Genomic DNA, 57,671 nt, shown 5'->3' with positions numbered 1-57,671 from the left:
CTACAGAGGGCGGAGCTTTTAGAAGAAGCAGAGTAGTATTTAAGCCAAGAGATGACGGCAATAAATATAGAAGCCCTTTTTTACCAGAAGCTTTGCAGCCTAATGTTGGTACAGGTGTAAGAGTATTCAGCATAGAGAAAGATATGGAAACTGCAACAAGATTTGTTTATGACCCTTCACACCCTGATGCTATAAAATATGGTGAGAAGGCTGGATATGTAGAGATGCCAAATGTTAATCCTGTTACAGAGATGGTTGATATGATGGAAGCTTCTAGGGCTTATGAGGCTAACTCTACTATGATTCAATCGGCTAAAACTATGTTTGGAAGTGCTTTGAATATTATTAGATATTAATTATATATAAGGATATTTTTATGGATATTAATAGCGTAATGAGTGCTTATTCTAAAACAGGAAATGTTGGCGATAATTATGGATTTGTATTAAAAACTACAGACCCTCGTCATTATGGACCAGCTCAAATGTTGAGAAGAAGTTCTAACAATGATTTGATAAGTAATTTCGGTACTATGCTTAGCGATGCAATAGAATCTGTTAATCAAAAGCAAGTTGATAAAGATAATATTATAGTTCAGGCTGGAATTAGACCTGATCAGGTTGATGTTTCTGATGTAATGAACGCTATTGCTGAGGCTGAATTATCACTCAGTTTCACTAAAGCTGTAGTTGATAGAGCTGTAAGAGCTTATCAGGAAGTAACTTCATATAGATAATAAATAATTTTTTTAATTAAACAAATAATGGAAAAAAAGTTCTCCTTCAAAAAAGAGTTATTAAGGGCAAGCGTTTATGGTTTAATCGCCATAGCGTTTGCCAACTTAATATTCTTATCTATTTATAACAATAATAAAATATATATCACTATAACTTTAATAGTATTAGAAATAATAACAATAATTTTTGCTTATTTATATATATCAAACATTAACAAAAGATATTTAAACTTTATTAGATATAATTCAATTTTGGAACATAACATAAAAACAAATGTTACAAAAGAGCATATCATAGAAAGACTTAAATATTTTGGATATAGTATGTATTCTATAAACTCTTCTAGGGTTTTTATTAATATAGATGTTGTAAAAAATAAAAAATCTATAACTATACATGCTTACTATTTTTTGCTTTTGGATATAGATAAAGATACAGAGGCAGTGCTTACAACTGTAAAAAATGAATTAAATGAAATATTAGATTTATATATAGATGATAATCAAAAGTTATTTAAAACAGAAAATGAGAAACAAAAAATATTAAAAGCAAAGCTCTATAATCATGCGGTATTTATTTTCTTTGGTGATAATGTTTCTGATAGAATAATTAATATATCAAAAGAAGGATACACTAAAGAAAAACTTCTTAACTCTAATGCACAAATATTTTCAATTTCTTATATACCCTCAGAAAATAAATTGTATTATGCAGAAAAAGTAGAAGATGTTATAACAATTCAAAAATTCCCAAAACAAGATTTTGTTTATATAATAAAAGATATATTTTCTTTATAATTTGGATAATATAATGAACAAAAACAAAAAACAAAAAGAAAGTTAAACAAAAAAATAAAAAAACATATTATTATATAGGCACTATAATTTTAATAGCAGTGTTATTTTATTTACTATTTATGTTTTATAATTTAAAAAATTCTTCTTTTGATATAAACAAAAAAGACAATGAAGGGCTTACAGTTTTGATGCATGCTTTATCTGATAATAATTTAAATAAAAACGAAATAAAAAAACTAATATTAGATAACAGAAAAAAAATTGATTATACATTAAAAGACAGTAACGGAAGAAACATTTTGATGTATGCTGTGTTTTATGGGGACAGTGATATTATAAAAGACATTGCAAAACAAATTGATAATATTAATGAAAAAGATAATGATGGAAGAACAGCTTTGCATTTAGCAGCACAATATGGAAAATATGAAGCCGTTGCAACGCTTGTAGAATTAGGAGCAGACATTAACATTAAAGACAATCTTTCATTAAAACCAATAGACATAGCAGAGTTTGAAGGTTTTGAAGATATATATAATTATTTACAAAGCAAATCAAATTAATCTTATTTTTTATTATTCTTAATTATTGAAAATTAAATATATAATTATTTTATAAAAACTTATATAATTAATAATCTATCATAAAAAATTATTTCTTAAGGCTTAAGTTATGGAAATTAGGGTATTAAAATATTTTTTAACAACTATAAGAGAGGGAAACATTACTAAAGCGGCAAAATATCTTAATCTCACTCAGCCTAATTTATCCAGACAGATAAACATGCTTGAAAGAGATATTGGTCATAAACTTTTTGAAAGAAAGCATAACAATATTATTCTCACACCTGAGGGCATTTTACTAAAAAAGAGAGCAGAAGAAATAATAAACATGGTAGATAAAACCAGAGCAGAGTTTAATTTTACTGATAAGGTGATAGCGGGGGATATATTTATTGGTGCTGGTGAGACTTGGGCTATGAGTTTAGTTGCATCAGTGATGAAAGATGTGCAAAGTGATTATTCGCATATAAGATATAATATTTACAGCGGTAATTTTCAAGACATTACAGAAAAGCTTGATAAGGGGTTACTTGATTTTGGATTATTAATTGACCCTGCTGATTTATCTAAATATGATTATTTAAAAATTCCTCTAAAAGATACTTGGGGATTAGCTATGAGAAAAGATTCTCCTTTATCAAATAAAAAGAATATAACAAAAAGAGATTTATTGAATATTCCTTTGATAATTTCAAGGCAAGTAATAGAAACAGAAATAGAGGATAATGATTTTTCAAGGTGGTTTTCTGATACTTTTGATAATCTTAATATAACGGCAACTTATAACCTAATTTATAATGCTTTGATTATGGTTAGTGAAGGTATGGGTTATGCTTTATGTTTGGACAAGTTAATAGACAATATGTATCATCAAAATATATGTTTTATACCTTTAAAACCAAAATTAGAATCTGGTATTAATATTGTATGGAAGAAGAATCAGGAGTTTTCAAGGGCATCAAAAATATTTTTGGATAGACTTACAAATAAATTTAAAATTTAATCTATAATGCACGGTAGAAAAAATTATAAAATATAAGTCAATTTCTATTTTTTATATAGTTATAAAATTAAAACTGTTAAAACGTGCGGTGTACAATACAGCAAATTTAAAAAACGCTTGGGTGGGTGCTAACAAATTCTAATTAAACAAAAAATATAAAAAAATTTCTAATATAAAATTAAATTATAAAATCTAGAGGGTGGGGAGAGAAAATAAAATTTTAAAATTTATTTACGCTTGCCCGCCCTTTATGCTTTATTGTTTAAATAGTTATTTTTTATTTTTATTTATCTAAGAGTTTAAACTGAAAATATAACGCCCGCCCAAGTTTTATTTAAACTCAAAATTCACTACACCGTGCGGTGAGAAAAATTATAAAAATATAATTCTAATTTATAGCGAAAAATTTTTAGTTTGTTAAAATTTATGTTTTTTATTTTTAATATTTGCAGGGCTTTGCCCCGCACCCCACTTCTTTTGTTGCCACAAAGAAGCAAAAAGGCTAATTTTAGTTTAGTTTTAATAATTTATCTTTATATAAAATAAATACTGAAAATATAGAACTTGTCAAGGCATTATTTTAATTTATGATTAACATACCGCACGGTGAGTAAAATTATAAGAAATAGATTAATTAATAATTATAATTTTTATTATAAATAAGTGTTTGTTTACCGTGCGTTATTTGATTATAATTACAAATAAAAAATCCAAGTATTATAAAATAACACTTGGATTAAAGAGAAAATTAGTTATAAAGGTCTATTAATTATTTTAGATTTTCAGTAAAGAATTGTGATAATTTTTCAAAAGGAATTTTCTCCATATTATCATATAAATCAACATGGTCAGCATCTTCTACTATTACTAATTCTTTTGGCTCTAATGCTTCTTTATAAACATCTTCAGAATAGTATCTTGAATGTGCTTTGTCACCCGCTACCAAAAGTATAGGAGTAGGAGAAACATCTTTAATATTAGCCATTAAAGGGAAATTCCAAAATGATATAGGCATTGTAGCAGTCCAAGAAGTAACAAAGTTTATAGCACGAGGGTGATAAGCTCTTTTAGCATAATAGTTGTAAAATGCAGCAAATACTGGGTCAGCATTTTCTGGAAGCTCTTCAGGCACAACCATAGCAGAAGCTTGTATATTATTATTAGCATCAAAAGTAGGTTCATGATTTCCTAAAGCATAAGTTTTGCTTTCTGCATCTTTCCAACGCTGTTCGCTTAAATATTCTCTTATTATTCTTCTTTGTTCAGGTGTATAATAGTCTTGATGTCCTTTACTCATATCTCTTGACATATCATACATTGAAAGAGTTGCAACAGCTTTTATTCTAGTGTCAGTTCCAGCAGCAGTTATGGCCATTCCAGAAAGTCCGCAAATACCTATTACACCAATGCGGTTTCTATCTACATAATCAAGTAAACCCAAATAATCTATAGCAGCACTATAATCTTCTGTAAATATATCAGGGGAAGAAGTGTTTCTTACATCGCCTCCGCTTTCACCTGTAAAAGATGGGTCAAATGCTAAAGCAACAAAACCATAAGTAGCCATTTCTTGAGCATATAATCCTGAAGCTTGTTCTTTAACTGCTCCAAATGGTCCAGATACAACTATTGCAGGATTTTTTTGATTAGTATAATTTTCTGGTAAATATAAATCTCCTGCTATTTCTATACCATAACGATTTTTAAATTTTACTTTTTTCATTTCTATGTTTGTGTAAATTTTAAATACTCTTGTATCCATTTCATCTCCTCCTTTAGATTGATTATTTTGGTTATTTTGTGATTGATTACAAGATATTAAAAAAGCTAGTATCAAAGTTACTGATAATATTATTTTTTTCATTTAACACTCCTTATTTTTTTATTTAAATCTTTATTATAAATTTCTTATAATTTTAGCAGGCACTCCTCCAACTATCACATTAGAAGGCACATCTTTATTAACCAAAGCACCAGCAGCTATTATTGAGTTGTCTCCTATAGTTACTCCACCAAGTATATTCACTCCAGACCCTATCCAAACATTATTTCCTATCACTACTTTTGACGGATATGTTGTGCTTCTATGCTCTAAATCAAAACCATGATTTAAAGTTGATATAGTAACATTCATTCCAAGAAATACATTGTCTCCTATAGTTATTCCTCCTCTGTCTTGAAATGAGCAGCCGCAATTAAAAAATACATTCTTTCCAATTTTAATGTTTCTTCCAAAGTCGCTGTAAAATGGCGGGAAGCATGTAAAAACTTTCATCTATATTTTCACCTGTTAGCTTTTCAAATAATTTTCTTACTTCTTCTGGAGTGTGATAACTATTATTAATTTCCATACATGTTTTTATTGCATTTTGTGCACATTCATGCAAAAATGGTGATAGCTCTTTATCAATGCTCGATACAGGATTTCCTTCTTTGCAGTATTTTATAAACTCTTCGATATTCATGTGTTTATTCCTTATTTTGATATTTATATTAATTGATTTTATTTTATAAAGAAAATGTATTATATCAAATATTTATGAGTTATATCTTTTTATGCCTAAAAGGTATAGTAGTTATATTAAACTTTGATATTCATTTTATTAAATGAATTTGCTTTTTTATCTCTTTTGTATAATACTTATTATATAGCGTTTATTATATTTAAATGTTGAATGTAATAAATTATCTTAAAAATAAGGATTTGCGATGATAGAAAATTTTATACCTAATAAAAAAGTATTCGTATTTGATACAAATGTTATACTGCATGATTTTAAGTCAATATTTTCTTTTGAAGAAACTAATATTGTTATACCTATTACAGTTTTGGAAGAGGTTGATAAGTTCAAAAAAGGAAGCGATACAATTAATTTTAATGCGAGAGAGTTTATAAGAGAGCTTGATGCTATAGTTGAAAAAAATGAAAAAACTGAAGGGGTAAAAGATATATTCAAAAAAGGTGCTTTGCTTGATAATAAAAGTAAGGTATTTGTTGATGTTAATAACGAAGAGAAAGAAGATTTTAAAAAGATATTTGCAGGAAACATACCTGACCATAAAATACTATCTTGTGCATACAATTTGAAATCTGAAAATCATAGAGTAGTTCTCATTACAAAAGATATCAATATGAGAATGAAGGCAAGAAGTTTAGGTATAGATACTCAAGATTATAACACTGATAAAATTGATAAATTATCTTCATTGTTTACTGGTATAGAAAGTATCTCTGGTGACAATGCACGTGTTTATATAAAAGAGCTTAAAGATAATAAACAAATAGGCGTTAAAGAAGAGCATTCAATTTATCCTAACACATATTTTTGTTATAGAGTAAATGAAGAAGATGAAGCTGTGATAGGTAAATATAAAGATGATACTAATACAATAGTTTATGTTGATAGTGATATTAATGCTTATGGAATAAAGCCAAGAAATGAAGAGCAAGCTATGGCTTTAGATGTTTTACTTGATAATGATATACCTTTAGTTACAATAATGGGTAAAGCTGGTACTGGTAAAACACTTTTAGCTCTTGCTGCTGCTTTAGAAAAAAGAAGAGAGTACAGGCAAATACTTTTAGCCCGTCCAATAGTTGCACTTTCTAATAAAGATTTAGGTTTTTTACCTGGAGATGTTAACAGCAAATTAGACCCTTATATGCAGCCTTTATTTGATAACCTTTCAGTAATACAGCATATACATTCTGATGATAGTGATGAAAGCAAGAACATTAAAAAAATGCTTGAAAATGAAAAGATAGTAATTTCTCCTTTAGCATATATTAGAGGAAGAAGTTTAAATAGAATATATTTTATAGTAGATGAAGCACAAAACCTCACTCCTCATGAAATAAAAACTATTATTACAAGAGCAGGCGAAGGAACAAAAATAGTTTTCACAGGAGACATTCACCAGATAGATACTCCTTATTTGGACGAAAGAAACAATGGACTTACTTATTTGATAGACAGAACCAAAGGAGAAGTTTTAAGCGGAACTGTAACGCTTGAAAAAGGAGAGCGTTCAAAACTTGCCGAGCTTGCTGCGAACGTATTATAAAAATATTAAATAATAGCAAAGCATAAAGTGTACTGGTTAATATTATACTTTATGCTTTTTTATTTTAAAAAAATGTTTTTTAACAGTATTATAATTTTGTAAATAAATGTAGGAATGATATTAAAAAATTATAATATCATATTGTAATTAACTTTGTTAAATATAATTAAGGATTTTAGTTTATGTTTAAGAATATTGTAATATATCTTTTAATAATTCTTAGCTTTATAAGCTGTAGTGCGAATAATCCAAATAGTCCAAATGAAAAAAATAATAACAGCACTAATAAAACTGTTACTTTGAATGATGTAAAAACTACATTAAACTCGGTTGCAGATTTTACTGAACAAGGCTATACATTTGTATTTAAAGATGAGTTTAATGATTTATCAGCTAATAATACCGCTGTAAATATAAATGTTACAGGAACAGGTGTTCAGAATGTTTCAGATTTGATGTCATCAATTGTAATACATATTTCATCTATATTGATAGCTAAATATAGTTATATTAGTGTTAGTTATATAGAGCCTATTAACACTGAAACTTCTAATGAAAAACTTACAGAGTTAACATTTACTATAAAATCTAACGATGAGAGTAAAGTTATATTTTCAGAAGATTCTAAATTTATATCAAATGTAGGTATAACTCTTAAGTTTATATATGCTGCTCAATAATAAGTTATTTAGATTTCATAAATTAGCAGTTTTGCAACTTTGACGAAGTCCGCACAGCGACTGAAAGGAGTCCTTCAGGGCGACTGAAAGGAGTGCCTGTAGGTATGGGTACAAAGGTTGGAAAAATAACAATAAAAAAGTTAATTAATTTTTATAAATATTGTCTATCATATATTTTAATTTTGTTGCTTCTATTTGTCCTGGTGCCGATGCTCTTTTAGCGGAAGCAAATGTAATTACAGAGTAGAATAGTCTTGTTATAACTCCTTCTTCTCCCATTGATATTGTTATGATCGGTATATTGTTTATTTCATTATGAAGCTCTAATAATGTTAATACATCTTTTTGTTTTTTTGGAGTGTAGGCTACTTTTGCTATATCAGCTTTTAATTTTATCATTTTTTTTATTCTATGAATTATTTCAAGCTTATTTGGAGTTTTATTAAAGTCATGATTAGAAAGAATGGTTTTTATATTTTCTTTTTTTGATAGTTTTATTAATTCTTTTATATCATTTTCTTTTATAGTTAATAATTCTATATCTATAATTGAGAATAATTTTTTATCTATGATTGTTTTATAAATATTAATCATACTGTCATATGTATTAGATTTTATATTTAGATTTCCGCCTTCTTTAACACTTCTTAAAGTAAATATTATAGGTTTTGTTGTGCATTTTTTTATCTCTTTAGAAAGCTCTTCTATATTGTTGTCACTGTCTTCATAAAAGTCTGCACGCCATTCTATTAAATCTATTGGAAGTTTATCTATATCTTTTATATATTTTATAACATCCTTTTTATGTTTCTCTATAACAGGAATACATATTTTAGGAACACCATCACCAATATTAAGATTTTTTACTTTAATCATAATAACTCCGCTAATATTTTTTAATTAAATATTATATTTTTTATATAATCTACAGGCATCTTTTTAGAAGTCCACATCTCAAAAGCCAATGCCCCCTGATATAAAAGCATACCCATTCCATTAATTATTTTACAATTTTCTTTTTCTGCTATTTGCAGCAATTTTGTTTTTGCTGGGCTATATATACAATCGGCAACAATTAAATCATCTCTAAAAAATGTTTTATCTTCTATAATTGAAGCATCTTCTTTCATACCAACACTTGTAGCATTAATTAATAATTTACTTTTGTCTATTTGTTTTTTTAATTCTTTTTTATTATCCAAAGTATAAAGCTCTATTTTGCAATTAGTTTTATCTTGAATATTGTCTATTATCTTTTTTTGTTCAGTCCAATTATTATCTCTTTTAAAAACAGATATTTCTTTTACACCGTAAAGAGCAAACTCTGTAATTATAGAAATAGAAGCTCCTCCAATGCCAAGTATTGTAACATCGCTATTTTTTATATTAACATTTTCTTCTTCAAGCGATTTTATAAAACCTTTTCCATCTGTAGAATGACCTGTTAAAACTCCATTATCATTAACTATAGTGTTTACGCTTTGAGAGAGTCTTGCAGATTCTGAAATATTATCCAAATACTGTATAACTTCTTTTTTATTTGGCATAGATAAATTAACGCCTCTCATATTAAGAGTTTTTATAGAGGCTACAGCTTCTTTTAAATTATTTTTATCTACTTCAAAAGCTAAATATACATAATCTAATGATAGTTTTTCAAAAGATTTATTATGCATGATTGGGGATAAACTGTGTTTGCAAGGTGAAGCAAAAAGTGCTGTTAATGTTGTTTTTGCTGTTATATTCATTTTTTAATTATCCTGTATATTCTTCTATATATCTTTTCATCAGCAATTTTATTGTATCTTTATCGGCATCGAGTGAGGCTATATCGAATGCATCAATCATTATTTTACGCTCTTCTGGTGTTAAACATTGTACAGGGTCTTTAGCTATAAATAATTTTTTATACTGTGAAGGTATTAGAGTTTCATCGTCCATAAGAATCTCTTCGTATAATTTTTCACCTTCTCTTATACCTGTAAATATTATAGGAATATCTTTTTCTGTAAGACCATACATCTTAAGCATATTTTTTGCCAAATCTAATATTTTTACAGGCTTACCCATATCCAAAGTAAATATAACTCCATCATTAAGCGTACAAGCTTTTATTACTAGTCTTGCTGCTTCTCTTATTGACATAAAAAATCTAACCATTTCTGGGTGCGTAACTGTTAGAGGTTTTCCTTCTCTAATCTGCCTTTCAAATACTGGTATTACACTTCCGCTGCTTCCAAGAACATTACCAAACCTTGTTATCTTAAACTTAGTTATATTTTGTTCATGCGAGAGTGACATTATCATTCTTTCGCATATTCTTTTGCTTGCCCCCATAAGTGATGTTGGACGAACGGCTTTATCTGTTGATATAAATATAAAGTTTTTAATATTGTTTTTGATTGCTAATGTAGCTATATTTTCTGTTGCTAATATATTATTTTTTATTGCTTCTTCCGGATATTCTTCCATAAATGGCAGATGCTTATGTGCTGCTGCATGAAATATTATATCTGGATTTTCTTGTTTTAATATTTTATCTACTTTTACATAATCTCTAACATTAGATATAATATATTTAAACTTATGTTTGTTTTTTTCATTTTTTCTATCATTTAAAGACATTATAAGGCTATGTATTGCACCTTCAGAATTATCTAAAGCCATTACTTTTTTTACAGGAAGAGTTACTAACTGTCTTACAAGCTCGCTTCCTATAGAGCCCCCACCTCCTGTAACTAGTATTGTTTTATCTTTATAATAATCCGATATCTCTTTTTCATCAAAACCAATCTCTTCTCTTCCAAGTAAATCTGATGGTTCAATGTTTCTAATATCTTTAATAGAAGCATTTCCTTTTATTATCTCAAAAAAACAAGGGAGTATTTTATATTTTATGCCTGTAGGATATATTATATCTAGTATTTCAAGAAGTTCTTTTTGTTTAAGTGTAGGTATTGCTATAATAATTTCTTCTAGTTCTATATTGTCATTTTTATATTTGTTTATAATTTTTTCTATGTCTTTAACTTTGCCTTCAACTTTTATAGTATGATTATAAATATTAATTTCTTTTTTATTTTCATCATCATCTAAAAAGCATAGTATATTATATTCATTATTTTCGTCTGATGTCAATATTTCAGAAGCAAGAGTCTCTCCAGCATTGCCAGCTCCGATAATAACAATATTTTTTTTATCCATTAAGTATCCCAAAATTATTTTTTAATAATTAATTATAGTATATATTTGTTATTATACAAGTTATTTAATTTATTTACCGCACGGTGAAAGATTTTTAATAATATAATAAAAGTTGTATTTTAATTTCATTTATATTTATGTGTAAATTTAGCGTGCGTAGTGTTTATTCTGTTTTTAATTGTTTGTAAAATATATTAATTTAAACTGTACAAAAACTTGACAAATACCACTATAAAAATATAATGAGTGTATTATATTATAAGGACATAGAATGATAAAAAATATTATATCAGATATAGGAAACGTACTGTTTAAATTTGATGTAGTTGATTTTCTTTATAAACATACTAATAGAGTAGATGATGTAGATGAGTTTTTAGATAATACCATAAGAGATAAAAATTGGAGCTTAATGGATAAAGGAGATTTATCATTCAATAATGCCAAAGACTATTTTTTACATGCTTGTCCAAAATATAAATTTATATTAAAAGAAATATTTGATTCCAATTTATCTGCTGTATTATCTATACATCATAATATAGAATTATTGAAAGAGTATAAGTTAAAAGGATATAATATATATTATTTATCAAATATGCCGGTTGAAACTTTTAATACAATAAGAAAAAAAACTGATTTTTTTGATAAAACATGTTCTGGCGGTATAATTTCTGCTGATGTAAAAATTATTAAACCAACCAAGGCTATATATGAATTATTACTTAGAAAATACAAATTAAATGCAAAAGAATGTTTATTTATAGATGATAATTTTGATAATGTTGCAGCAGCTGAGCAAGTAGGAATAAAATCTATACATTTAAAAAATATAGATGATTTATCTTTGGAATTAAAAAATATAGAGTATTATGAAAATAATTAAAGAGCTTTTTTTCAAAATAAAAAATCGCTATGGCGGTTTATATTTATCAATAGTTTCTATATTTATATTGTTAGATTTAATTGCTTCTTTATATATAAGCAGTTTTGTATATGAGCCTAATACTAGCAATTTGCTGTATATGTTTTTTACACTATTTGTGCCTTCATCAAGCATTATAGTTGGTATAATAACAATTATTAAATTTGTATTAGAAGCTCTCAAAAAAAAAGAAGGCTCTCATCTCAAGCTTGCTATGGTATCAATCATGGCTTTTATGACTGTTATTACAAGTTTAGTTATTAGTAAGATGTCATATTATATTATAGAGTCTAATCTAAACCTATTTACAAATAAGAGTATTAATGATTCTCTTTCATATATAATAGAGGTTTCTAATGATGATATAATTAATAAACAAAATAGCATATTAAATAGTATATCAAATGTTTCTATGAATTATTTAAATAATATAGATTTGTCTGATACTGCCAAAATAAGTAATATAATATATAGAGATAATATTTTTACTAATATAATTTTTGTTTCTAATTCATATTACGGCTATAGTACTATTTTATTTAATTCTCAAAACTATGTTCCTCTTGATATTAATTATAGATTTTCTCTAGATAAAATTACATTTGCAAATAGTGAATACAATGGACTATTTTATATTAATGCTATAGTTCCTTTAAGAGATGTAAATCATTATGCTATTATTTTTGATAGTATGCCTAGCAATTATATTAATGTTAGAAACAATGCTTTAAATGCTTTTAGAATATACAACTCTATTAACATGTTTACCGGAGAGTTTTCTATAGTTTTAAAACTTTTGTATGTTTTTATATTGGGTATATCAACATTTATATCTATTATTTTTGGTATAATATTTTCTAGTTTTATAACAAGACCTATAAGTTTGCTTCTTAATGCTACAAACTCTATTATTAATTCAGATTTTAATATAGAGATGAAATTTTCTGGGGTTCATGACCTTAGAAACTTGATATATAGATTTAATGTTATGGCAAGGGCTTTGAAATATCATAGGGATAAAGAGAAAATAAGAGTGTCATTAGAGACTTGGAAGGAAGCTGCTATTAAGGTTGCACATGAAATAAAAAATCCGCTTATGCCTATTATGATGAATGCTGAGTTAATTGAAAAGAGATTAAAAAATAATATGTCTGATGATGATTTGGATAAAATAAGAAAGTATGTTAATACTATTATTAAAAATTCTAATAGCATTTTATCTCTGGTAAAATCATTTTCAGAGTTTTCTTTTAATATTAAACTCTCAGATGAAAAAGAATCTATTAACGATGTTCTTATTGAAGTTTTTGATTCTTTTAAAAATATGCAAAATGTTAAGTTTCAAACATCATTTTCTAAAATAGATTGTTTTATTAATATGGATAGAGATAAGCTTCTTATTGCTTTTAGAAATTTAATAAAAAATGCTATAGAGGCTATGGATAATAATAATAAAGAATCTTTAATATATTTATCTAGCTATCATGAAGTTTTAGATGGAGAAGAGTTTTTTACTGTCAGTGTTACAGATACTGGCAATGGTATAGAAAAAAAAGATTTGAGAAGAATATTTGAACCATATTTTACTTCCAAAGATAAAGGTACTGGTATAGGTCTTGCTATAGTAGAAAAAATTATTAGCGAACATAATGGCAGAATAGATGTTGATTCTATAATTGGAGAAGGTACTACATTTTTTATTAGATTTGAAGTGTAAAATTTTTATTTAACTAAATCTTGTATTATTTTATTAATATTAGAATTGTTATTAATGTATTTTATATTTAACTTCTTTGCTTCTTCTTTTAAGCTTTTATCTATATTTTCTGATATGAAGAATATTTTGAAATCCAATTCATTATTTACTTTTTTTAATTCAGTAATAAACTCTATAACATTAATCCATACTAAATTAGGATTAAATATTAAAGTATCTATATTATACTTATATATTTTACTCATAAGTTCATATAAATTTTCTGCAGTTAATACTTTTATAGAAGAACTTTCAAGTAAGGCTTTGGTTTTATTTAGGGTAATACCATCATCATCTACTAGTATAACAGTATTTTCTTTCATAAATAATCCGAGGAATTAGGAATTACATTTACCGAGAGAGGGAATCGAACCCTCACTGAGTTGCCCCAATCAGATTTTGAGTCTGACGTGTCTACCAATTTCACCATCTCGGCTTAAAAAACAGTTACATTATAGTATATAATTATATAAAAATCAAGTATATTTTTATGTTTGCTAATGTAGACTTATATATTAATGTGATAAATAACACAATATGTTGTTTATTATATATATTTAGGATTTAAAAAAATTCTACAATAAGTATTGATATTTATAAGAAAATTGTATATTATAATAAATTTTATATAAAAAAGATTAAAGGAGTCGATTATGAGTCATCAACACAGAGGGCAGTGGGGTACTCGTGCAGGATTTATATTAGCTGCTATAGGTTCTGCTGTTGGTTTGGGTAATATATGGCGTTTCCCATATATGGTAGCATCTAATGGCGGCGGAGCATTTATGATAGTATTCCTCATTGCTATGCTTACTGCTGGTATACCTATTATGATATTAGAGTTTTCTATTGGTCATAAAACACATAGGAGTGCACCTGGAGCTTTAAAATTCCTTAATACAAAATGGGAATGGTTAGGTTGGCTTCAAGTATTTACTTGTTTTGCTATAGTTATTTATTATTCTGTTATTATAGCTTGGTCATTATCTTATGGATTATTTTCACTTCAAGGATTAAAATGGGGAACTGATACTGCTGCTTTTTTCACTGGTGAATATTTAAAATTAGAAAGCGGTTTTTCTCTTGGAAGTTTTAATTTAAGTGTGGCTATTCCTTTAATTATTGTTTGGGTAATAATATTTGCTTCTGTTATAGGCGGGGTTAAAGATGGTATAGAAAAAGCTAATAAAATTTTTATGCCTTTGCTTGCTATACTTGTAGTAATTATACTTATTAGAGGTATTACTTTACCTGGTGCTTTAGCAGGACTTGATTATATGTTTAAGCCTGATTTTTCTAAATTGCTTAATCCTCAAGTATGGATTGCTGCTTATGGTCAAGTATTTTATAGTATGTCTGTTGCTTTTGGTATAATGATTACATATTCTAGTTATTTGCCTGATGATTCTGATATTGCTAATAACGCTTTTATGACTGGTTTTGCTGATACTAGCTTTAGTTTATTTGCTGGTTTAACTGTATTTAGCATAATGGGTTATATGGCTTATTCTCAAGGTAAAGAAGTTGCTGAGGTTGCTGGAAGCGGTGGTATAGGTTTGGCTTTCATGGTATTCCCTGAGGCTATTAATGCTTTACCTGGTTTAAATGGAATATTTGGTTTAGTATTCTTCTTAGTACTTTCTTTTGCAGGACTTACTTCTGCTATATCACTTGCTGAGGTTGTTATATCTTCTTTTATAGATAAGTTCCATTTCAACAGAAAAAAAGTTGCTGTTATAGTAATATTAATACAGGGCTTAATTTCTATGGTTTATGCTACAGGAAGCGGTTTGAACATACTTGATATAGTAGATGCTTTCCTTAATAATTATAACATAGTAGTAAGCGGTCTTATAGAGATAGTATTAGTTGCTTGGGTATACAAATTGGGCGATTTCAAAGAGCTTATTAATAAAGTAAGTGAGTTTAAAGTTGGATTATGGTGGGATTTCTGTTTGAAGTTTTTAACTCCAATATTCTTAGCTATAATGTTGGCTTTAAAACTTATAAACGATTTCCAAAAACCTTATGGAAACTATCCTCAAGCTGCTTTAATAATATTAGGTTGGTCTATGCCTATATTGGCTTTTATAGTTGGTATTATACTAGCCAAACTTAAAGACAGAACTTTAAATAGTTAATAGGAGGTATTGATATATGAGTCCAGATTCTGCAATATTTATGGCACTTAGCCTTATAGTAATATGGGGCGGGTTTATATTTTTTGTAAGCATAGGTGCTAGAAAGAAATAAAAAGAAATAATTAAAAATAATAGGGGGAGACAAAATCCCCCTTTTTTTGTTAACAAACATAAAAAATTATTATCTTAATGGGGCTTCAGATATACTCACTTTTATATCATCTAATTTATTCATTTCTGTATTTTTTGTATGAAGTACTTTTCTTATATATTCTGCAACTGCTTCATTGTTTTCTACTTTAGAGCCTATTATTATTTCTTTTATATAATTAGTCCTTTCATCAAAAAGTTTTATATAATCAATATAGAGTTTTTTCTTATCATTATCAATTAATATTTCATCAGATTTATAATCATTTGTTACAAGCATTCTAAGTTCCTGCTCTTCAAAGAATGCTTCATGTTTTATTATATATTTTATATTTTCAAACAAATAGCTGTATAGTTGATTTTTTATATTTTGATAATTTTTATCTACTTCCTTTTTTATCTCTTTTGTATAATAAAATATTTTTGCAAATGCATATTTAATCATATTTTCTTTTGTATCATCTTCTTTTAACTCTGCTTTATAATTAGGATTATTCAAATCATTTAAATCAATAATATTACTTGCATATTTGGACTTCTCTTTATTGTATATAAGCTGATTTTCTTTTTCATTATAATAAAGTACCCAATATAGATTTCTTTTATTTTCTTCTGATTTTTCTTCATTAATTTTTTCGTCTATTTCAATTTTATTATTTTCCATCTTAAATTTAAATTCATAAGAATAAGGGGAAGTATATAAATTATTAAAATATTTATTATCTAAAACTAAGCATATACCTGTAGCTTCTTTATTTTCTTTTTTACCATAAAGTCTAAACATTGTAAGAGAATCTTTATTTCTTGAATATGATGTTTGTAATGTTAAAGCTTTTTCATCATTTTCTATTTTTATATCTATATTATTTTTATTTAGAATTCTTTCTAAAATTTTCCCTTCTTTAGGGTCATTAGCAGTTGTTATATTATTTATTCTCATTTTTCCGCTTTCTTTTATATTGCCATTAATATTTAATAATAATGGTAAAATATCTAAAGAAGTATAATGAGATATTTCTATTTTATCATTTTCTTTTTCACTATCAAAAGTTAATATTTTAAGTAAAAAATATTCATATAGTAAAAGATATTTTATATTTTTTTTTAATTCATCATCAAAATTTTTTCTTTTATAAAAATGAAAAATTAAATTTGTTATTGGTTCATTTCTCCATAGCAAAATATTTTCAGTTTTGATTAATAGTTGAAATATTTTTTCTATATTAGAATATGTTTCTAATAAATTCAGAATATCACTGATAAAATTGTTTTCAAAATTTGTATTAATTTTTGCCACTATATTTAAATCATCAATTATTTCTATATATCTTTTTAATTTAGCTTTTGATAATATTTTTATATAATGAGCATCCATGTAATTATTATATATGTTAATAGCATTTTCAGCATCTTTTATAGCATCTTCATACATTCCTAATATATATTTTATTTGTGCTCTATATCTGTAACTGATGATACTATTTTTATCTATTTTTAAAGCGTAATCATAATCTTTTAAAGCTTGATCATAATTTTTTAAAAATAAATTTAATAACCCCCTATTAGTATAAGCAAAATAATAGTTTGGGTTTAATTTTATAGCTGTATTAAAATCACTATTAGAATCTTCGTATAATCCTAATTCTATTTTTGATAAAGCTCTAAAATTATAAGCTTCTGCATAATATGGATTTAATTTTATTGCTATATTAAAATCATTTATAGCATCCGTATGATCATGTAAATTTGATTTTATAACGCCTCTATCTAAAAATATTCTTGGGGCATTAATACCTAATTTTATAGCTGTATCAAAATCTTCTATTGCTCCTTTATAATCTATTAAAATTGATTTTATATAACCTCTTTGCCAATAAATTTTTGGGTCTTTATTGTTTAATTCTATAGCTATATTATAATCTTTTATAGCATCTTCATATAGACCTATTACGTTTTTTAATGATGCTCTTCCAACATATAATTCATAATTTTTATTGTCTTTTTCAATTGCTTCATTGGATAGTTTTATTGCTTCTTCAAATTTTTTTTCTACTATTAATTTTTGTATTTTTGATTTTAATTCTTCGGTCATAATACTATTAAAACTTCTTTGATATTTGGTTTAATTATTCCTAACTTATGTACTTGTTCATTACTATTTTTCGGCCGTAGTCTTCAAAGTGAAAACTGTCTGTGTAGAGTGATATTAAAAGTATGCCTCGTCCGTTTTTGCGGTATACGTCATCATTATTTATTTTTATAGCTTTGTAATTGAATCCGCTGCCCTCATCTTCTATGCTGATTTCAAGCATGTTTTGTTTTATATTAAATGATATATTTACATTTTTGCTATAATCATTATTGTTGCCGTGAACTATAGCATTAGTTAAAGCTTCTTCAAAGGCTATTTGCATGGCATCAGCGTCTTTTATATCATGTGAATGCAAATACTGAATAAAGATTTCAGATATATATGGTATTAATGTTTTATTACTTGGTATTTCCATCTTCAGCATATTATTGTATATAGTATTTTTTATACGATATAAATAAAGTATAGTTAAATAATATGCATTGTCAAGATTTTATATACAAATTATTAAATACTATAAAGGTTTTTTAATCCAAAGGCTGTTATATTGTCATTGCTGTTAATGGCTTTTAATTTGTTTATAGCCTCTTCTGTGGATAAACTCATTATATTGTAAACACCCTCTTCTAATGAGCTAAAATTAGATGCTATAGCCTCACACATAGAATTAGTAGCAATAAAATAGTTTTGACTTTTGTTTCTTCTAGAGCCTTCTATTGTAATGTAGTGTCCTCCGCCTGCACAAGCACAGTTTTCAAGTGCATATCCATTAACATGGTCTCTTGTTATTTGAGTAGCCTTATTTTTGTCTATGCAAAACACTTTAGCGTCCCCCGCATGAAACACAAATACACCAGCAAACTTATGATATAATACTCCCGCAATAGAAGCACCTGCCATAGATTTTTGAACATCATCAGCAGATTCTCTAGCAGCATTAACTTCTAATTTGATGAAGTTATGCATTATCCAGTTTATCACTTCTTGCTCTCCAACAAGTTCTACTAAATCCAAAAAGTTCTCATTAAAAACATCTATAGCAAGCTTTGAAGCAAAAGTATCTCCCAAACCATCAGCAACTAATGATATACAAGTGCCTTCCATAGAGTTTATAAAATGACTGTAATTGTTTTGTTCATTTATTATTAATGGTCTTCCAAGTATTGCTTCGCTGTTAAAAAGTATAGTATCAGTATTTGTTTTATTATTGTTAGATTTATTTGTAAAAGAGAAAATATCCATATTATTTCACATTCCTTAATTTTTATATTTTTTATATTTTACAGGCAAAAATATTTTTTTCAAGTTTATTAATATAATAGATTTAAAAGTTGTATTTTTTTAAAAAATCATTATTTTATAAATAGTTATTTTATATGAAAATTTGATTTTTTTAATATAGTATTAGTCTTGATTTTCAGAATATAATTTTATATAATATTATTATAGAAAAAATAAAATATATTAAGGAATGTTTTATGTCAAAAGGCTATTTAGCTTTAGTGCTTCATGCTCATCTCCCTTATGTCAGACACCCAGAGCATGAAAACTTTTTAGAGGAAGAATGGTTATACGAGGCTATTACAGAAACATATATACCTCTTCTTGACGCTTATGATAGAATGGTTAATGATGGAATAAATTTCAAAATCACTATGAGCGTAACGCCTCCTCTTATGAATATGCTTGCAAATGAGCTTCTTCAAAATAGATATGTTAATTATATAGAAAAATTGATAAAACTAGCAGAGATGGAAGTTGAAAGAACTTCATTAGACCCTAATTTTCATCATACTGCTGAGTTTTATAGAGATAAGTTTATAAAGATAAGAGATATATTTGTTTATAAGTATAATAAAAACTTGCTTAATGGTTTTAGGTATTTCTTGGAGAGAGGAAATTTAGAGATAATAACTTGCGGAGCTACGCATGGCTTTTTCCCATTTATGCAGGAATATCCTAAAGCAATAGAAGCACAGTTAAAAATGGCTGTAAAAACTCATGAGAAGCATTTAGGAAGAAAACCTACAGGCATATGGCTTGGAGAATGCGGATTTTTCCCAGGACTTGAAAAACATCTTGCAAACAACGGAATTAAATATTTCTTTGTTGATACACATGGTATAATGTATGCCGACAGAGTGCCAAAATATGGTGTTTATGCTCCTTTATATTGTTCTAGAGAGAGTAGAGTTGCTGCTTTCGGACGTGATATTGAGAGTTCTAGAAGCGTTTGGAGTGCTGAAGTTGGTTATCCAGGTGATCCAAGATATAGAGAGTTTTACAGAGACATTGGATATGATTTGCCTTTTGAATATATAAAAGAGTTTATACAAAGCAATGGTCTTAGAAAAAATACAGGCATAAAATATTATAGAATTACTGGTAAAGATTGTGCTAAAGAGCCTTATAATCCAGAATGGGCTATGGAGGCTGCAGGTGAGCATTCTGGTAATTTTATGTTTAACAGAGAAAAGCAAATAGAGTATTTAGCTTCAGTGATGGACGACAGACCTCCTATAGTAGTATCACCTTATGATGCTGAGTTATTCGGACACTGGTGGTATGAAGGACCTATGTTTATAGAGTTCTTAATGAGAAAGATTCATCATGACCAAAATACTATAGAGACAATCACACCAAAAGAATATTTAGAAAGACACCCAATAAATCAAATATCTATGCCTTCAATGTCTAGCTGGGGAGCTAATGGCTATGGTGAAGTTTGGCTTAACGGTACTAATGGCTGGATTTACAGACATTTACATAAAGCTGCAGAACGTATGATAGAGCTTGCTCATGATTATTATAATGAAACAGGTCTTTATGAGAGAGCATTGAATCAGGCTGCACGTGAATTGTTATTGGCACAAAGCAGTGACTGGGCTTTCATTATGCATACAGGCACTATGGTTGATTATGCTGTTAATACTACAAAATTATATATAAAGAGATTTACCGACCTCTATTACGCTATAAAAAACAGAGATTTAAATGAAGAGTGGCTCAGTAAATTAGAATGGCGTGATGATATATTCCCAGAGATGGATTTCAGAATATACAGTTAATAAAATTAGATATAGAAATAATGAAAGGGAGTGTTAATAAACATTCCCTTTTTTATTATATTAAATTATGCATTATATAAAAGTTAATAATAATATTGATAAATATTTCTAAGATATTAGTTATAATACTTGCATTTTCGCAAAGCGTGCCAGAATGGCGAAAACTTTTGACTAATCCTGCACAGCAACCAAATGGAGGACTTCAGTACGACTTAAGGAAGTCCTATGGTATTGGTATAAAATAATTTTATATCATTTGGATACGCTTGCGAATAGCTGCATTTTTATGATAAATTTGATAATTTAATTATACATTAAAAAGTACTCCCCAGCACGTTTAAGAAGTTATAATTAAAGCATAGCATTACCGTGCGGAAAGGTGGTACAGCTCGTACAAAATATAATTGTTTAGCTATAAAAATACAAAAATAAATTTGCATTTTTTTTTGTGTTATGCTATAATACTTAGCAACTAGCTCGGATGATGGAATTGGTAGACATAGCAGATTTAAAATCTGCTGGTCCTTGCGACCGTGCCGGTTCGATTCCGGCTCCGAGCAAAATACCAAATAACTCGAGAAACTCATTAATAATTTTTATGGTAAATAATCAAGATAAACTTTCTAAAAAAAATATTATTATACTAGTTATAGGTCTTATAATTTTTGCTTTCAGTTTCCTTCTAATAGCATTAGTAGGCAAAAATCCTGAAGGTATATTGGGTTTCCTTGCTCCTTTTACTATGCTAATAGGAATCATAACAATAGTAACAGGTTTTCTATACAAAGCTAATTCCTAAAAAAATCATATAGATTTATTATACATTCTAATATATAATAATTGAAATATTAAAAATGGAAGTGCTTAATGTTGTTTGTTAATCCGCAATTTTTATTATTATTATTGATTGTACCTATTATCACTTTTATATATATAAAAACTAGAAAAAATCATCTCTATTCTGTAAAGCACCCGCGTGTAAGTATGGCTCATACTTTAAAGTCAAAGTATTATGCTAAAGATATACCGTTTATACTTTTAATGCTAGGATTAACTTTTTCAATAATAGGCTTAGCTCGTCCTGCTACGGTAGACAGCAGTGCTAATATTAATGGAGAGGGTATATATATATCTATGGTGGTTGATATATCTCCTTCTATGATGGCCGAGGATATGCTTCCTACAAGGCTTGAGGCTTCAAAAAAGACTATGGCTGATTTTATAAAAAAAAGAAATTTCGATAAAATAAGTTTAGTTGCTTTTGCATTAAGGGCTTCTGTGCTTTCGCCTTCTACTTTTGATTATACTTCATTAGAAAAAGAAATCGGCAATATAAAAATTGATGAAGAGGGTTCTACTTCTATTGGTCTTGGCATTGCTACTGCGGTTGATATGCTTAGAAGTGTAAAAGATGATGCTGAAAAAGTGATAATACTTCTTACAGACGGAGAAAATAATTCTGGAGAGATAGACCCTAAACTTGCTTCAGAGATAGCTTCCAATTTTAATATTAAAATTTATACAATAGGTATTGGTGATGCTGCTGGAAGTCATGCTTGGGTAACATATACAGACCCTAATTATGGCAAAAGAAGAATTAGAGCAGATTTTACACTTAATGAAAAAGCATTAATTGAAATAGCAAGTATAACAGGCGGAAAATATTTCAATGCCAAAACAAGTTCTGCATTAGATAATGTTTATAATACAATAGACAGATTAGAAAAAAAGCCAATTACAGATGATAATCTTATTCAGTACAATGAATTATATAAGCCTTTTATTATAATAGCTTTAATATGTATTGCATTAAGTATTATATTATCTTCTACAAGATTTTTGATTGTACCATAATGGATAGATTTTTAAAATTTTGTATATTATTAGTTTTAATATTTTGTGTTAATTTTAATAAAAATTTGCCTGTAGAAAATTTGTGCTTATTTAGAGCAACTACTGGTTTTCCATGTCCAAGCTGCGGCATGACAAGAGCTTATATACATGCACTTAATTTAGATTTTAAAAATGCATTAAAATATCACCCTCTGTTTCCTTTGCCTGCATTTTTATTTGTTATAATAGCTTTTAGAAAAAAAATAAAAATATTTGATAGTATATATAATAATAATTTTTTAATAACTTGTTTAATAATTATTTTTATAGGTGTGTATATTTTTAGGTTTATGAATGATTTTCCATATAGAGAGCCTTTTACATTTAACTATGATAGTCATTTTTACACTATATTAGAAATTTTGAATTTAGTAAAAAAATAATTTTTAAGCTTATTAAAATTTAGTTTTTATGTTTTGTTAATTTCGGGGACTAGCCCCCGACCTCCCACTTCTTTTATTGATATAAAAGAAGCAAAAGAACTGCATTTTTATTTTATAATTTAATTGTACATTAAAATGCACTCCCCCGCACGCCTGAAAGGTTATAATTAAAACAAAGCATTGTTGTGCGGCAAGGTGGTACAGCTCGTACGCGGGAAAAAGAACAATAAAAAATAATAAAATATAGCCGTTTATAAATATATTAAAAATACTTAATATAAGCTACTAACTGTTTTGTATTATTCGCTCTATCACTATTCCTATTAAAATCGTAATAACCCCAAGTATTATAAAAAATATCCAACTGTTCATAGATAAATAAAAATATTCAAAATATCTTATATACATATTAGCTAATATAAAAAATATAGAATATTTTATTATAGACATCTTTTTTATTTTTATACCCAAACTAAGCATTATAATATTTGTGATTAAAAATATTATACTGTATGTTATAGTTTCTGTTTTGTTGTCTTTAAATAATATCACTGTATCATAAGTTCCGAATATACTCATAATTGCTAATACAATGTTTAAATATAATATTCCAACACTATAAAATATTTTTGAAAATAGATAATATTTATTTCCAAATATCTTTATATTAACATCTGTAATGCCTAATAAAAATATGGCAGTACTCATTAAAATAACTCTTATATAATTATTAATATTAAAAATATAAGAATCAATATAAGGAAAATCAAATCCTTCAAAACCATACCATGTAATTGCTGATACTAATGCTATTGAAAGCACTATATAATTTTTTTTAATATAAGCTATGATAAAAAATATTATAATAGTTATTAAAAATAGTATTGTATAATTATGTTTGTTTCCAAATATTATATAATAAATTGTAAATATGTCGCAGGCTAAAAATATAGAAGATAATGCAATTATTACAGCTGAAGTCTTTGGAAGGTTTATTTCTTTTCTTATCATTACTTCATTAATTATAAATCCTGATACAAAAAGAAGCGTAAATAAAAATGCTATAAAATAAAGAGAGAATATATAAAAACTAATAAAAGCTATAAAACCAATCATAACTAATACTATTCCAGTTATCATTATTGATTTTATTATAGGCTGCCAGTTTAAATATATATTGTTACTATATTTTGAAGATAATGTTTTTAATTGTTCTTCAGATATGAGGCTATCTTTATACCATTTTTTTATTTCTTTTAATATAAATCTTTCTTTACTGCTCATAATTAATAATTATTTTTATCATTAATTTTAACATATTTATAATTTTTTTAAATTAGCAGTTATTTAATAATTTATATGATAATTATTAAGAGAAGCTTATTATCAATGTACCCGCTACTATTAGTATAACACCTATTATAATTTTTAATGATATAACTTCTTTTAAAAATAAACTTGCTAATATAATTGTAAAAACTATAGAGAGCTTATCTATTACAATAACTTTATTAACATTTCCAATTTGAAGTGCTTTGAAATAAAATAGCCAAGATAGTCCTGTTGCTACACCAGAAAGTATTATGAATATTAAAGTTTTATTATTTATATTTTTTAGAGTTTCTAATGTATTTATAGAGTTTACTTTATTTGTATAAAATACTATTATCCAAGACATGAATAATATTATAATGGTTCTTATTGCGGTAGCTAGGTTTGAATTAATATCTTTAAGACCAATTTTTATTAGTATTGCTGTGAGTGAAGCGAATATTGATGATAATAGTGCATAAACAATCGACATATAATATATCCTTAAATAAACATATTTATAATATATCGTATAATTTTTTATTAAATCTTATATATTTATTTATGAATTTTTATATACATATAAGAAAAAATTACTATACTTATATGTATGAAATTATTTTAGGAGAATATTTATGGAAGAGTCTATCAAAAAAGGCAAAAAAGACTATTTGCTGATAAAACTGTTTATAGGAATAGTTGTAGGAATTCTAATAGGTACATATTCTAATGAAGGTTTAATCAATGTAATACAATCTATAAAATATGTACTTAATCAAGTGATATCGTTTATGGTACCTTTAATAGTATTAGGATTTATTGCTCCTGCTATAACAAGAATGGGTAATAAAGCTAATAAGATGTTGGGAGTGATGCTTGCTTTGGCTTATTTCTCTTCTGTGGGAGCTGCTTTATTTTCTACTGTTGCAGGATATGCAATAATACCTAATTTGAATATAGCTTCAAATGTTGCAGGAGGAAAAGAGTTGCCAGAGATAATATTTAAATTAGATATTAACCCTGTATTTCCAGTAATTACTGCATTATTTTTAGCAATATGCGGAGGTGTGGCAGTTGTAAAAACTAAATCTCAGTATTTTGAAAACTTATTAGATGAGCTTAATAATATAATACTATTTTTGGTAAATACAGTAGTAGTACCTATATTGCCATTTTATATTGGAAGCACATTTGCTACTTTAGCTTATGAGGGTACAGTTATTAAAAGCATACCAATATTCTTAATAATCATACTTATAGCAATAGTTGGACACTTTATATGGCTTACATTATTATATACTATAGCTGGTATTGTATCAAAGAAAAATCCTGCAAGAGTATTTAAGCATTATGGACCTGCTTATCTTACTGCTGTTGGTACTATGTCATCTGCGGCTACTTTACCTGTTGCATTAAAATGTGCAAGCAAGTCTGATGCTTTAGATAAAGACATTGTTGATTTTGCTATACCAATGGGTTCAACTATACACTTATGCGGTTCTGTATTAACTGAAACTTTCTTTGTTATGACTATATCTAAAATACTATATGGAAGCTTGCCTCCTGTTGGAACTATGATTTTATTTGTAATATTACTTGGTATATTTGCTGTAGGTGCTCCTGGTGTTCCTGGAGGTACTGTTGTTGCTTCTTTGGGTATTATTATATCTGTACTTGGTTTTAATGATGACGGTACTGCTTTGATACTTGCTATATTTGCTTTACAAGATAGTTTTGGTACTGCTTGTAATGTTACAGGAGACGGTGCTTTGGCTTTAATACTTCAAGGTATATTTAGAAAGAATAGTTAAATTATTAATTTATAAAATAAAAGGGGCTTAAATAAATATTTGGGCCTCTTTTTTTATGTATTAAAAATTTTTCTTAAAACCCCGCCCTTTATATTCATATGCTTATTTAAAATATTCAGTTTTTATTAATCTTGTTACTTATTTAAAAAAGCACACCCGCCCAAGTTGTTTTTTAAATTTATACTTAATTCATCGCACGGTAAGCTAAATTTAAAATATAATAAAATTAACAATATAATTTTTATAATATACAAGTGATTGTTTACCGTGCGTTAAAAAACTAAACTTTAATTATATAAGAAATTCATATAAACAAAAAGGGCAGCTTCTCTTTGAAACCACCCTTTACATAATTGATTATAAATAATTTTATTTTAAGCAACAGCCTCTTTTTTAATTTTAGTCTTGTAGAACCAATCAACAAATACAGCTATAGCATTGTCTCCAGATACATTAGCAGCAGTACCGAAAGAGTCTTGAGTTAAGTATAAAGCAATCATTAAACCTTGTAACTCTTCTCCAGTAATACCAATCATATAGAAGAAAGGCAAAGCACTCATAACAGCACCACCAGGAGCACCAGGAGCAGCAACCATAGCAATACCTAACATAAGTATGAAAGGAAGTATTGAGCTATAAGTTGGGTTTTGACCAAGTATGAGTATAACAGCAGTAGAACAGCAAGTCAAAGTAATCATAGAACCAGCTAAGTGTATAGTAGCACAAAGCGGTATAACAAAATTTCTAATTTGTTCGCTAACACCATTTTTTTCAGCAGCTATCAAGCTAACAGGTATAGTAGCAGCACTACTTTGAGTACCTACAGCAGTAAAATAAGGCGGAATTTGGTTTTTTATAAGCATTAAAGGAGATTTTTTCCTATAATTCCAGATATTATAAATAAAGCAGTGATATAAAGTATATGTAAAGTAATAACAACAGCAAATACTTTACCAAATATTACAAGTATATGCTGTATGCTTCCTGCATAAGCTAAATTAGCAAAAGTACCTAAAATGTGTATAGGCAATAAAGGTATTATTATATTTTTAAGAACAGCCTGTATAACCTCTTCAGAGTCTCTTACTATAGAAAATAATTCCTCACCTTGTTTCTTAGGTCTTAGCATTGTAATACCAATACCAAGTATAAATGCAAATACTACAGCAGATGTAACATCAAATAATGGTTTAAGAGGTATAGTAAAGTAGCTGTCTAAACCAGACTCTATTTTTACACTGCTTAAAGCAGCAGAACCCAAAAGAGTAGGGAAGAGATTTGAAGCTACTAAAAAAGCGATACTTCCAGCTAATAATGTAGAACCATAAGATATAGCTACAGTAATTCCAATAAGTTTTGAAGCACCCTCTGTAAGGCTAGCAATACCGTATCCTATAAAAGCAACTATCATAAGAGGTATAATAAAGTTTAAAAATAAACTAAATATAGAACTGAAAGTTACAAATATTCTTACTACAGGACCAGGAAGATACATGCCTACTAAAATACCTAGAATTATACCAATGATAATTCTAGGCAGCAAACCAATTTTTTTCATTTTAAAACTCCATAAGTAAGTGTTATGAGTACAGTATAGGAAAATTTTTTTTATACAATCAATTAATTATTTTACTAAAAGTTTTATTTTTGGTTTTTATCTTTCTATATTATTATATATGTAATACATTTTCTACATATTATAAGTAGTAATAAAAAAACTACGATATAAGAAATTATACCGTAGTTTTTATATGTTTTATTTAATTATTTTATAATTTATTCTTCTTCGCTTTTCTTTTTTCTGCTAGGAGAAGAGATTTTTTTATTAATAGAAGAAGTTTTCTTAGAAGATTTTTCGTCTTTAAGAGGTTTTATAGGAGTAGAAAATACTTCATCTTTAACACTCTTTACTTCTCCATCTTGATAAGCAGAAGGGTCTTCAAGTTCATCTGTACCTCTTTTAGGGTCTTTACCAGCATAAACTAATTTGTCTTTTACTCTATCAAGTTTAACTTCACATATTCTTTCAATATCTTCTATATCAAGAGATTCTTTTTCAAATAACTCTCTAGATAATGCCTCAAACTTATCAGCATTTTCAGCTATTAATTTTTTAGTTCTTTCATAAGCTTTTATTACAAACTTATGTACTTCCTCATCAATTTTTTGAGCAGTTTCTTCACTATAGTCTTTGTGGCGTGCAATTTCTTTACCCAAGAATATAGGCTGTTCTTTTTGACCGAAAGCAATAGGACCAAGCTTACTCATACCCCATTCGCAAACCATTCTTCTAGCAAGTTCAGTAACTCTCTCTATATCATTAGAAGCACCAGTAGTAACAGAATCTTCACCAAACTTAAACTCTTCAGCAACACGTCCTCCAAGAAGTAAAGACATTTCATCAATGGCCTTTTTTCTTTGAAGTGTATATCTGCCGTCTGAAGGAAGCGTCCAAGTAGCACCCAAGCTTCTTCCACGAGGTACAATTGTTACTTTATGTAAAGCATCAGTATTTTGAAGTAGCACTGCCATTAAAGTGTGTCCAGCCTCGTGGTAAGCAGTATTAAGCTTTTCTTTTTCGCTTATAAGAATGCTTCTTCTTTCAGGACCCATCATAACTTTATCGCGAGCCTCTTCAAAATCTTTAAGCTCAACTCTTTCCTTGTCATTTCTAGCAGCAATCAAAGCAGCTTCATTAACCATATTAGCTATATCAGCACCAGAAAAACCAGGAGTAGCTCTAGCTAAATGATACAAATCTATAGAAGGATCATGCTGTATTTTAGCAACATGCACTTTAAATATACCCTCTCTTCCTTTAACATCAGGTAAATCAACAACAACCTGTCTGTCAAATCTTCCAGGACGAAGCAATGCAGGGTCAAGTACATCAGGTCTGTTAGTAGCAGCAAATATTATAATTCTAGTGTCAGTATTAAAACCGTCCATTTCAACGAGCATTTGGTTTAGAGTTTGCTCTCTTTCATCATGACCGCCGCCGTATCCAGCTCCTCTAGTTCTACCCACAGCATCAAGCTCATCTATAAATATAATACAAGGAGCAGACCTTTTACCTTGTTCAAATAAATCTCTTACCCTTGAAGCACCCACACCTACAAACATCTCAACAAACTCAGAACCAGACATACTAAAGAAAGGTACATTAGCTTCACCAGCAACAGCTTTAGCAAGTAAAGTTTTACCAGTACCTGGAGGGCCTACTAATAATACTCCCTTTGGTATCTTAGCACCAAGTCTAGTGAATTTACTAGCATCTTTTAAGAATTGAACAACCTCTTGAAGCTCTTCTTTAGCCTCTTTACAGCCCTCAACATCTTTGAAAGTTACTTTTACATCTTCTTTTGTTAATAGTCTTGCTCTGCTTTTTCCAAAGTTCATAGCTCTGTTATTTGAACCTTGAACCTGTCTAAACATAAAGAACCAAAGCAAAAATCCTATAGCAAGTATAGGAAGCAAGTTTACAAGTATTATGCTAAAATAACTAGGTTTTTCAGCTTCTCCGCGAACCTTTACATTATTTTCTATAAGGAAATCTGCAAAACCGCTTGCAGTAAAAGGTATATAAGAATAAAAATCTATCTCTGTAATTTTACCATTAACAGTCTCTACAGCTTTACCATTTTTTATGTATTGGTCAACTATAGTAACTTCTTTAACAACACCATCTTTTACTTTTTGTACAACTGTAGAATAATCCCATTCCTGAGCCTTAACTTGAGGTGTTTTCTGAAAGTACATTATTGCCATTACTACTACCATAGTAAGAAGCAATATTATAATAATCTGATTTCCGCCTCCGCTTTGAGGAATGTTATTTCTTCTATTCATGTTCTTTTTTTTATTGTTAGCCATATATTCTCCAAAAAAAATCTCTTTTAATTTATTCTAAAGGTATATCTAAAATAGTACCATAACTATTAAAACATTTTGATGCAAGTGAATCTACGCCTCCTCCTCTTCTAAGATAGCTATTAATAACTTTACCGTCTTTTCTAGCTAAATCAGGATATTTTAAATTTATATAGCCTTCAACAAGCCCTTTACTTGTAGAGGCATGTACATAAGTTACAGTTCCTTCTTCTCTATCTACATCAACAACTATTCCAGCATGTGTAAGTTTTTTCGTATCTGATGTAGTTCTGTCAAACATCACTATATCGCCAATGTTTGGCATGCCGTCATTGTATATCTTTTTATATTTTGAAAGTGTTGAATATATTGTTTTTACGCCGCTTGAGTCCATTATAGCTTGTTTTTCAAATACCGCTATATTAGAACTCCAATAAACAGCAGTTACAAAACCAGAACAATCAAAATTGAATTTTTTCTTCTCTTTTGTAGTTGGGTGAGTTAATTCAACTCTTTCATTATATTTATAGTGCTTTTGCAAATAAAAGTTAGCCCACTTTTTTATGTCTTCTCTAACTTTATCTTTTTGTTTATCATCAATTTCTACGCCATTTTCATCTAAATATGATTGATAATTCTTATCATAACCATAATTTTGTGCAAATGAATAGCTTGAAAACATTAAAGCAATTAATATACTAATAAAAAAATGCATAATTCCTCTAATTAAAAAATAATTTTATAAAATATTTACAAAAAGTCAAGGTACTTTATTTAATACAAAATCGGATTTTTACCTATAAATAATATAAGAAAATATAAATTATTATGACAATTCATCTAAATAAAAATTATTAGATTTTAACCATTTTATTCTATATTGTAATGGGGTTATCATATTAAAGAATGCATTTAAATATGGATAGGCGTTTTCAAATTGTATTGACAGTCTTGTTTTAAAATAATATTTACTGTTTATATCAAGGTTATTTGTATTGATAATATCTACTCTATTTATTTGGCTTGTATTTCTAATTAATTCATAAAAGTTAGTATTTCTTGTTTCTGCCATAGTTTGTGAATTATATATAACATATTCTTTAGTAAAAAAGTCATAATACATTCTTCTAAAGAAATGTGCGTCTTTTATACTGTCATCTAATAATAAATTTTCTTTAAATAGATTAACTCTAAAATTAAATGTAGTTATAATACCATTATCTAAGTATCTTTTAATATTATTATAAAAAACCATATCATTTCCAATATATACATTAGCATATAAAGTATTATTATATATATTTGCTCTTGCAAAATAAAGTCTTAATTCATATGGATATAATTGAAAGCTTATTATAATAAATAATGTTAATACATATTTCATAGTTATTAAATTATACTTAAATTACTATAAAAGTAAAGCATACAAAAGAGTTGACTATATAAAAAAAAATATTATAATAATGTATATATGTTCTTTGAAAGGGGATGCTCCGGCTTCGACTGCGATGGTTGAGTCATATTTTGCATAGCCGTGCTTGGTATATGCACGTAAATATCATACTAAAAATATAAGTGCAGACGAATACGCACTTGCAGCTTAATTGAAGCTGTCACTGGTTTAGTGATTTGTCTATGGGTTGCTTTATCGGTGTCGAAACACATAGAACTTGTATTAGGTGCCGTTTGAGCCTAATATTACGTATACTCAAACTAGCTTTATAGTTTTTCTGCTTGTCTTTTACCTGTAGAGTGAAACTTCAAAGATAAGATATGCTATGTAGACGAATATGGGGCGCTTCGTAGGACGCGGGTTCGAGTCCCGCCATCTCCAATTTTATTAGAATGTTTTTTAGCAACTTTTTTGAATCTCTCGTACTCACATACACTCCATTCAGTCGTTCTATAAAATTCGTTAAAAAGTTTTTACACTACGGATATGTTTTGCGAAAAATGCAATTACTATAGCTTTATATTTAAAAATATCTATAAAATAAAACCTAAATTTTAGCTAAAAATACAGCCTTTTTGGTTCTTTGCGGCAGCAAAAGAACTGGGGTGTGGGGCAAAGCCCCATGAATATTTAAAATTAAAAAATATAATTTTTGACAAAGTTAAAATTTTTTTAGTATATGTTGAATTACATTATAAGAATGTGCTATTAGCATACTATGATTTATATGGTTTACAAGAAGTATTAAAAGAAAATCTTGGCGATACAGAATGGTACGATAAAGAAATAGAAAATTAACTTTATTCACTCTTCTGAAAAGCTATTCTCTCTGCTTTGTTTCTTCTTAATTTTATTATGCCGCACTTTGTAAAACCTTCTTTCTCTAAAAGCCTTTGCATTGGTATATTGTCTTTATGTGTATCTACTCTCATATTTTTGCATATATCAAAACAGTATTTCATGCAGAAAGAACCTACTCCTTTTTGATTTTTTAAAGTTGCTATTCTGTGTATAACTCCGTATTTATTGTTATTAAGCCATTTGCCTTCGTATATTTCATTATAATCTTCTTCAATGCCCACAAAAAAACAAAATGTTGCTATTATATTATTATCATCATCTAAACATACATAACTTTCATTTTTTTGAATATCTTGTTCTATATTTTCTCTTGAAGGGTAGCCGTCTGACCATTGATTTGGATTATTATTTGCTTTCATATATTCTCTGGCATAATCGAATATTTCTAAGAGTTTATCTATATCATTAGCAGTTGTTTTTCTTATAGTCATATTGTATTTTCCTTTAATATTGTTGTTTAGATTATTATATATTATAAAGTATAAAATAGTAGATGTATCTTTGTATAAAAATGCAGTCCTTTTGCTTCTTTGGGCCACCAAAAGAAGTAGGGGGTTGGGGACTAGTCCCCAAAATATAAAAATAAAAATTGATAAACTTAAAAGTTTTCAAATATATAATAAGTTCTTTTATTCAACTTTTTCCCGCCTTCGCACCCACAGGTACTTCCTTCGGTCGCGGTGCGTACTTCGTCAAAGTTGCAAAAAGTGCAAATACTATAGCTAATATTTTAGGAATATATAATAAGATAATACAAATATTTTAGCTAAAAAATTGCAGTCCTTTTGCTTCTTTGGGTCACTACCATACCTAAAGGTACTTCTTTCAGTCGCAGGCACTTCCTTCGGTCGCAAAAGAAGTGGGGGTATGGGGGCAAATCCACCATAAACAAAAAACTTAAAATATCATATTAAAAAATAATAACTTTACTGAATACTACTAATCATATATATGCTTAATTATCCATTCATATCTTTTCTTAAGCTCTCTTTCCTCTCCAATCTCTACCGCTTCATAATAATTTTTTCTAATGCCTTTTTCTAAATAGTCCTGCTTTATTATATGATAAGGATAATCATGAGGATATTTATAATCTTCATTGCTTTTTCTGTCGAATGATGCTGAGTTGTTATCTTTCAAATAATTCGGTATAGAATAAAGCTCTCCGTTTCTCACATCTTTTAATGCTTTGTTAATAGCGTTATATGCTGAATTAGATTTCGGGCAAAGTGCCAAATATATAGTAACCTCTGCAAGCGGTATTCTTCCTTCCGGCATTCCTATAAACTCCACTATATTAAGAAGCGATGATGCTATATTAAGTGCATTAGGGTCTGCTAGCCCTATATCTTCAGCAGCCAATATACAAAGGCGTCTTGCTATATATCTAGGGTCTTCTCCTGATTCAAGCATTCTTGCCAAATAATAAATTGCTGCATTTGGGTCGCTTCCTCTTACACTCTTTATAAATGCACTAATAGTGTTGTAATGTTCATCTTCGTCAAAGTTTAATGCTTGCTTTGTTGTAACATCTTTTACTATCTCTTCTGTGATTGTGAGTCTTTCTTTTGTTTCATCTATTTGTGTGGCTAAGTATGATGTTTCAAGATATGTTAAAGCCTTTCTCACATCTCCATGCGAAAACTTTACTATTAAATCTATCGCTTTCTCTTCCACATCAATATCTTCTTCGCCAAGTCCTCTTTTATCTTTTATGGCATTAACAACAGCCTCTCTAATGTCTTCATCTTCGAGGTTTTTAAACTCAAAAAGCATTATGCGTGAAAGAAGTGCATTAGTTAAATAAAAATAAGGATTTTGAGTTGTGCTTCCAATAAGAATAATTGTTCCATTTTCTACAGCAGGAAGTAAAGCATCTTGCTGAGATTTATTAAACCTATGTATCTCATCAATAAAAAGTATTGTCTTTTTTTCGTTGGATAGATTTTTTTCTGCCTTTTTAATAGCTTCTCTAATTTCTGAAACATTAGAAAGTACAGCATTTAATTTTATATATTCTCTTTTAGTCTTTTTTGCAATTATAGAAGCAACAGTTGATTTTCCAACTCCCGGAGGACCAAAAAAAACCATAGAAGTGATTTTATCTTTATCAATCATTTTTCTTAGAGTTTTATTTTCTGATAGTATATGCTTTTGCCCATAAACTTCCTCTATAGAAGTAGGACGCATACGCTCTGCCATTGGAAGAAAAGAGTTGTCTTCTTCTGTAAAATCAAACATTGAGCTTTTCAATGTATTCCTCTACAACAGGTATATAATTAATAATGTCTTTTAATTTATCTTTTATTTCGTATTCTAATATGTCTGCTATGGATATATAGTCTTCATTAGAAAATGCTTCTAAAACATTATTCATCATGCTGTTAAAATCTTCTATTGAATCATAAAGACTTATTTTATTTATTTTTATATTGTTATAATCTATAGAGCATATATCTGCCACTTTTGAAAGTATTGTAAAAGAAAAACTCACCACTCTTGAAAATTTTTCTGCATACAAAAATGCTTCTTTATCATTTCCTGTTTGAAGCTTACCAACAATTTTATCTAATAACTCTATTATAAAATCATAAAACTTAGGAAGAGTACCTATTTTATATAATGCATTATCAGAATTAATATTGCTTGAAAACATTATTATAGTATTAATTTTAGCATCTTCCATAATAAGTTCCATTGCAGGAATTAACTTATCATTAATAAAAGGTTTAATATCATCATTAAAATAATCTCTTATTTTTTCTATATCTTCTTTTTTTTCTGTTAATGATGTTAGTCTTTCTAATTTTACTTCAAGCATTTTTAGTAAATGCATAGAATTATGGCTTTCTAAACTCATATTGCAAAGAAATATTACTCTAGGTATAGAATCCAATATCCAAGCAAAACCGTCTTTTAAATCTTCTATATCTCTTTCATTTAAAATAGCAGAATCTGTAACAGAAATATTTTTAATATAATCCATTATAGAATTAAGGCTTGATAAATAATATTCGCTATTGCTAAGAGCTTCTATATATATGTTATCAATATTTTCTATAAGTATTTTCTCATATTCTTCGTCTATATATGGGTGAAGTTCATTGTTGTCTATTATTATTTTATTAATAAGAAAATTATTAGAATTGCACCATTCTTCTACACCCTTTAATACATCATAAGCGTTTTGTTCATTTTCTAATGTAAATGATAATTCTTTGTCATTAATAAATATTTTCATTTTTCTACCATTTTTCATAAAAAAGATTATAATATTACATTACTAATTTTCGGCTTTAAAAAATAATTATCTATATATTTTTATAAAAAAACCATTTATAATATACTAAAAATATAATATATGTGTTGGATTTTATTTGATGATAATTGATATACTTACACTTTTTGAAGACTTTTATCAAAGCCCTTTAAATAGCGGAGTAATATCCATGGCAAAAGAAATGAATGCTGTTGATATTAATATAGTTAATATGCGTGAGTTTGGAGAGGGTAATTATAAAAAATGTGATGATTATACCTATGGAGGTGGTCCTGGTATGATTATGACTTACACTATCTTTAAAAAATATTTTGAGAGCAATAGCAAAGGACACACTATAATATTTTCTCCGTCTGGAAAAACTTTAACGCAGCAAAAGATAAAAGAACTATCACAAAAAGAACATCTCACATTAATACTTGGGCACTATGAAGGCATAGATTATAGAGTTGAAAAAAAATATGCTGATGAAGCTATAAGCATAGGAGATTATGTTTTAAGCGGAGGGGAGATACCTGCACTTTTGCTTGTAGATGCAATATGTAGGTATAAAGGAGTGCTTAACAATAGCGAATCTGTGGTAAATGATACTTTTGAAGAGAATGCTAATGGTCTTTTAGAATATGAACAATATACTAGACCCTTTGAAATAGATAATATGAAAGTGCCTGATGTTTTAATTTCCGGCAATCATAAACTTATAGAAGAATATAGAAGAGAGAGAAGCATTATAAAAACTTTTATTAATCGTTCTGATATGTTTAAAAATATTGATTTAACAAAAAAAGACATAAAAACTATATTTAATTATTTAATAGATAAAACTAACAAAATATTATAATTTTTCTTTTTGACATTTATATTGTTTTTTATATATTATTATTAAGAAAATTTACTAAAAAAGAATTTAAACAAAATAAATAGAGAGAGAATATAATAAAAAATGGTAAGTGAAATATTTGCAAATAGATTATCAATAGGAATAATATCCTATGTTGTTTTTATAATATCAGCTAGTATGCATGAATATTCTCATGCTAGGGTTGCTTATTTTTTTGGGGATAATACTGCTAAAAGTTTAGGAAGATTAACATTAAACCCATTTGCTCATATAGATATACTTGGAAGTGTTATATTGCCTTTGCTTGCTGCTGTTACTGGCATACCTGTTATAGGCTGGATGAAGGCTGTTCCTGTAGATTCAAGGAATTTTTCTAATTTTGAGAGAGACCAAGCTTTAGTGTCTTTTGCGGGGCCTTTTGCTAATTTAATGCTTGCTAGTGTTTCTTTTATAATAATAAAGATTTTAGCTTTTCCTGTGGACGGCACTTTTGTAATATATAAGTTAATAATGGCATTACAAGAGAATTCAAATATGCTTACTAATATATTTTCAAATGCATTGCCAATAGTAATTACAATGCTTATAATGTTTTATATGATTAATATAATGCTAATGTTTTTTAATTTACTTCCTTTTCCACCATTAGACGGCGGTTGGATATTGAGGTTTTTCTTATCAAACAAAGGCAAAAATACTTATGACAGAATATACCCTTATGGTTTTTTAATATTGTATGCTTTGCTTTTCTTTGGAATATTAAGAACTATACTTTCATTCATACAAACTATAGCAACATATATATTGGGCAATTCTATTAATGCATTATTTTCTATATAATTACTATATATATTTAAGAATGTATTTATTTTTAATTGATGCATTATTAAAACGATTATTTTATATAATTTTTTTATCGTTCTTTTTCCCGCAGCTTGCTGTGCGGACTTCGTCAAAAGAACCAAAAAGTGCAAATGTTTTAGCTTTATATCTTTGGAATATGTGTTAATATAAAATAATATCTATATTTTTGATATGCTTAAAAGCTATTTTTTAATGCAGTTCTTTTGGTTCTTTTATACCAATACCGAGTAGGTGCCTATCGGCAAAAGAACTGGGGGTGCTACCCTACGGGCACGCTTCACAGGGTGGCTAGCCCACGAGAATAAAAAACATAAAAATATTTTCTGTCAACTTTTTACCGAAGCAAAAAGGGCACTCTATATGTTAGAATATATACTAATATAAAATAATATCTGTATTTTGGATTGCTTAAAATCTAATAAAAAACTTGAAAATTAGTAGTCGTATTGTCTTCTTTTTTCTTTTGGTCTTCCTAAATACCACCAATCCCCAGGTCCATAGAACATATACTCTATAGAAAAATCAACTGTTGATGTGTTTGGGGTATTTCCAGTACCAAGTACAACTTTTCTATATGTAATGGTCATATACAAAAAATCTGATATTGTAGCTTTAAACTTTACAAAAGGCTCTAAATAACTATAATTTCTCTTTTTAGGCTGATACGGAAAAACATAACTTACTCCTGTATATAATGTTATAAAAGGAGATGTTATTATCTCAATGCCTCCAATTATCTCTCCCAATTCCAATATATCCCTTTGTAAATTATCTCTAGTATCAAATACATAAGCAAATAATATATTAATAGGTATTACTTTAGGAACTATTCCAAGTAAAAAAGCACCATTAAAATTAAAAGCATCTCTATTTTCACCAAGAATACTTTTAGAAAAATTATAGCTCATTCCAACTTTAGCACCCAATGATAAATACCAATCTAAAAATGTTACTTTAGCTGTGGCATTAATGGCGTCAAAACTAAAAGAATCAGTCATATTTGTAAGCCCTGTTAAATCTTGTCTTGAATCTTGCCTTTGATATAAAAAGCTTGCAGATACTCCTAACTCTACAAAATTAATTGGTCTTACCATAAAATACGGCATAAATGTAAATGATAAATTTCTTTTACTGATATTTTGGTCTAGCGGGTCATTTATATATAATTTGTAATCCTGAAACCAAGAGTTATACTCATAATATATTCCTCCTATACCAACAGAAAACATTTTATTTTTTTCTATTAAAGGAGATATATCAAAATAAAAATCATTTCTTATAGCATAAGATAATTGGCTAACGGCAACTAATATTATTGATATAAAAAATATTCTTATTTTCATTCTTCAAGTATTATAAAGATAAGTCTTTTTCTATACTGTAACCATATCTTAACTGAGCAATTAATACTTGATATACTTGCTGAGTTTTAGCCTCTATTACCAAAGTTTCTAATGCCTTTTGAGCTTCCTGATATGGAAGAGAGTCTATTTTATATATTGCTCCATATTGTTTGTAAGCTTGATTAATTTCTTCTTCAGTAGGTTTTGGTATTTTTGCTCTTATTGTTTTATCTATATAGTTTGCAGTAACAGCATTTCTTGTTATTAGATTATCTAAAGATTTAGCCTCTGGTGTATCATAAAAACCTGTTTTTTTAGCATCATAAAGCATAACTTCCATAGCAGCAAAAGCATTAAACATACTGTCTCTTGCCTGTGCTTTTAATGCAGGAGGTATATTGTCGCCTGCCTGTTTTAAGTTTTCATTAAACATTTCATTAAATCTAGATAGTGGTATAGTAGTTTCTTCTATTATAATACAAGGGTCTTTAGCAGCAGAATATTCAAATTTTGTATAATTAGTTTTAGCATTCTGTAATATTTTATTATATTCATTACGCATACGCTCTTGAATAATAGCATATTCTATTTGAAGAGATAACTGGTCATAAGTAACATTTGGCGGTAAACGATTTTTATTAGTATTATAAAAACTTCTCTTTTCAGCTTCTGTTACAACACTAAAATCTTTAGGAACTTTTTTTTGCATATATAATTGAACAATTTGATTATCTCTTTCTTTTTCTATTCTAGCCATCAAATCATTATCTTTGTCATAACCTTCTTCTACAGCTTTAATATATAAAACTTCTTGCTCTATTATTTGATTAGCAATTTGCCATAATTGAAGTTCATTAGTAATAATTATATTAAGAGCTTCTTCATTTCCGCCTCTTAATGTTACTAAATTACTTACATCATTAAGAAACTCATCTTTAGTTATAAGTTTTTTTACATTTCCTTGAGAATCTTTTATTCTTATAGCAAAGTTATCATTAGAATATAAAGAGCATACAAAAATAAATAGTATAGAGGTTATTAACAAAATTTTTTTCATAATACAATCAATTTCCCGCAAATTAAAAATTTAATTCATCATCATCAGGCTTATTCTTACTTTTAAACAAACCAATAATAGAGTTTATTATATTCATAATGCTAAAATTAGCAGTTAAATCTCTTAAAGAGCTTGTAATACCATAAAAACTGCTAGTAACATTGTCTATAGCATCATGCACATCTGATAAACTTTTTTTTGTTCTATCAGCCTCAGATTCTACAAATAATGCTATATTATTAACTTTTTCACTAATAGATTCTATATTGTCTAATATCTTATCGAATCTGCTGTTAAATCTAAAATGCGTAGCAAGCAATATAAAAAATATAGCCAAAGATAATATCAATATTGCTATAGCTATAAAAGCTAATGATATAGCAATAACATTTAATTGAAAAGTAATATCATTCATATTGTTTTAAGTATAACTATTAAAAATTAAGCATTAGCTTCTTCAGATTTCTTTTTTCTTTTGTCTAAAAAATCTGTAGTTTTTTCTTTACCTTTTTCATATAGTTCAGAAGTTTTTTCTCTGCCTTTTTCATATAACTCAGAAGTTTTAATAACTCCTCTATGATATAAATCATCTACTTTATATTTGATATTATCCATAGTTTCTTTAATATCTTCTCTAGTCTCTTCACCAGCTTTTGGGGCAAATAATAAACCTAATGCAACACCTGCACTTACTCCAAGTATAAAAGAAAATATTCCTTTAGTCATAAAAATATCCTCCTGATTTTATGATATATAATACAAAATATTAAATGTAATTACTCTTTTTGTCAACATACTAATAAATTTAATTTATTATATTTTCAAGTTCTTCTACTATCTTATCTATCTCTTCGTTGTAGGATTTAAACCAGCCTGTTTTGGTTAATTTGCTTAAAGTACTAAACTCTAAATCTTTTATTTCATTTTTTTCTTTATCAAATATTTTAGGGTTGGAGAAATCTACTATAAACTTATCATATTGCAAATTAAAAGTGATATCGAAACATAAAAACTTATTTTCATCATCTATATTTGACACATAAAAAAAATATATAAAACCATTATCTAATATTTTATAATTTTCTTCATTTATTGAACTTTCTTTTACCCAATTAACAATTTTTTTTCTCAAATCATCGCCTATCAAATTTGACGATAAAAATATTTTTTGTTCTGAAAATAAATTATTTACAAATAAGAGTAATAATATAAATAAATACTTTAATTTATTTTTCATAGTAATAATTATATTTCTTTCAAAGTAGATAATATATTTTTTATTTTATTATAATAATTTTTACCGCTCATAGAAGCTATCATAAACTGATGATAATAATTATTTGTTTCTATTACATATATAGAATAATGCACATCAACATCTTTATAATTAGAATAAAACTCTGTAATATAAACATTTTTTTTAGATATTATGCTTTTTTTAGTTTCCTAGTATTATATTATTTTCTCTAATGCCATTAACAGTATTTTTATTATATTCTTCTAAAGTGATATTATTAACTTCGCTTTTCTTTTTTGAAAACATTATAAGACAAAGAGAGTCTTTATTGTTAATTAATTCAAGGTTTGAGTTTTCATTAAGTTCATTTTTTTCTTTTGAAACATGCCATTTATTAGAGAACTTCATCTCAAATTTTTTATCATAGCTTTTAATGTAAAAATATGATTTTTGTATTTGTTTAAAAATTAAATAAGAAGAAGCAGCACCTACAACTGCTGAACCTAAAACTATTATTGGAATATTTTTATTCATAATATATTCCTTTATAAAATTAATATATAATATTACGGTATAGCATTTTCATTAAAAAATCAAGAATATTTTTTATTGACAATAGTAATTAATTTTTATAAAATATATTCAAAAATTTAATTTTCGTTATGGAGTTATTGCAATGAAATATATGAATCTTTACAGAGGTTATGAGAAGAGAAAAGAGAGTATAGATAAAAAAATAGCTTCTATTATAGAGAGAAGTCAATTTGTATTTGGCGAAGAGCTAGAGAGTTTAGAGCATGAATTAGCAAATTATACAGGAGCTAAATATGCTGTTGGTGTTTCATCTGGACACGTTGGATTAGTGCTTTCACTTTTAGCATTAGGTTTTAATGCCGGAGAAGACCACTCTACAAAAGAAGTAATAGTTCCTGCTATGACATTTTTCTCTACTGCTGAGGCACCTGCTTTTTTAGGCATGAAGGTTGTTGTTTGCGATATTGATGAGTATTTTAATATGGACGTAAACAAATTAGAAAGCCTTATTAATAAAAATACTGTTGCTATTATACCTGTAAACTTATTTGGACAATGTGCTAATTATGATGTGATATTAAACATAGCTAAAAAGCATAATTTATTTGTAATAGAAGATGCTTGTCAGTCTTTTGGTGCTAGCTATAAGAATATAAAATCTTGTTCTGGAAAGTTGGGTGATATTGCTGTTACTTCATTTTTCCCTGCTAAGCCTTTAGGTTGTTTTGGTGATGGCGGAATGGTATTTACTAATGATGAAAATATATACAAAAACTTAAAACAGCTTCGTCATCATGGTGATGAGGGCGGAATGATACATGTTAAGCTTGGTACTACTGGAAGATTAGATAATTTACAAGCTGGCATTTTATTAGAGAAGTTTAAGGGCTTTGATGATGATATGAAGCACAGAAGAAATGCTGCTAAATATTATAATGATAATTTAAAAGATATAGTAAAAGTACCTCAAGTGGCAGAATATACTGAGAGTGTTCATGCTCAATATGTTATACAAGTTGAAGATAATAGAGATGAGGTAAGAACTAAATTAAATGAACTTGGAATACCTACAGCACTTTATTATCCTCACCCTATACATTTAGCACCTGTTCTTGTTAAAAAGTTAGGTTATAAAGAAGGAGATATGCCTGTGTCTGAATATGCTTCTAAGCACAATTTGGCTCTTCCTATAGATAACGATATTCTTAAAGAAGAACAAGATATGGTAATAGAAGCTTTAAAAAAAGTTATAAATAAATAATTTTTAAGGTTTTTATTTTGGATAGTAAAAAAATAGAAATTGATGAAGAGCTTGTTGGCATTATAACAGAGCTTAACAAGCTCGGATTCATTACCAATAAAAGCTGTGTTGGGCATAGTTATCAGAAAATAGGGTTCAATTATAATCCTTATATATCATTTTTTTATGGTATATTAGAGCGAAGAACAAAAGAAGATTGGGATAATTTGTATCATTGCTTAATATTAGATGAGATACTTAAAAATATTAATAATGATAATCTTATAATAACTATGCGTTTTAATACCATAGATAAAAAAGTTTCATATAGAGATGATAATTTTACTAATTTAGAATATGATTTATGTTTTATGAACTTTTATAAACTTAATATAGCTAATATTACAGATACAGTAAATGGAAGCAAATTATTTATTAATAGGTGGAAAGAGATTATAAAATATTATAAAGCTAATAGAAAAGAATTAGATGAAAAGTTTATAAAGAGTTAATAATGCTTTTTTATTTCATCATAAAAGTTTGAGCATATTATATTAGATTTTGAATTATTAATTTCTATATTTGCATTTAATGATGTTGTTTCATCTTTATCAGCATTTGCCAAAAAACTTCCGTCTTTATCAACTATAAAACTTTTACCAATAAAGTACGCATCAATATCTTTTGTCTTTTCTCTTCCAACTCTATTGCATAATATTATAGGAGTGATGTTTTCAATGGCTCTTACTCTTGCTATATCTAAAGTATTTTCTCCTCCAAAGTTTGCAAGAATGCATATTAAATTGCTTCCGTTTAATATTTGATTTCTAGATATTTCACTAAACCATACATCAAAGCAAATTTGTATAGATACTTTTTCTTTACAAACTTCAAATACATTGTAGGATTCCTTTATATCTCCAGCATCAAAAAACTTCTTTTCAAAATCTGATAAATGAACCTTTCTGTATACTCCTTTCAAATATCCGCTTTCTGCTATTAATGCTGAATTGTAAATTTTATCTTTTAAACTTTTCAGCAAATCCTGCTATTATGGCTTTGTTGTATTTTTTAGATATTTCTATTATAGAGTTTATGAATATTGATTTTTTATTTATTTCATCTTCATTATTTATACTTTCAGATACGCTTAATAATTCTTCTCTATTTTCAAATAAATAACCAGAAGAAGAAAGCTCTGGTAGTACTATTAAACTAGCATCATTTATTTTAATATATTCTTCTATTTTTTTTATATTTTCTTTTTTATCTTTTTTTACGTTAAATTGAATAAAAGAAACCTTCAATTTATTATCCTTTATAACTATATTAATGCTAATTTAAATACATCTAAATGAGGAAATTCTTCTTTTAATATGTTGTAATCATTTTCTATTTTTTTATCATCATTATCATACAAAGTAAATAAAGAAGAACCAGAACCGCTCATTACTATTTTTTTATTTATTTTGTTTTCTATTTGTTCTTTATATTCTTTTATTTTTGGCTCAAGACTAAATACATTGTTTTCAAAAACATTATATAAATTATTATAAATATTATTAAAATCTAATTCTTTATTATCAAATATAGATTTAAAAGATAAAAAGTTTGCTTTGTTAAAATCTTCTGTTTTAAAATTTGAATAAGCAACTTTTGTAGATACATGTATATTTGGGTATATTATTATTATTTTATATGGAAGTATGTAGTTATAATGTGAAATATTTTCACCTATGCCATTAACCCAACTCATACCTCTTTTAATAAAAAATGGAATATCTGCTCCAAACTTAGAAAAAGATTTTATTAGCTGTTCATTTTCTTTTATTTCAAGTTCTTTTAATATAAACTTAATAAATAGTCCGGCATTAGAAGAACCTCCTCCAAGACCAGCACCGTTTGGTATGTTTTTTTCTATATTTATTTTATAACTTTTTTTTAGATTCATATTATACTTTAAAAAAGAAAAATATTCTTGAAAGTATATTATCTTCATTATTATCATTTAGTTTATATTTTCCAGAGGTTGTAATTTTGAAAGAGTTTGATTCTTTTATTTCTATAATATCATAAAGGTCAACAGTGTGAAATAAAGATTCTATTAAATGATATCCGTCTTCTCTTTTTGATGTGATATCCAAAAATAAGTTTACTTTGCAAGGAGATTTTAATTCAGTCATAATTATCCTTAATCATAGAAAATATTTGCTGTATTATAAATTAATAATTAAAAAATTTAAATTATATTATTTTTATTATTTAATGATTGTATATAATTTTTTATTTATCCTTGACAATTTTTATATTTGTGATTATTATAAATAGAAATATAAAAAATAGTGTATAGGTGATTATTTATGAATGAGAAGAGAGAAAAGCTTTCAAGCAGACTAGGATTCTTATTAGTATCAGCAGGCTGTGCTATAGGTTTAGGTAATGTGTGGAGATTTCCATATATTACAGGTCAATACGGCGGAGCTGCTTTTGTTGTTTTGTATTTAATATCATTAGTTATATTAGGGCTTCCAATACTTATAATGGAGTTTACTGTTGGACGTGCCGGCGGAAGGGATTTAGCTGGTTCTTACAGAAACTTGGAGAAAAAAGGTCATAAGTGGCACATAATTGGTTATGTGCAGATTTTTGGCTGTGTTTTACTTTTAATGTTTTATACTACTATAGCTGGTTGGTGTTTATATTTCTGTTATTCTATGGCTATGGGTTATATGGACGGATTAAGCCCTGAGCAAGTTCAGGCATTTTTTGGCAATATGCTTGCTTCACCTAAAACATTAATATTTTGGATGTTTGTTGCTGTTGTTGTTGCTACAGTTGTTTGTTTTAAGGGGCTTGAAAATGGAGTTGAGAGAGTAAGTAAAATTATGATGACTTTACTTTTCTTTGTACTTCTTATTCTTATAGTGAGAGCTGTTACTTTGCCTAATGCTAAAGAGGGTCTTAAATTCTACTTGCTTCCAAATTTCAAAAATATGTTTGGCGATGGAATTGCTGGTTTTTCTAAGGTAGCTTATGCTGCTATAGGTCAGGCTTTCTTTACTTTGAGTTTGGGTATTGGTGCTATGACTATATTTGGAAGCTATATAGATAAAAATTATTCATTAACTGGCGAATCTATAATGGTTGTTATACTAGATACTTTAATAGCATTATTATCTGGTCTTGTAATATTCCCTACTACTTTCTCTTTTGGAGTAAATCCTGGTCAGGGTGCTGGTTTAGTTTTTCTTACTTTGCCTAATATATTTAATTCTATGGTTTTGGGCAGATTATGGGGAGCATTATTCTTCTTATTCTTATCTATTGCGGCATTAACTACTATTATTGCTGTATTTGAAAATATTATAGCTTTCACTATGTCTGAAACTAAATGGAACCGTAAAAAAACTACAATAGTTGTTTCTATATCTATATTTATATTAAGCTTGCCTGCTGCTTTAGGTTCTAATGTATTATCATTTATTAAACCTTTGGGTGAAGGAACTAGCATAATAGACGGTTTAGACTTCTTAGTTTCTAACAACTTCCTTCCTTTGGGCGGTATAATAATATTAATATTCTGTACTAGAGAGCTTGGCTGGGGTTGGAATAACTTCCTTAAAGAAGCTGATACTGGTAAGGGTTTGAAATTCCCTAAATGGTCTAGATTCTATGTTAGTTATATACTTCCTCTTATAGTGCTTACAATTTTTGTTGTAGACTATATTAATAAGTTTTTTCTAAAATAATAGGCTATTAAATGAAAGAAGAAGAGTTAAAGAAGCATATAGACATTATATACGACCATTGGTATGAAACTAATAGGTTTTATCATATATGGGCAAAACAGTATGGTATAACAGATTTAACTTTGTTTACACTAGGGTTAATTTATTATAATAAAGAATGTCCGCAGAATATGGTTACAGAGAAATTATGCATACCAAAACAAACTAGCTGTTCTCTTCTTAATGGTCTTGAGAAAAAGGGCTACATTACAAGGAAAATTAATGCCAAAGACAAAAGAAACAAAATTATTACTCTCACCAAAAAGGGTATTAAGTTTGCCGAGCCTATATTAGAAAAACTTGAAAAGCTTGATACAGATATGCTTGCTTCATTAAAAGATGAGGATATAGTGAAGTATACGAATTGTTTAAAAGAGCTGATTAAGTTTATGGAGAATTATTCTAAAGATTGAGTTTTAGTATTTCATAGCTAAACAACTAAGTTTTTGTTTTTATTCAACTTTTTCCCGCGTACGAGCTGTACCACCTTGCCGCACGGTAATGCTATGCTTTTATTATAACTTCTTAGTCGTGCGGGGGAGTGCATTTTAATGTACAATTAAATTATAAAATTTATAATAAAAATGCAGTTATTCGCGAAGCGTATACGAAAGGATAAAGTTATTTTAATACAATAATCATTATAAATATATAAGGCTTATGATAAATATATTCATTCATCATAAGCCCAATATTTCATGTTAATAATTATAAGCTTTAACGCTTTCCAAAATGAATACCTAGAGAAAGCATAGCTCCTATTGAATGATGCTGATTTATATTATAGCCTCCAAATAAGTTGTTTATATCACTCTTATCAAATATCATATATTCGTAAAAAATATTAATACCGTATACAAAAGCCAACGTTTCATTAATATTATATATTCTATCTTCTAAAAATAAATTAACGTATGGAGATATTGGAACTTTATTTGGTTTTATATTTAAATCATCTATTATAGCTATAAATTTAACACCTGAAGATAAACCGAAAACTAAATCTATTTTTGAATTTAAAACTGGAGTAAATATAAATTTTAATGCCAAACCAGTTGTTATTCCGCCTGCCTCTAATTGATTTATTTTATAATTATCATTTTTTAAAGATATAGTTCTTGCATCTATTCCTGTATCAAATAATAAACTCATACTTCTGAAAGAAGATTTATTTATAGGAAAGTTATAGCCTAATTGTAAATTTAAATCTAATCTTGGCTCAAAAACTCCACCTGTTAAATCAGTAAAACTGTTGGCAAATCCAAATTTTCCAGCAAAACCTAATTCAAAAGCAGGAAATAGCATACTTGAAAAAATAAATATAAAAGAAATTATAAATATTTTTAATTTCATTTTTGTTCTCCTAATCTATTTTGTATAGAATGTATTATATATTTTCATATAAAAATATCAACAAAAAGTTGCAAAAAGTACAAATACTATAGCTAATATTTTAGGAATATATATTAAGATAATACCAACATTTTAAGCTAAACAATGCAGCCTTTTTGGTTCTTTGTGGCACGCCGCAAGGGCACTTCCTACGGTCGCACCGAGTAGGTGCCTTGCCGCAGGCACGCAGAGCGTCGGCAAAAGAACTGGTGGTATGTACCCTAAGGGCACGCTTCGCAAGGGGGCTAGCTCCCAAAACAACAAAAACATAAAAATATTTTTAGTAAACTTAAAAGTTTTTAAATATATAATAAGTTTTTTTATTCAACTTTTTCCAATAGCAAAAATAACTGTGGGTTATAGGATAGTACATGAGAATAAAAAATATCAAATTGACAAAATACAATCACTTTAGTATAATTAAACAATTGTTTTATTTTTTATAAGGTGATTTATTGATGAAAGTGATACCGTCTGATAAAATTTTTAAAGATAGAAAAGAGAAAGTTACAGATAAATTATGTGCAGATTGTAATTCTTTATGCTGTCATGATTTGGTAATGGAAATATCTAAGCCTAAAAATGAAGAAGAATTAAAAACTTTGAAATGGTATCTTTATTTTAAGCATTCATTTATATTTATATATCAGGATACTTGGTACCATATGATAAGAAGCGAGTGCAGGTATTTAGATAAAAAAACTTATTTGTGTAAAAATTATGAGAATAGACATGATATATGTACTAAGCATAGTCCGCCTAAATGTGAGAGATATGAAGAGTGGTATGATGTAATATTTGATGACCAGTATGAATTAGAAAAATATGTTTATGAGAAAAAAATAATTAAAAAGAAATCTTCTAAATCTCCTAAAAAAATAGCTAAAAAAGTAAAATAAAAAAATATATATAAGCAATGAAAAAAGAAAAAATTAATAGAGTATGTATAACATATCCTCCTTTTGAATATAATAAAGGTTTTCCATTAATGTCTTTAAATAGGCAATTTCAATGGGTGAGGAATTTTAGCTGCAATTATCCAATACTTCCTGCCTATGCTGCTACTTTATTAAAAAATAACGGATATGATGTTTTTTTTATAGATACTGTAGCAAGAAAGATGGATATAATAGATTGGCTTATACAGATAGACAAAATAAATCCGCAATTAATATTTTTTGAAGCTACTACTGCTACTATAAATTATACTTGGGATACTATTGATGCTATTAAAGATAAATATAAAAATGCTTATATAGTTTTGGCAGGCGACCATGTTACAGCATTGCCTGAAGAGAGTTTTGATAAATCTGAAGTAGATTTTGTTATTACAGGAGGAGATTATGATATACTTCTTTTAAGCATTGTAAATCATATTAATAACGGTGAAAAATTAAAAGAAGGTATATATTATAGAACTTCTCAAGGAAATATTAGAAATACCGGCAAATGTAAACTTGACTATCCTCTAGACCGCCTTCCATTTATAGATAGAAATCTTACTAACTGGAAATTATATTCCAAAGAAAATGAGTATTATAAAAAAACTCCGGCTACATTTATTATGTCTGGAAGGGGTGCTGTTTTTAGTAATTATAGTTGTGCAGCTTCCAATATATTATTTAATAATGTTAGATTAAGAAACCCTATTAATGTTGTTGATGAAATAGAATATTTATATAAAAGATATGGTATAAAAGAGTTTGTTGATGTTACAGTATCTTTTCCTATGGGAGAATGGCTTTCACTTTTTTGTCAAACTATGATAGAGAGAAAATTAAACAAAAAAGTTTATATTGATTGCCACATGTATTTTACTGATTTGGATTATCATTATTATAAAATGATGAAAAAAGCTGGTTTTAAAACATTAATAGTTACTTTTCCTTCTGCAAATACTAAGACATTAGAAAAACTTTTTCCTTCATATACTAGTATAGATTCTGTTATTGAGTCTATTAAAATGGCAAGGAAGGCTGGTTTATTTATAGATATGATGGTAAAGATTGGATATCCTTGGGAGAATGAAGACGATATTATTGCTACCTTCGATGTAATAAAATATTTAATGACTAGCGGTTATATTAATACAATGAATACTTCAATCTTTGTGCCATATCCTGGTACCAATATATTTAATTATTGCAAAGAGAATAATTATATTAATACTGATAATTGGTTTGAATATGATATGCGCAGCAGTGTACTCAAATTGGAAGTTGATGATATTTTTCAGTATGTAGAATATTTTTATAATTTATCATTTAATCCTATGTATGTTTTACATAAAATTTTAAGCATTAGAGATATATATGATATTAAGCATCATATAAACTCTTTTAGAAATGTTGTGTCATCGTATATCAATAGGGAGTAATAGAATCAAAAAAATATTATGGCTGAGATTTGGGACGTATATGATATAAATAAGAATAAAAAGAATAAGCTGCATAAAAGAGGCTTACCTTTAGAATATGGCGATTATCATATAGTGATACATGCTTGGGTGGTTAATAGTAATGATGAAGTGATATTAACCAAAAGGCATAGCAGTAAAAATATATGTCCTAACATGTGGGAATGCACTGAGGGCTCTATAGTTGCGGGTGAGAGTAGTGTTGATGGAGCTATTAGGGAGCTAAAAGAAGAGATAGGGCTATCTTTTAAAGTTGATGAGGCTACATTTTTTACTTCGTTTGTTCTTGATTTTTCTAATACTATAATTGATTCTTATGTGTTTAAGAGAGATGTTGATATAAATGATTTAATCTTGCAAGAAAATGAGGTTAGTGAGGCAAAAATTGTTGATGAAAAAGTGTATAGAGAGATGTGTAGAAGCGGAGAGGTTGTTGAGTCTTTAATGTATTTTTATGATTTATATAAAAAATAATACAAAAATTCTTCTAAATTTTTTTTAGATTGAAAAAAAGAATTTATATGTTATAATACTACAAAACTAAAAATGAAAAAGGATTTTCTTAAATGAGTTTAGAGGAATTATCTAATCAAGAGACTATTGAAGCTAATAATAATAGTGAAGTAAAGGCAGAGAGCAATTTTACAATAGATGAAAATGTATTAGAGAATCAGGAGGAGCTTGAGAGGGTATTAGAAGCTGTTATATATGTAGAGGGTACAGTTTCTATATCTAGATTAAGAAATCTTTTTAAGTGTGAAAATACTGACATAAGAAACTATATAGAAAATATTAACAATAGATATAAAAGTGTAGGAAGTGCCATAGAAATATTGGAGATTGGTGATAGTGTAATGATGACTATAATACCTTCTACATTTGGTACTTTATCTGCAATATATGATAGAAAACGTAAGAAGAAAATATCAAAAGCTATGCTTCAAACACTTTCTATTATAGCCTACAAACAGCCTCTTACAAAAGCAGAGATTGATGATATAAGACAAAGCGACAGTTCTTATCATCTTAGAATGCTTATGGAAGATGGTTTTATAGCTTGGAAAGGCAGAAAAGATTATCTTGACAAAAGACAAACATACGGAACAACAGATAAATTCTTAATGCATTTTGGTATAAACAGTTTAGATGATTTACCAAAATTAAGAGAATTAAAAGATTTAGAGTTCAACAGAAACGATTAATACACAATGCTTGACAATAAAAAAAAATTGTGTATACTAATTAATATATAAATCTTCGGGGCTAGGTGAAATTCCATACCGGCGGTAAAGTCCGCGAGCCTTTTTGATGTTTCTTTCATTCAAAAATGGCAGATTTGGTGCGATTCCAAAACCGACAGTTAAAGTCTGGATGGTAGAAGATGTTTTTAATGTAAACTTAACTACATGTCAAAAAATAATGCTCTAAGTGTGTAAACATTTAGAGTTTTTTTGTTTATAGTTCATAGTATCCTACCAAAATATACCAAAGATTAATATAAATATTTTTTTAGAGTATTAATATTATGCATGAAAAATATATGAGAATGGCTATAGAAGAGGCTAAAAAGGGGGAGGGTTTTACTAGTCCTAATCCTTTAGTTGGTGCTGTTATAGTAAAAGAGAATAAAGTGATAGGTATTGGATATCATAAAAAATATGGTGAGAATCATGCAGAGATTAATGCTTTTTTGAATGCAAAAGAGAATGGAGAAGATGTTGAGGGAGCTTCAATATATGTAACTTTAGAGCCATGTTCTCATTATGGAAAAACTCCTCCTTGTGCTGATGCTATTATAAAAAACAAATTAAAAAAGTTATTATAGGCTGTGTGGATTCTAATCCTAAAGTTGCAGGTAATGGTATAAAAAAATTAAAAGATGCTGGAATTGATGTAATAGTAAATGTGCTTGAAGAAGAGTGCAGAAAATTAAATGAAGTTTTTTTCTACTACATAGCTAATAAAAGACCTTTTATTGTAATGAAATATGCTATGACTATGGACGGAAAAATTGCTACAGTAAGCGGTAAATCAAAATGGATAACTAGTGAAAAAACTAGAGAGCATTCTCATAGATTTAGAAATAAATATTCTGCTATAATGGTTGGGATAAACACTGTAATAGAAGATAATCCAATGCTTAATTGCAGACTTCCAAACACTAGAAACCCTATAAGAATAATTTTGGATAGTTCATTGAAAATAAGTTTAGATTCTAATATTTGTAAAACAGCAAAAGATATAAAAACTTTTATAGCTACTGTGAGTGGTGATGAGAAAAAAATAAAAGAGCTTGAAGGGCTTGGAGTAGAGATAATAAAGACAGAAAGTGATAATGGAAGAGTGAGCTTAAAAGAGTTAATGAAAATACTTGGAGAAGAAAAAAATATAGACAGTGTGTATGTTGAGGGTGGTGCAAGTTTGCATGCTAGTTTATTAAAAGAAAAGCTAGTAAATAAGGCTTTAGTTTATATAGCACCAAAGATATTTGGAGGTTTTGAAGCGAAAAGCCCTATAGGAGGCGAAGGAATAGATGAGCCTGATAACGCTATTAGGCTTGTTGGAAATAGTATAACAAAGATAGAGGACGACTTATTTTTGGAGTATTATTTAAAATATTAAATAATACTTGATTATTGGGGACTAGTCCCCAGACCCCTACTTCTTTTGGTGACCCAAAGAAGCAAAAGGACTGCATTTGTATTATTTTGCATTCAATGTCATCAAAGAAATTATAATTTTATTATAGGATTACTTAATAATGTTTACTGGTATAGTTGAAGAGATAGGAACTGTTAAATCGGTACAAAGCAAAGTTATTACAATAGAAGCAAGTAAAATATTTGATGATTTGCATTTGGGTGATAGCGTTGCTGTTAATGGTACTTGTTTAACTGTGTCTAGTTTTGATAATAAAATATTTAATGCAGATGTTACTCAAGAGACTTTAAATCGTACTAATTTGGGAAGTTTAAAAAACGGAAGTAAAGTTAATCTTGAGCGTGCTATGACTTTAAGTGGAAGATTTGGAGGGCATATAGTAAGCGGGCATATTGATGGAGTAGGAAGCATTAAGTCTATGAAGAAAGATGACAATGCTATAATACTTACTATTGAAGTGCCTAAACATTTAATGAAGTACATTGTAGAAAAAGGTTCTGTTGCTGTTGATGGTATAAGTTTAACGGTTGCTAGTTTAACAGATAATAGTTTTTCTATAGCTGTTATTCCTCATACATTAAAAGAGACTGTTTTATATTATAAAAAAGAAGGGGACAAGGTTAATATTGAAAATGATGTTATAGGCAAATATGTTGAAAGGCTTTTAACATTTAAAGAAGATAATAATGACAGTAAAAAATCTAATATTACAATGGAGTTTTTATTTAAGAATGGGTTTTAAAATATTGTTTTTTGAGATTTATACGGAAATATTTACATTTTACAAAAAACATAATTATAGTAGTTTGTATGTATATAATATGTGTTAAATATAGAATACGATAAGGTTATCTTAAAAATGCAGTTCTTTTGGTTCTTTTATACCAATAAAAGAACTGGGGTGCGGGGCAAAGCCCTGCAAATATTAAAATTAAAAATTTTTACTATATTATAAAAAATAAAAAGGAGAGTTTAAAATGGAAAATATTTACAGCACTATTGATGAGGCTTTAGAAGATTTAAGAAACGGTAAGATTATAATTGTTTCTGATGATGAAGATAGAGAAAACGAAGGAGATTTAATCTGTGCGGCAGAGTTTGCTACTACAGAAAATATTAACTTTATGGCTACTTATGCTAAGGGCTTAATATGTATGCCTATGAGCAAAGAGATTACAAACAAGTTAAACTTAAATCAAATGGTTACAAAAAATACTGATAATCATGAAACAGCTTTTACAGTATCTATTGACCATGTTGATACTACTACAGGAATATCTGCAGTTGAAAGGTCTATCACTGCTTTAAAAGTTATTGATGAGAATTCTAAACCAGAAGATTTCAGACGTCCTGGTCATATGTTTCCATTACTTGCAAAAGAAGGCGGAGTGTTGGTGAGAATGGGGCACACTGAGGCTACTGTTGATTTGATGAGACTTGCAGGACTTAAAGAATGCGGTTTATGCTGCGAGATTATGAAAGATGACGGCGATATGATGAGAAAAAATGATTTAATTGAATTCTCTAAAAAGCATAATCTCAAAATGATAACAGTATCTGCTTTAATAGACTATAGAAAGAAAAATGAAGATTTGATGGAGCTTTATGCTAAGGCTAAAATGCCTACAAAATACGGCGAGTTTGAAATATTAACATTCGTAAATAAAATAACAAAACAGCATCATGTTGTACTTACTATGGGAGATATTAGCGACGGTGAAGATGTTTTATGCAGGGTGCATTCAGAATGTTTGACAGGCGATGCATTAGGCTCTAGAAGATGCGATTGCGGAGAGCAGTATAATTATGCTATGCGTGCTATTGCTGAAGAGGGCAGAGGCATAATGGTTTATATGCGTCAAGAGGGCAGAGGAATAGGACTTGTTAACAAACTAAAAGCTTATGAGCTTCAAGATAAAGGGCTAGATACAGTTGATGCTAATAGAGCTTTAGGTTTTAGAGATGATATGCGTGAATATTATGAGGCTTATCAGATGCTAAAAAAAATTAGGCATTAAGAGTGTAAGGATAATGACTAATAACCCAGAGAAAATAAAACATTTAGAAAATTACGGACTTGAAATAGAAGAGAGAATACCTATACAGATAGAAGCAACAGAGTATGATTTATTTTATTTGCAAACAAAAAAGGAGCGTATGGGACATATTTTAGATTAATATAAAAAAGCTGTTTGAATTATATTACTAAAATATAATTTAACATATAGATAAAAGTTGTTGGTGTAGTTGTTTTTTTATATATGTAATAATTAACAATTTCAGGAGGTTTATTAATTATTAGGAGGTTTATGAAACGAGATAAAGATTATGAGAATAATTATATCTTATAATTTTTAATATGCACTTTTTGCAACTTTTGGTGAAACCCACAGAGTGAATGCGGGAAAAAGTTGAAAAAAAATACAATTAAGGAATTAATACAATTATGAAAACTTTTGAAGGAAAACTCGTTAGCGAGAAAAAAATTAAAATTGGTATAGTATGTGCTAGATTCAATGAATTTATTGTTTCTAAACTTTTGGGCGGTGCTTTGGACGCTTTATCTCGTCATGATATTAAAGACGATGATATTACTGTAGCTTGGGTGCCTGGTGCTTTTGAGATACCTCTAATAGCTTCTAAAATGGCTAAATCAAAAAAATATGATGCTGTTATATGTTTGGGTGCTGTTATAAGAGGTTCTACTACTCATTATGATTATGTTTGTGCTGAAGTATCTAAGGGCATTGCTAATGTTTCGCTTAATTCTGATATACCTGTAATGTTTGGGGTACTTACTACTGAAAACATTGAGCAGGCTATTGAAAGAGCTGGTACTAAAGCAGGAAACAAAGGTTTTGATTCTGCTATGGGTGCTATTGAAATGGTTAATCTAATCAGAGAAATAGAAAAATAAAATAGTTATAATAATTTAAATAAATAATTTTCTTTTAAAATTATTGTTAATCTTGATTTTATTATGCATTATTACATAATATATCTTTATAAACTATTTTAAGGATTATAACTATGTCTATAGTAAAAGATTTAAAAAGCAAATTGCTTATTGTAATACTAATTAGCTTGATAATTGGTGCTGTACTTGGAATGCTAGCTTCGGCATATGCATCCGCTGAAACATTAAAAAATTTGATTTCAATATCAGACCCAATAGGTAATATTTTTATAAGGCTATTAAAGATGATAGTAATGCCTGTAATTATTTTTACTTTAATAAGCGGGGTTTCAAGCATATCTCCAAAGCATCTTGGTATAGTAGGTATTATCATACTTCTTTTTTATATGATAACTTCTGTAATATCTTCTGTTTTTGGTCTTGCTGTAGGTAATTTAATAAAACCAGGTTTGGATTTGGATTTGAATATGGCTATGGCTACTACAAAAGAGTTTGTAAAGCCTAATTTTATAGACACGCTTCTTTCAACAATACCAACAAACCCTTTTTCATCTTTTGCTAAAGGCGATGGAGATGTTCTTCCTACAATATTTTTCTCTATATTTTTTGGCATATCTTTGGCATTTTGCAGGGATAATGAAAAGACAAAAGATACTGCAGAGATAGTTTATAAGTTTTTTGACGGCTGTACTCATATTATAATAAGAATAGTTGGCTGGATAATGTTTTATGCTCCTATAGGTGTATTTGCTTTAATATTTACAGTATTTGCAAAAAATGGTCCTGAGTCTTTTAAATCATTATTAAAAGTTACATATACAATATATATTGCTTTTGCTATTCAGCTTGTAATTGTTTACAGCATAATAAATATTATATTTGGAATTAATCCTAGAAAATTTTTAGTAAAAATTTTTGAGCCATTATTTACTGCATTTGTTACACGTTCTTCAGGCGGTACATTACCTATATCTATGAAAGCTGCTGATGAGAAGATGGGTATTAATCAAGGTATTTATAGTTTTACTTTGCCTTTGGGTGCTACAATTAATATGAATGGTACTGCTATATATTTAGGTATATGTGCTATATTTATATCAAATGCTACTGGCAATCCATTAGATTTTAATGCTCAATTGACTGTTGTAATAGTATCTGTACTTGCTGCTGTTGGTACTGCTGGAGTTCCAGGTGCTGGTTCTATTATGCTTCTTATGGTGCTTAATTCTATTGGTCTTGATATTAACTCTAATGTAAATGTTGCTGCTGCTTATGGTATGATACTTGGAATAGATGCTATACTTGATATGGGAAGAACTGCTCTTAATATATCTGGTG

The 57,671-nt window shown here is 27.8% G+C and carries 61 protein-coding genes, 2 tRNA genes, 1 other RNA gene, 2 pseudogenes and 1 riboswitch (2 of these 67 only partly in view); of the genes and pseudogenes, 33 read left to right on the top strand and 33 right to left on the bottom strand.

The window, feature by feature from the left end; genetic code table 11:
* From flgC to BPP43_RS07675, 5 genes are all read left to right on the top strand, one after another.
* Nucleotides 1-356, top strand: partial view of a flagellar basal body rod protein FlgC gene (gene flgC / locus BPP43_RS07695; protein ID WP_013244300.1) — the 3' portion only. The gene continues 106 nt to the left of window position 1, outside the view; the window shows 356 of its 462 coding nt (coding positions 107-462); the start codon falls outside the window, past its left edge; the stop codon is at nt 354-356.
* 20 nt (nt 357-376) lie between these two features.
* Entirely contained in the window at nt 377-736 is a 360-nt protein-coding gene (gene fliE / locus BPP43_RS07690) for a flagellar hook-basal body complex protein FliE (RefSeq protein ID WP_013244301.1), read from the top strand.
* 27 nt (nt 737-763) lie between these two features.
* Nucleotides 764-1,534 (top strand): hypothetical protein, encoded by a 771-nt coding sequence (locus BPP43_RS07685; protein ID WP_015274626.1) that lies wholly within the window; start codon nt 764-766, stop codon nt 1,532-1,534.
* Nucleotides 1,535-1,653: 119 nt separating this feature from the next.
* Nucleotides 1,654-2,097, top strand: coding sequence for an ankyrin repeat domain-containing protein (locus BPP43_RS07680; protein WP_015274625.1), 444 nt, complete (start codon nt 1,654-1,656; stop codon nt 2,095-2,097).
* A gap of 109 nt (nt 2,098-2,206) precedes the next feature.
* Complete coding sequence (locus BPP43_RS07675) at nt 2,207-3,100, top strand: LysR family transcriptional regulator (RefSeq protein WP_013244304.1); 894 nt, start codon at nt 2,207-2,209, stop codon at nt 3,098-3,100.
* 769 nt (nt 3,101-3,869) lie between these two features.
* Here the strand turns inward: BPP43_RS07675 and BPP43_RS07670 are convergent.
* Genes BPP43_RS07670 through BPP43_RS12300 form a run of 3 tightly spaced genes read right to left on the bottom strand, consistent with a single transcriptional unit; the run spans nt 3,870 to nt 5,565 of the window.
* Entirely contained in the window at nt 3,870-4,964 is a 1,095-nt protein-coding gene (locus BPP43_RS07670; protein ID WP_015274624.1) for an alpha/beta hydrolase, read from the bottom strand.
* Nucleotides 4,965-4,997: 33 nt separating this feature from the next.
* The gene (locus BPP43_RS07665; protein ID WP_252832297.1) at nt 4,998-5,375 is read right to left on the bottom strand and encodes a DapH/DapD/GlmU-related protein; all 378 of its coding nucleotides are present in this window, start codon (nt 5,373-5,375) and stop codon (nt 4,998-5,000) included.
* On the bottom strand, nt 5,320-5,565 hold the full coding sequence (locus BPP43_RS12300) for a hypothetical protein (RefSeq protein WP_252832296.1): 246 nt from the start codon (nt 5,563-5,565) through the stop codon (nt 5,320-5,322). Before BPP43_RS12300 ends, BPP43_RS07665 begins: the two co-directional genes overlap by 56 nt.
* 244 nt (nt 5,566-5,809) lie before the next feature.
* Between BPP43_RS12300 and BPP43_RS07660 the strand changes: the two genes are divergently transcribed.
* Both BPP43_RS07660 and BPP43_RS07655 read left to right on the top strand, forming a co-directional pair.
* Complete coding sequence (locus BPP43_RS07660; RefSeq protein WP_013244307.1) at nt 5,810-7,165, top strand: PhoH family protein; 1,356 nt, start codon at nt 5,810-5,812, stop codon at nt 7,163-7,165.
* Between the two features lie 182 nt (nt 7,166-7,347).
* Entirely contained in the window at nt 7,348-7,845 is a 498-nt protein-coding gene (locus BPP43_RS07655; RefSeq protein WP_015274623.1) for a hypothetical protein, read from the top strand.
* A 144-nt stretch (nt 7,846-7,989) separates the two neighbouring features.
* On the opposite strand, the gene aroD is transcribed toward BPP43_RS07655, so the two are convergent.
* Genes aroD through BPP43_RS07640 form a run of 3 tightly spaced genes read right to left on the bottom strand, consistent with a single transcriptional unit; the run spans nt 7,990 to nt 11,061 of the window.
* On the bottom strand, nt 7,990-8,721 hold the full coding sequence (aroD, locus tag BPP43_RS07650) for a type I 3-dehydroquinate dehydratase (RefSeq protein ID WP_015274622.1): 732 nt from the start codon (nt 8,719-8,721) through the stop codon (nt 7,990-7,992).
* Between the two features lie 20 nt (nt 8,722-8,741).
* On the bottom strand, nt 8,742-9,593 hold the full coding sequence (gene aroE / locus BPP43_RS07645; protein WP_013244312.1) for a shikimate dehydrogenase: 852 nt from the start codon (nt 9,591-9,593) through the stop codon (nt 8,742-8,744).
* A gap of 7 nt (nt 9,594-9,600) precedes the next feature.
* The gene (locus BPP43_RS07640; protein ID WP_472264996.1) at nt 9,601-11,061 is read right to left on the bottom strand and encodes a polysaccharide biosynthesis protein; all 1,461 of its coding nucleotides are present in this window, start codon (nt 11,059-11,061) and stop codon (nt 9,601-9,603) included.
* A gap of 259 nt (nt 11,062-11,320) precedes the next feature.
* Here BPP43_RS07640 and BPP43_RS07635 point away from each other — a divergent pair, with 259 nt between their 5' ends.
* Both BPP43_RS07635 and BPP43_RS07630 read left to right on the top strand, forming a co-directional pair.
* Nucleotides 11,321-11,935 (top strand): HAD family hydrolase, encoded by a 615-nt coding sequence (locus BPP43_RS07635; protein WP_013244314.1) that lies wholly within the window; start codon nt 11,321-11,323, stop codon nt 11,933-11,935.
* Complete coding sequence (locus tag BPP43_RS07630) at nt 11,922-13,691, top strand: sensor histidine kinase (protein WP_015274621.1); 1,770 nt, start codon at nt 11,922-11,924, stop codon at nt 13,689-13,691. The genes BPP43_RS07635 and BPP43_RS07630 overlap by 14 nt, the downstream gene beginning before the upstream one ends.
* Nucleotides 13,692-13,696: 5 nt before the next feature.
* Here BPP43_RS07630 and BPP43_RS07625 read toward each other — a convergent pair whose 3' ends face one another.
* Nucleotides 13,697-14,053: a response regulator gene (locus tag BPP43_RS07625; RefSeq protein ID WP_013244316.1), complete on the bottom strand. Its 357-nt coding sequence runs from the start codon at nt 14,051-14,053 to the stop codon at nt 13,697-13,699.
* Between the two features lie 29 nt (nt 14,054-14,082).
* Nucleotides 14,083-14,166, bottom strand: a tRNA-Leu gene (locus tag BPP43_RS07620).
* Between the two features lie 217 nt (nt 14,167-14,383).
* Between BPP43_RS07620 and BPP43_RS07615 the strand changes: the two genes are divergently transcribed.
* The gene (locus tag BPP43_RS07615; RefSeq protein WP_013244317.1) at nt 14,384-15,871 is read left to right on the top strand and encodes a sodium-dependent transporter; all 1,488 of its coding nucleotides are present in this window, start codon (nt 14,384-14,386) and stop codon (nt 15,869-15,871) included.
* Nucleotides 15,872-15,887: 16 nt separating this feature from the next.
* Nucleotides 15,888-15,983: a MetS family NSS transporter small subunit gene (locus BPP43_RS11670; RefSeq protein ID WP_014932180.1), complete on the top strand. Its 96-nt coding sequence runs from the start codon at nt 15,888-15,890 to the stop codon at nt 15,981-15,983.
* Between the two features lie 69 nt (nt 15,984-16,052).
* On the opposite strand, the gene BPP43_RS07610 is transcribed toward BPP43_RS11670, so the two are convergent.
* The 3 genes from BPP43_RS07610 to BPP43_RS07600 all read right to left on the bottom strand — a co-directional run bounded on the left by BPP43_RS07610 (nt 16,053) and on the right by BPP43_RS07600 (nt 19,355).
* The gene (locus tag BPP43_RS07610) at nt 16,053-18,113 is read right to left on the bottom strand and encodes a tetratricopeptide repeat protein (protein ID WP_015274620.1); all 2,061 of its coding nucleotides are present in this window, start codon (nt 18,111-18,113) and stop codon (nt 16,053-16,055) included.
* Nucleotides 18,114-18,153: 40 nt separating this feature from the next.
* Nucleotides 18,154-18,528: an ATP-binding protein gene (locus BPP43_RS07605; protein WP_013244319.1), complete on the bottom strand. Its 375-nt coding sequence runs from the start codon at nt 18,526-18,528 to the stop codon at nt 18,154-18,156.
* Nucleotides 18,529-18,620: 92 nt separating this feature from the next.
* Nucleotides 18,621-19,355: a PP2C family serine/threonine-protein phosphatase gene (locus tag BPP43_RS07600; protein WP_015274619.1), complete on the bottom strand. Its 735-nt coding sequence runs from the start codon at nt 19,353-19,355 to the stop codon at nt 18,621-18,623.
* Nucleotides 19,356-19,591: 236 nt separating this feature from the next.
* Between BPP43_RS07600 and BPP43_RS07595 the strand changes: the two genes are divergently transcribed.
* Entirely contained in the window at nt 19,592-21,181 is a 1,590-nt protein-coding gene (locus tag BPP43_RS07595) for a glycoside hydrolase family 57 protein (RefSeq protein ID WP_015274618.1), read from the top strand.
* Between the two features lie 475 nt (nt 21,182-21,656).
* A tRNA-Leu gene (locus tag BPP43_RS07590) sits at nt 21,657-21,741 on the top strand.
* 49 nt (nt 21,742-21,790) lie between these two features.
* Here BPP43_RS07590 and BPP43_RS11740 read toward each other — a convergent pair.
* Nucleotides 21,791-21,967: a hypothetical protein gene (locus BPP43_RS11740; RefSeq protein ID WP_217284016.1), complete on the bottom strand. Its 177-nt coding sequence runs from the start codon at nt 21,965-21,967 to the stop codon at nt 21,791-21,793.
* A gap of 81 nt (nt 21,968-22,048) precedes the next feature.
* Here BPP43_RS11740 and BPP43_RS07580 point away from each other — a divergent pair, with 81 nt between their 5' ends.
* Both BPP43_RS07580 and BPP43_RS07575 read left to right on the top strand, forming a co-directional pair.
* A complete protein-coding gene (locus tag BPP43_RS07580; protein WP_013244322.1) occupies nt 22,049-23,035 on the top strand; it encodes a VWA domain-containing protein in 987 nt (328 codons plus the stop codon).
* On the top strand, nt 23,035-23,457 hold the full coding sequence (locus BPP43_RS07575) for a DUF2752 domain-containing protein (protein WP_015274617.1): 423 nt from the start codon (nt 23,035-23,037) through the stop codon (nt 23,455-23,457). The genes BPP43_RS07580 and BPP43_RS07575 overlap by 1 nt, the downstream gene beginning before the upstream one ends.
* Nucleotides 23,458-23,742: 285 nt before the next feature.
* Here BPP43_RS07575 and BPP43_RS07570 read toward each other — a convergent pair whose 3' ends face one another.
* Both BPP43_RS07570 and BPP43_RS07565 read right to left on the bottom strand, forming a co-directional pair.
* Nucleotides 23,743-24,741, bottom strand: coding sequence for a DUF2157 domain-containing protein (locus BPP43_RS07570; protein WP_015274616.1), 999 nt, complete (start codon nt 24,739-24,741; stop codon nt 23,743-23,745).
* Between the two features lie 85 nt (nt 24,742-24,826).
* Nucleotides 24,827-25,261 (bottom strand): EamA family transporter, encoded by a 435-nt coding sequence (locus BPP43_RS07565; protein WP_014936846.1) that lies wholly within the window; start codon nt 25,259-25,261, stop codon nt 24,827-24,829.
* Nucleotides 25,262-25,403: 142 nt separating this feature from the next.
* On the opposite strand from BPP43_RS07565, the gene BPP43_RS07560 reads away from it, so the two are divergent.
* Nucleotides 25,404-26,579, top strand: a complete 1,176-nt coding sequence (locus BPP43_RS07560; protein WP_014936845.1) for a dicarboxylate/amino acid:cation symporter — start codon at nt 25,404-25,406, stop codon at nt 26,577-26,579.
* 374 nt (nt 26,580-26,953) lie between these two features.
* On the opposite strand, the gene BPP43_RS12295 is transcribed toward BPP43_RS07560, so the two are convergent.
* From BPP43_RS12295 to BPP43_RS07540, 5 genes are all read right to left on the bottom strand, one after another.
* The gene (locus tag BPP43_RS12295; protein ID WP_252832427.1) at nt 26,954-27,472 is read right to left on the bottom strand and encodes a cation:dicarboxylate symporter family transporter; all 519 of its coding nucleotides are present in this window, start codon (nt 27,470-27,472) and stop codon (nt 26,954-26,956) included.
* The gene (locus BPP43_RS12290; RefSeq protein WP_252832295.1) at nt 27,442-28,137 is read right to left on the bottom strand and encodes a cation:dicarboxylate symporter family transporter; all 696 of its coding nucleotides are present in this window, start codon (nt 28,135-28,137) and stop codon (nt 27,442-27,444) included. The genes BPP43_RS12295 and BPP43_RS12290 overlap by 31 nt, the downstream gene beginning before the upstream one ends.
* A 218-nt stretch (nt 28,138-28,355) precedes the next feature.
* Nucleotides 28,356-30,452: an ATP-dependent zinc metalloprotease FtsH gene (ftsH, locus tag BPP43_RS07550; RefSeq protein WP_013244328.1), complete on the bottom strand. Its 2,097-nt coding sequence runs from the start codon at nt 30,450-30,452 to the stop codon at nt 28,356-28,358.
* Nucleotides 30,453-30,480: 28 nt separating this feature from the next.
* A complete protein-coding gene (locus tag BPP43_RS07545; RefSeq protein ID WP_013244329.1) occupies nt 30,481-31,164 on the bottom strand; it encodes an NlpC/P60 family protein in 684 nt (227 codons plus the stop codon).
* Between the two features lie 111 nt (nt 31,165-31,275).
* The gene (locus tag BPP43_RS07540; RefSeq protein WP_013244330.1) at nt 31,276-31,833 is read right to left on the bottom strand and encodes a DUF4390 domain-containing protein; all 558 of its coding nucleotides are present in this window, start codon (nt 31,831-31,833) and stop codon (nt 31,276-31,278) included.
* Nucleotides 31,834-31,933: 100 nt separating this feature from the next.
* Between BPP43_RS07540 and ssrA the strand changes: the two genes are divergently transcribed.
* Nucleotides 31,934-32,286: a transfer-messenger RNA gene (gene ssrA / locus BPP43_RS11570) on the top strand.
* Nucleotides 32,287-32,702: 416 nt separating this feature from the next.
* Here the strand turns inward: ssrA and BPP43_RS07535 are convergent.
* The 3 genes from BPP43_RS07535 to BPP43_RS07525 all read right to left on the bottom strand — a co-directional run bounded on the left by BPP43_RS07535 (nt 32,703) and on the right by BPP43_RS07525 (nt 36,022).
* Nucleotides 32,703-33,194: a GNAT family N-acetyltransferase gene (locus BPP43_RS07535; RefSeq protein ID WP_015274614.1), complete on the bottom strand. Its 492-nt coding sequence runs from the start codon at nt 33,192-33,194 to the stop codon at nt 32,703-32,705.
* A gap of 508 nt (nt 33,195-33,702) precedes the next feature.
* A complete protein-coding gene (locus BPP43_RS07530) occupies nt 33,703-35,004 on the bottom strand; it encodes a replication-associated recombination protein A (RefSeq protein ID WP_015274613.1) in 1,302 nt (433 codons plus the stop codon).
* Nucleotides 34,997-36,022, bottom strand: coding sequence for a DUF8042 domain-containing protein (locus tag BPP43_RS07525; protein ID WP_014936838.1), 1,026 nt, complete (start codon nt 36,020-36,022; stop codon nt 34,997-34,999). The genes BPP43_RS07530 and BPP43_RS07525 overlap by 8 nt, the downstream gene beginning before the upstream one ends.
* A gap of 121 nt (nt 36,023-36,143) precedes the next feature.
* On the opposite strand from BPP43_RS07525, the gene trmD reads away from it, so the two are divergent.
* Together trmD and BPP43_RS07515 are read left to right on the top strand one after the other, a co-directional pair.
* A complete protein-coding gene (gene trmD, locus BPP43_RS07520) occupies nt 36,144-36,884 on the top strand; it encodes a tRNA (guanosine(37)-N1)-methyltransferase TrmD (protein ID WP_015274612.1) in 741 nt (246 codons plus the stop codon).
* A gap of 102 nt (nt 36,885-36,986) precedes the next feature.
* Nucleotides 36,987-37,724 (top strand): site-2 protease family protein, encoded by a 738-nt coding sequence (locus BPP43_RS07515; RefSeq protein ID WP_013244336.1) that lies wholly within the window; start codon nt 36,987-36,989, stop codon nt 37,722-37,724.
* Nucleotides 37,725-38,182: 458 nt separating this feature from the next.
* Here the strand turns inward: BPP43_RS07515 and BPP43_RS07510 are convergent, their stop codons facing one another.
* The 6 genes and pseudogenes from BPP43_RS07510 to BPP43_RS12570 all read right to left on the bottom strand — a co-directional run bounded on the left by BPP43_RS07510 (nt 38,183) and on the right by BPP43_RS12570 (nt 41,919).
* On the bottom strand, nt 38,183-39,091 hold the full coding sequence (locus tag BPP43_RS07510; RefSeq protein ID WP_013244339.1) for a hypothetical protein: 909 nt from the start codon (nt 39,089-39,091) through the stop codon (nt 38,183-38,185).
* A gap of 10 nt (nt 39,092-39,101) precedes the next feature.
* The gene (locus BPP43_RS07505) at nt 39,102-40,148 is read right to left on the bottom strand and encodes a hypothetical protein (RefSeq protein ID WP_013244340.1); all 1,047 of its coding nucleotides are present in this window, start codon (nt 40,146-40,148) and stop codon (nt 39,102-39,104) included.
* Between the two features lie 22 nt (nt 40,149-40,170).
* Nucleotides 40,171-40,563, bottom strand: a complete 393-nt coding sequence (locus BPP43_RS07500) for a hypothetical protein (RefSeq protein ID WP_013244341.1) — start codon at nt 40,561-40,563, stop codon at nt 40,171-40,173.
* Between the two features lie 26 nt (nt 40,564-40,589).
* The gene (locus BPP43_RS07495; RefSeq protein WP_013244342.1) at nt 40,590-40,874 is read right to left on the bottom strand and encodes a YtxH domain-containing protein; all 285 of its coding nucleotides are present in this window, start codon (nt 40,872-40,874) and stop codon (nt 40,590-40,592) included.
* A 79-nt stretch (nt 40,875-40,953) separates the two neighbouring features.
* The gene (locus tag BPP43_RS07490) at nt 40,954-41,280 is read right to left on the bottom strand and encodes a hypothetical protein (protein WP_228369483.1); all 327 of its coding nucleotides are present in this window, start codon (nt 41,278-41,280) and stop codon (nt 40,954-40,956) included.
* Between the two features lie 113 nt (nt 41,281-41,393).
* Nucleotides 41,394-41,919, bottom strand: a pseudogene (locus BPP43_RS12570) (hypothetical protein).
* A gap of 142 nt (nt 41,920-42,061) precedes the next feature.
* Between BPP43_RS12570 and BPP43_RS07480 the strand changes: the two are divergent.
* Nucleotides 42,062-43,180 carry a DegT/DnrJ/EryC1/StrS family aminotransferase gene (locus tag BPP43_RS07480; protein WP_013244345.1) on the top strand — a complete coding sequence of 373 codons (1,119 nt, stop codon included), beginning with the start codon at nt 42,062-42,064 and terminating at the stop codon, nt 43,178-43,180.
* 17 nt (nt 43,181-43,197) lie between these two features.
* A complete protein-coding gene (locus BPP43_RS07475) occupies nt 43,198-43,671 on the top strand; it encodes a hypothetical protein (RefSeq protein WP_013244346.1) in 474 nt (157 codons plus the stop codon).
* Here the strand turns inward: BPP43_RS07475 and BPP43_RS07470 are convergent.
* Genes BPP43_RS07470 through BPP43_RS12275 form a run of 4 tightly spaced genes read right to left on the bottom strand, consistent with a single transcriptional unit; the run spans nt 43,668 to nt 45,342 of the window.
* On the bottom strand, nt 43,668-44,201 hold the full coding sequence (locus BPP43_RS07470) for a carbon-nitrogen hydrolase family protein (protein WP_015274609.1): 534 nt from the start codon (nt 44,199-44,201) through the stop codon (nt 43,668-43,670). The two genes, BPP43_RS07475 and BPP43_RS07470, sit on opposite strands and share 4 nt — an antisense overlap.
* The gene (locus tag BPP43_RS12280; protein ID WP_015274608.1) at nt 44,179-44,466 is read right to left on the bottom strand and encodes a nitrilase-related carbon-nitrogen hydrolase; all 288 of its coding nucleotides are present in this window, start codon (nt 44,464-44,466) and stop codon (nt 44,179-44,181) included. Before BPP43_RS12280 ends, BPP43_RS07470 begins: the two co-directional genes overlap by 23 nt.
* A 17-nt stretch (nt 44,467-44,483) precedes the next feature.
* Nucleotides 44,484-45,110 carry a 4-(cytidine 5'-diphospho)-2-C-methyl-D-erythritol kinase gene (locus tag BPP43_RS07465; protein WP_252832294.1) on the bottom strand — a complete coding sequence of 209 codons (627 nt, stop codon included), beginning with the start codon at nt 45,108-45,110 and terminating at the stop codon, nt 44,484-44,486.
* Nucleotide 45,111: 1 nt separating this feature from the next.
* Nucleotides 45,112-45,342 carry a 4-(cytidine 5'-diphospho)-2-C-methyl-D-erythritol kinase gene (locus BPP43_RS12275; protein ID WP_252832293.1) on the bottom strand — a complete coding sequence of 77 codons (231 nt, stop codon included), beginning with the start codon at nt 45,340-45,342 and terminating at the stop codon, nt 45,112-45,114.
* 177 nt (nt 45,343-45,519) lie between these two features.
* Here BPP43_RS12275 and BPP43_RS07460 point away from each other — a divergent pair, with 177 nt between their 5' ends.
* Nucleotides 45,520-46,908 (top strand): sodium-dependent transporter, encoded by a 1,389-nt coding sequence (locus BPP43_RS07460; protein WP_013244349.1) that lies wholly within the window; start codon nt 45,520-45,522, stop codon nt 46,906-46,908.
* A gap of 11 nt (nt 46,909-46,919) precedes the next feature.
* Nucleotides 46,920-47,360, top strand: a complete 441-nt coding sequence (locus tag BPP43_RS07455) for a MarR family winged helix-turn-helix transcriptional regulator (protein WP_013244350.1) — start codon at nt 46,920-46,922, stop codon at nt 47,358-47,360.
* A gap of 304 nt (nt 47,361-47,664) precedes the next feature.
* Here the strand turns inward: BPP43_RS07455 and BPP43_RS07450 are convergent, their stop codons facing one another.
* Nucleotides 47,665-48,300 (bottom strand): hypothetical protein, encoded by a 636-nt coding sequence (locus BPP43_RS07450; RefSeq protein WP_015274607.1) that lies wholly within the window; start codon nt 48,298-48,300, stop codon nt 47,665-47,667.
* Between the two features lie 497 nt (nt 48,301-48,797).
* On the opposite strand from BPP43_RS07450, the gene BPP43_RS07440 reads away from it, so the two are divergent.
* From BPP43_RS07440 to BPP43_RS07400, 10 genes and pseudogenes are all read left to right on the top strand, one after another.
* Complete coding sequence (locus BPP43_RS07440; RefSeq protein ID WP_013244352.1) at nt 48,798-49,238, top strand: YkgJ family cysteine cluster protein; 441 nt, start codon at nt 48,798-48,800, stop codon at nt 49,236-49,238.
* A 17-nt stretch (nt 49,239-49,255) separates the two neighbouring features.
* Nucleotides 49,256-50,716, top strand: a complete 1,461-nt coding sequence (locus BPP43_RS07435; RefSeq protein ID WP_013244353.1) for a B12-binding domain-containing radical SAM protein — start codon at nt 49,256-49,258, stop codon at nt 50,714-50,716.
* Between the two features lie 18 nt (nt 50,717-50,734).
* A complete protein-coding gene (locus BPP43_RS07430; RefSeq protein ID WP_015274605.1) occupies nt 50,735-51,229 on the top strand; it encodes an NUDIX hydrolase in 495 nt (164 codons plus the stop codon).
* A 92-nt stretch (nt 51,230-51,321) separates the two neighbouring features.
* The gene (gene scpB, locus BPP43_RS07425) at nt 51,322-51,957 is read left to right on the top strand and encodes an SMC-Scp complex subunit ScpB (RefSeq protein WP_013244355.1); all 636 of its coding nucleotides are present in this window, start codon (nt 51,322-51,324) and stop codon (nt 51,955-51,957) included.
* Nucleotides 51,958-52,004: 47 nt separating this feature from the next.
* Nucleotides 52,005-52,142: riboswitch (FMN riboswitch) on the top strand.
* 138 nt (nt 52,143-52,280) lie between these two features.
* Nucleotides 52,281-53,377, top strand: a pseudogene (gene ribD / locus BPP43_RS07420) (bifunctional diaminohydroxyphosphoribosylaminopyrimidine deaminase/5-amino-6-(5-phosphoribosylamino)uracil reductase RibD).
* A 139-nt stretch (nt 53,378-53,516) separates the two neighbouring features.
* Nucleotides 53,517-54,158, top strand: coding sequence for a riboflavin synthase (locus tag BPP43_RS07415; RefSeq protein WP_013244357.1), 642 nt, complete (start codon nt 53,517-53,519; stop codon nt 54,156-54,158).
* 235 nt (nt 54,159-54,393) lie between these two features.
* Entirely contained in the window at nt 54,394-55,434 is a 1,041-nt protein-coding gene (gene ribB, locus BPP43_RS07410; RefSeq protein ID WP_289844189.1) for a 3,4-dihydroxy-2-butanone-4-phosphate synthase, read from the top strand.
* Between the two features lie 13 nt (nt 55,435-55,447).
* Nucleotides 55,448-55,594: a hypothetical protein gene (locus tag BPP43_RS12760; RefSeq protein WP_289844188.1), complete on the top strand. Its 147-nt coding sequence runs from the start codon at nt 55,448-55,450 to the stop codon at nt 55,592-55,594.
* A 268-nt stretch (nt 55,595-55,862) separates the two neighbouring features.
* Nucleotides 55,863-56,333 (top strand): 6,7-dimethyl-8-ribityllumazine synthase, encoded by a 471-nt coding sequence (ribH, locus tag BPP43_RS07405; RefSeq protein WP_013244359.1) that lies wholly within the window; start codon nt 55,863-55,865, stop codon nt 56,331-56,333.
* A 113-nt stretch (nt 56,334-56,446) separates the two neighbouring features.
* A protein-coding gene (locus BPP43_RS07400; RefSeq protein ID WP_013244360.1) for a dicarboxylate/amino acid:cation symporter crosses the window boundary here: on the top strand, nt 56,447-57,671 show its 5' portion. Its footprint extends 68 nt past the window's final position; 1,225 of the gene's 1,293 nt are visible here — the first part of the coding sequence; the start codon lies at nt 56,447-56,449; the stop codon falls past the right edge of the window.

Source organism: Brachyspira pilosicoli P43/6/78, from assembly GCF_000325665.1.
GTDB classification, from domain to species: Bacteria; Spirochaetota; Brachyspiria; order Brachyspirales; family Brachyspiraceae; genus Brachyspira; species Brachyspira pilosicoli.
Note: the sequence above shows the minus strand (reverse complement) of the source record. Positions and strands in the feature narration are given on the sequence as shown.

What these genes read in the sequence shown, in the direction of transcription:
- aroE (WP_013244312.1), bottom strand. Translation starts at nt 9,593, where the DNA reads ATGAATATAACAGCAAAAACAACATTAACAGCACTTTTTGCTTCACCT.
- BPP43_RS12290 (WP_252832295.1), bottom strand. Translation starts at nt 28,137, where the DNA reads ATGAAAAAAATTGGTTTGCTGCCTAGAATTATCATTGGTATAATTCTA.
- BPP43_RS07660 (WP_013244307.1), top strand. Translation starts at nt 5,810, where the DNA reads ATGATAGAAAATTTTATACCTAATAAAAAAGTATTCGTATTTGATACA.
- BPP43_RS07480 (WP_013244345.1), top strand. Translation starts at nt 42,062, where the DNA reads ATGAAATATATGAATCTTTACAGAGGTTATGAGAAGAGAAAAGAGAGT.
- ribB (WP_289844189.1), top strand. Translation starts at nt 54,394, where the DNA reads ATGGAAAATATTTACAGCACTATTGATGAGGCTTTAGAAGATTTAAGA.
- BPP43_RS07560 (WP_014936845.1), top strand. Translation starts at nt 25,404, where the DNA reads ATGGAAGAGTCTATCAAAAAAGGCAAAAAAGACTATTTGCTGATAAAA.
- BPP43_RS07535 (WP_015274614.1), bottom strand. Translation starts at nt 33,194, where the DNA reads ATGACTATAAGAAAAACAACTGCTAATGATATAGATAAACTCTTAGAA.
- BPP43_RS07525 (WP_014936838.1), bottom strand. Translation starts at nt 36,022, where the DNA reads ATGAAAAATGGTAGAAAAATGAAAATATTTATTAATGACAAAGAATTA.
- BPP43_RS11670 (WP_014932180.1), top strand. Translation starts at nt 15,888, where the DNA reads ATGAGTCCAGATTCTGCAATATTTATGGCACTTAGCCTTATAGTAATA.
- BPP43_RS07415 (WP_013244357.1), top strand. Translation starts at nt 53,517, where the DNA reads ATGTTTACTGGTATAGTTGAAGAGATAGGAACTGTTAAATCGGTACAA.
- BPP43_RS07570 (WP_015274616.1), bottom strand. Translation starts at nt 24,741, where the DNA reads ATGAGCAGTAAAGAAAGATTTATATTAAAAGAAATAAAAAAATGGTAT.
- BPP43_RS07465 (WP_252832294.1), bottom strand. Translation starts at nt 45,110, where the DNA reads ATGAATCTAAAAAAAAGTTATAAAATAAATATAGAAAAAAACATACCA.
- BPP43_RS07600 (WP_015274619.1), bottom strand. Translation starts at nt 19,355, where the DNA reads ATGGATATTTTCTCTTTTACAAATAAATCTAACAATAATAAAACAAAT.
- BPP43_RS07515 (WP_013244336.1), top strand. Translation starts at nt 36,987, where the DNA reads ATGGTAAGTGAAATATTTGCAAATAGATTATCAATAGGAATAATATCC.
- BPP43_RS07580 (WP_013244322.1), top strand. Translation starts at nt 22,049, where the DNA reads ATGTTGTTTGTTAATCCGCAATTTTTATTATTATTATTGATTGTACCT.
- ftsH (WP_013244328.1), bottom strand. Translation starts at nt 30,452, where the DNA reads ATGGCTAACAATAAAAAAAAGAACATGAATAGAAGAAATAACATTCCT.
- BPP43_RS07605 (WP_013244319.1), bottom strand. Translation starts at nt 18,528, where the DNA reads ATGGAAATACCAAGTAATAAAACATTAATACCATATATATCTGAAATC.
- BPP43_RS07575 (WP_015274617.1), top strand. Translation starts at nt 23,035, where the DNA reads ATGGATAGATTTTTAAAATTTTGTATATTATTAGTTTTAATATTTTGT.
- BPP43_RS07595 (WP_015274618.1), top strand. Translation starts at nt 19,592, where the DNA reads ATGTCAAAAGGCTATTTAGCTTTAGTGCTTCATGCTCATCTCCCTTAT.
- scpB (WP_013244355.1), top strand. Translation starts at nt 51,322, where the DNA reads ATGAGTTTAGAGGAATTATCTAATCAAGAGACTATTGAAGCTAATAAT.
- BPP43_RS07505 (WP_013244340.1), bottom strand. Translation starts at nt 40,148, where the DNA reads ATGAAAAAAATTTTGTTAATAACCTCTATACTATTTATTTTTGTATGC.
- BPP43_RS07675 (WP_013244304.1), top strand. Translation starts at nt 2,207, where the DNA reads ATGGAAATTAGGGTATTAAAATATTTTTTAACAACTATAAGAGAGGGA.
- aroD (WP_015274622.1), bottom strand. Translation starts at nt 8,721, where the DNA reads ATGATTAAAGTAAAAAATCTTAATATTGGTGATGGTGTTCCTAAAATA.
- trmD (WP_015274612.1), top strand. Translation starts at nt 36,144, where the DNA reads ATGATAATTGATATACTTACACTTTTTGAAGACTTTTATCAAAGCCCT.
- BPP43_RS07500 (WP_013244341.1), bottom strand. Translation starts at nt 40,563, where the DNA reads ATGAATGATATTACTTTTCAATTAAATGTTATTGCTATATCATTAGCT.
- BPP43_RS07630 (WP_015274621.1), top strand. Translation starts at nt 11,922, where the DNA reads ATGAAAATAATTAAAGAGCTTTTTTTCAAAATAAAAAATCGCTATGGC.
- fliE (WP_013244301.1), top strand. Translation starts at nt 377, where the DNA reads ATGGATATTAATAGCGTAATGAGTGCTTATTCTAAAACAGGAAATGTT.
- BPP43_RS07665 (WP_252832297.1), bottom strand. Translation starts at nt 5,375, where the DNA reads ATGAAAGTTTTTACATGCTTCCCGCCATTTTACAGCGACTTTGGAAGA.
- BPP43_RS07615 (WP_013244317.1), top strand. Translation starts at nt 14,384, where the DNA reads ATGAGTCATCAACACAGAGGGCAGTGGGGTACTCGTGCAGGATTTATA.
- BPP43_RS12760 (WP_289844188.1), top strand. Translation starts at nt 55,448, where the DNA reads ATGACTAATAACCCAGAGAAAATAAAACATTTAGAAAATTACGGACTT.
- BPP43_RS07670 (WP_015274624.1), bottom strand. Translation starts at nt 4,964, where the DNA reads ATGAAAAAAATAATATTATCAGTAACTTTGATACTAGCTTTTTTAATA.
- BPP43_RS07625 (WP_013244316.1), bottom strand. Translation starts at nt 14,053, where the DNA reads ATGAAAGAAAATACTGTTATACTAGTAGATGATGATGGTATTACCCTA.
- ribH (WP_013244359.1), top strand. Translation starts at nt 55,863, where the DNA reads ATGAAAACTTTTGAAGGAAAACTCGTTAGCGAGAAAAAAATTAAAATT.
- BPP43_RS07610 (WP_015274620.1), bottom strand. Translation starts at nt 18,113, where the DNA reads ATGACCGAAGAATTAAAATCAAAAATACAAAAATTAATAGTAGAAAAA.
- BPP43_RS07540 (WP_013244330.1), bottom strand. Translation starts at nt 31,833, where the DNA reads ATGAAATATGTATTAACATTATTTATTATAATAAGCTTTCAATTATAT.
- BPP43_RS07685 (WP_015274626.1), top strand. Translation starts at nt 764, where the DNA reads ATGGAAAAAAAGTTCTCCTTCAAAAAAGAGTTATTAAGGGCAAGCGTT.
- BPP43_RS07635 (WP_013244314.1), top strand. Translation starts at nt 11,321, where the DNA reads ATGATAAAAAATATTATATCAGATATAGGAAACGTACTGTTTAAATTT.
- BPP43_RS07495 (WP_013244342.1), bottom strand. Translation starts at nt 40,874, where the DNA reads ATGACTAAAGGAATATTTTCTTTTATACTTGGAGTAAGTGCAGGTGTT.
- BPP43_RS07565 (WP_014936846.1), bottom strand. Translation starts at nt 25,261, where the DNA reads ATGTCGATTGTTTATGCACTATTATCATCAATATTCGCTTCACTCACA.
- BPP43_RS07655 (WP_015274623.1), top strand. Translation starts at nt 7,348, where the DNA reads ATGTTTAAGAATATTGTAATATATCTTTTAATAATTCTTAGCTTTATA.
- BPP43_RS07460 (WP_013244349.1), top strand. Translation starts at nt 45,520, where the DNA reads ATGAATGAGAAGAGAGAAAAGCTTTCAAGCAGACTAGGATTCTTATTA.
- BPP43_RS07435 (WP_013244353.1), top strand. Translation starts at nt 49,256, where the DNA reads ATGAAAAAAGAAAAAATTAATAGAGTATGTATAACATATCCTCCTTTT.
- BPP43_RS07530 (WP_015274613.1), bottom strand. Translation starts at nt 35,004, where the DNA reads ATGTTTGATTTTACAGAAGAAGACAACTCTTTTCTTCCAATGGCAGAG.
- BPP43_RS07545 (WP_013244329.1), bottom strand. Translation starts at nt 31,164, where the DNA reads ATGCATTTTTTTATTAGTATATTAATTGCTTTAATGTTTTCAAGCTAT.
- BPP43_RS07430 (WP_015274605.1), top strand. Translation starts at nt 50,735, where the DNA reads ATGGCTGAGATTTGGGACGTATATGATATAAATAAGAATAAAAAGAAT.
- BPP43_RS07455 (WP_013244350.1), top strand. Translation starts at nt 46,920, where the DNA reads ATGAAAGAAGAAGAGTTAAAGAAGCATATAGACATTATATACGACCAT.
- BPP43_RS07680 (WP_015274625.1), top strand. Translation starts at nt 1,654, where the DNA reads ATGTTTTATAATTTAAAAAATTCTTCTTTTGATATAAACAAAAAAGAC.
- BPP43_RS12275 (WP_252832293.1), bottom strand. Translation starts at nt 45,342, where the DNA reads ATGACTGAATTAAAATCTCCTTGCAAAGTAAACTTATTTTTGGATATC.
- BPP43_RS07510 (WP_013244339.1), bottom strand. Translation starts at nt 39,091, where the DNA reads ATGAAAATAAGAATATTTTTTATATCAATAATATTAGTTGCCGTTAGC.
- BPP43_RS12300 (WP_252832296.1), bottom strand. Translation starts at nt 5,565, where the DNA reads ATGAATATCGAAGAGTTTATAAAATACTGCAAAGAAGGAAATCCTGTA.
- BPP43_RS07450 (WP_015274607.1), bottom strand. Translation starts at nt 48,300, where the DNA reads ATGAAATTAAAAATATTTATAATTTCTTTTATATTTATTTTTTCAAGT.
- BPP43_RS07440 (WP_013244352.1), top strand. Translation starts at nt 48,798, where the DNA reads ATGAAAGTGATACCGTCTGATAAAATTTTTAAAGATAGAAAAGAGAAA.